Source organism: Alkalihalobacillus pseudalcaliphilus, from assembly GCF_028610675.1.
Taxonomy (GTDB): domain Bacteria; phylum Bacillota; class Bacilli; order Bacillales; family Bacillaceae_D; genus Alkalihalobacillus; species Alkalihalobacillus pseudalcaliphilus.
Genome location: NZ_JAQQWS010000001.1, coordinates 478095 through 535765, shown reverse-complemented (window position 1 = coordinate 535765; position 57671 = coordinate 478095). Strand labels below are relative to the sequence as shown.

Sequence of the window (57671 nt, the reverse complement as noted above, 5' to 3'; positions counted from 1 at the left end):
TGATAATAAAGGAGATAGCGTGATGAAGGCTAGAAAAAATATATTAATTATTGATGATGAATGGACAATGCGCAATTTGTTAAAAATTTACCTTTCTGATAATGAATATAACATATTTGAAGCATCCAATGGAGAAGAAGCATTAGAGCAAATCAAATTACTATCCGATCGATGTGATCTTGTTATATTAGATTTAATGATGCCGATCATGGACGGTTTTGAGTTCTGTCAAAAAGTAAGAATGACTTCTTCTATCCCTATTCTCATGTTATCTGCAAGAAAAGATTTACACGATAGGGTGATGGGGTTAAACCTAGGAGCTGATGATTATATAGTTAAGCCATTTGAACCTGAAGAATTAGTAGCAAGAGTACAAGCACTCTTGAGGAGAGTATCTTATCAGAATAAGAATGAGGACAGAGGAGATTTGATATTAACAAACGGATTACAGGTTTTATTTAAAAAACGACAAGTTTATTATAAAAATAATCAGATCACCTTTACTGCAAAAGAATTTGATTTGTTATATAAGCTTGCTTCAGCTCCAGGCAGAGTCTATTCTAGGGAAGATTTACTTCAATTGATTTGGGATGACGAATATATAGGTGCTACACGAGCAGTAGATTCCCACATCAAAAATATTCGTTCTAAGCTAGAATCAGCAGGTATTTTAGAAGAGATCATTACCACAGTTTGGGGAATAGGTTATAAATTTAATTAAAGAAGTGATATCTATGAATCGAATTAACATAAAACTAAGTGCTACAATGATTATATTACTCGTCTCAATCTTATTTCCTCTAGGTTTTGTTATTAATCAAATTTTTTATCAATTTAATTTACAGCAAGCTCAAGATGAGTCTCTTTATCTAGCCACACAATATGCATCTTTAATTAGTGATAGCGGTGTTGAAAGCCGAATGGAAGTTGTCGAAGTTTCAGCAAAATTAGCCAACCAAAAGTTAATTGTTATGATGGAGGATAACGAGATTTTGGCTAATGCTAATATTGCGTTAGATAATGAAAGCATCCTTTATTTGTTCAATTTACTTGAAAATGAACACCACTCATACTTAACAAACTCTTTCCAAACACCAGATGGATTGACGTATTTAGCGACAGCATCACCCATTTTATATAATAATGTAAGAGGACATGTTATTATGTTTTCATCGCTAGAAAGTATTTTACATTCTATGGAAACTATACAGTGGTTATTAATGATTGCCATTATTGGCTCAATCCTTTTAGGTGTTGGGTTCGCTATCTTCTTTTCAACCAAACTTTCACAACCGCTAGTGAGCATGGAAAAAGCAGCCCGACAAATGGCTAAAGGTGACCTTGCTATAAGAGTTCGAGAAGAATCAAACGATGAAATAGGCTCATTAGCTGGTGCTATTAATGACCTAGCAGCTGAATTAGAAAGAGTTAATGACCAAAGAAAAGAATTTATAGCCAATATTACACATGATTTACAAACACCCATTACTTATTTAAAAGGATATACAAAAGCTCTAAAACAAAAACTTTGGAAATCTGAGATAGAACAACAACAATATTTTGAAATTATTGAAGAAGAAGCTAATCGTTTGTCTTCATTAGTGAATGATTTATTTGATTTAACTAAAATGGATGAAGGACGGCTTACACTTCATAAGGGGCAAGTAAATGTGGATGAATTCCTACATTTTGTCGTAAAGAAGCCATCTTTACATGCATTAGAACGCAATACTTCTATACAAATTAATAATCATATAAAGCAAAACATATATGTGTACGCTGATCCATTACGTTTAGAGCAGGTTTTTATTAATCTATTAGAAAACGCTGTAAGGTATTCAAAAGATGGCGTAATTACCTTATCCGTTCATGCTGATGAAGAATTAGTCCTTATTGAAATTACTGACACAGGTGTAGGTATGCATAAAGATGAGTTACCTTTTATTTTTGATCGATTTTATAGAGTAGAGAAATCTCGTAATCGGAAATATGGTGGGTCTGGTTTAGGGTTACCCATTGTTAAACAATTAATTGATTTACATGATGGTGAAATATTCGTTACAAGTGAGCTTGGTAAGGGAACAACGGTCTCTATTACATTACCACGGCAAAACAAAAAACTGGAGATTTTTAAAGATGAATAAAAAAGAATTGACCATTGTAATCGTATTTATAGTAGCAGGATTGGGGTGTTTAACTTTTCCTGCTGTTTGGCTCTTTCCGGACTTTCATAGGCAAGTCAGTTTTATGTTTTTTACTATTTGTGTATATGCACTCGTACCACTTATTATTGGTTTTAGTTTCTATTTCTATTTTCGTTTACGCCGTAAAAGAAGTAGTGATTCATTAAAATAAAATGATGAAAATGTACCTGAGAAATTACTTCTCAGGTACATTTTTTGTTTTAGGATCTCTCTCTTAAAATAATTATGCTCGTAAAAATATAGAAATTTTTTGGTATATGAATTTTTTATCCTCCATATTTTTTACACATTCTTTGCTTACCATAAAAATGAATAGGTCATAAGAAGTTGGAGGTATGAATGAAAAGGAAAAAAAGATTAGTTATTCGGACTATTGTCCTTTTAATTATTGCCGTAGCGGTTGGTTATATGCTTTACACGAGTATGAACTCAAACAAAGCTTCAACCGCTAGAGTCGGTGACCAAGCACCTAATTTTATTCTGTCAGACTTGGATGGAAATGAAGTTGAATTAGCCGACTATCGAGGTATGGGAGTATTTCTCAATTTTTGGGGAACATATTGTCCACCATGTGAGCGTGAAATGCCGTATATGCAAGAGCAGTATGAGGTTTACAAAAGTCAGGGTGTTGAAATATTAGCTGTGAACGTTCGGGAAGGAAAATTACCAGTGAAAAGGTTTGTAGAGCGGTATGGTTTAACTTTTCCAATCCCTATGGACCCGAATGCTGATGTAGTCAGAAAATACGGCGTTATTCCATTACCAACAACCTTTCTCATTAATGCTGAGGGAACGGTGACCCAAGTCATTACGGGACTAATGTCAGAGAGTGATATTCAAGAATATATGGAAAGCATCAAACCTTAGGAGTGAATGATTATGCAGCGTTTATCCTGTTCATGTGGCCATACAAATCCAAAAGGAACCGAACTTTGTGGAGGGTGTGGTAAGCCTATTTCGGAACAGGCAAATAATGAGAAGACTTTGAATATGCGATACGAAGGGGCAGCGAGACGTTCTCAGACTTACCATCAATCGGTGGTGGACCGTATATGGAACTTCTTTTCATCCGTAAAAGTAGGGGTTTGGATCATTGTGATTTTATTGATTTCCTCTTCAGTAGGAACCATTTTTCCTCAACAAATGTATATTCCTACAAACATTAATATTGGTCAGTATTACGAAAATGAATTTGGGTTTTTGGGGAAGCTTTATTATGATTTAGGGTTTCATGATCTTTACAAGTCATGGTGGTATTTATTGCTGCTAGCAGCCTTAACTGTTTCATTAATTATTGCGAGTGTAGATCGTTTTTTTCCACTATATCGCTCCTTGAAGAATCAACGTGTGAAGAAACATGTTAGCTTTATGAAGAAACAAAGGCTTGTGAGTGAAACAAACAACATAGAGTTTAATTTTGTCAAAAACACTATGATTAAACAATTAGAGGAAAAGAAGTATAAGGTGACTACGGACGGAGATGCATTACTTGCAGAAAAAGGGCGTTTTTCAAGATGGGGACCGTACGTGAATCATATTGGCTTAATTACTTTCTTATTAGGAGGAATGCTTCGATTTTCACCAGAGTTGTTTGTAGACGAGTTTATGTGGATTAGAGATGGGGAAACGAGTTCAATCCCAGGAACAAATGATGAGTACTATTTAGAAAGCGATCAATTTTTACTGGAGCTATATGATGAGGATGATGAAACATTTCAAAATGCAATCCAAAGAGCGGGAGGAACTGTTGTTAAAACATACCAAACTTCTGTAACTTTGTACCGGAATCAAAATCATGATCAATTTGGGGGAAGTGCCAATCTAGAAGAGTTAAAGTCCTACGAGATACGTGTGAATGAACCTTTGAAGTTTGATGATTTTGCGTTATATCAGCTTAACTATCGACTAAATGAATTTGCTGCAATGGATTTCATATTAATGAACGAAGAAACGGAAGAAGAAATAGGGCAGATTCGTGTTGATCTATTTAATCCCGAAATGAATTACGAAATCAATGATTACACGATTACATTGAGAGACTACTTTCCCGACTTCTATTTAAATAGCGAGGGAGTTCCAAGTACGCAAACAAGTTTACCTAATAATCCAGCTTTCATTTTTGAGGTGAATAGTCCCGAAAAAGAAGAGTCTGAAGTGAGTTTTTTATCAATAGGTTCCAATTTTGACCCTAATGAGTCGAATACCTATATACTCAGATTGGCTGGGGTTGATATGAATCATGTTTCAGGTTTAACCGTAAGAAAAGACTTTACCTTGCCATTTTTAATGGTAGGAGGAGCCATTTTTATGATTGGACTCGTGCAAGGAAGCTATTGGACTCATCGACGAATTTGGATAAGACAAGAAGCGGATGGTGTCATTTTAGCGGCACATACGAATAAAAATTGGTTTGGATTGGCTCGAGAGATTAATGCAATGGCAGAAAAAGTGAATCTCAGTCAAATTATTGATCAAACAAATATAAGTGAAGAGAAAGAGAGGAAGAAAAATGGCGGAAGTGAGTAGTAATTTTCTAATGGTTGCCTTTTTTATCTATATCGTTGCATTAGTAATTTTTTCATTAACACTTTCCTTTGAAAAAAAGAAAGATGTGACAAAGAGTAAAAAATGGGGACGGGTTGGCTTTACTGTGGCAAGTGTAGGGTTCTTGTCTCAACTGGGCTATTTTATTACTCGCTGGATGGCAGGAGGACATGCCCCAGTTAGTAATATGTTTGAATACATCACGTTTTTAGGCATGACAATTATTTTAGCGTTTCTTATTCTATATTTAATATACAAAAAATCTGTACTTGGTATATTTACGTTACCGGTAGGCATTATTATTATTGCCTATGCATCGGTATTTCCGAGTGATATCTCACCGTTAATCCCTGCTTTACAGTCTAATTGGCTACATATACATGTCATCACGACAGCAATAGGACAAGGGATTCTAGGAATAGGGTTTATTGCCGGTTTAATTTATTTAATTCGAGTTGTTGATCAATCTAAAAAGTCGAAACAAACGTTTTGGCTTGAGACCATCATCTATACAATGATCTGTGCTGTCGGAATTGCTCTTACTGTAGGGGTGTTCTCAGCCATGAGTTACGCAGTAACATTTGATTGGGTGAATGAATTAGAAGTAGAAACCCAAATAAGCTACGAATTACCGGCCATTGTAGGACCTCATGAAGGAGAATTAGTTCACCTCGATCAAGATAAGTTTGGTCCAGTATTGGAAACACCAAGTTGGATGAAAGGTGTCGATGCACCTAGGAAATTGAACACATTTTTATGGTCCATTTTATCGGGGAGCTTATTGTACGTCGTATTAAGGTTGACACTACGAAAGCGGCTATCTGCGGCACTGCAGCCATTAGTGAAAAATGTGAATCCGCACCTCTTTGATGAAGTAAGTTACCGGTCTATTTTAATTGGTTTCCCTATATTTACACTCGGTGGTCTCATTTTTGCGATGATTTGGGCTCAAATCGCCTGGACCAGATTTTGGGGTTGGGACCCTAAGGAAGTATGGGCTTTAATAACGTTTCTCTTTTATGCAGCCTATCTCCATTTACGCTTATCAAAGGGTTGGCATGGAGAAAAATCAGCATGGTTATTAGTGATTGGCTTTGCTTTGATTATGTTTAACTTACTTGTTGTTAATCTAGTAGTGGCCGGGCTTCACTCTTATGCTTAGGAAGGAATTCATATGAATGAAATAAATATCTTTTTGGCTTTTGGTGCAGGAGTTTTATCTTTTATCTCACCGTGTAATTTACCTTTATACCCTGTATTTATCTCTTATATTACAGGTGTATCGATTGAAGATTTAAAGGAAAAGGGAAGAAAGATTTCACCAATCGCGATGTTACACACTTTTATTTTTATACTTGGTTTTTCGACGATATTTGTTGCTTTAGGTATGTCAACCTCATTAATAGGAGAATTATTTATTACGTACAACCAATTAATAAGGCAAATTGGAGCTATTGTAATCGTCATTTTTGGACTGATTACACTTGGCCTATTCAAACCGGCATTTTTGATGAAAAATCATCAGATGCAATTATCGAAAAAACCAACTGGCTTTATCGGTACCTATTTTATAGGGATTGCATTTGCGGCTGGATGGACACCATGTATCGGTCCAATATTAACCGCGGTTATTACTTTAAGCCTTACAAATCCAGGCTCCGGCATGACCTATATGAGTGCCTATAGTATTGGATTCGCTCTTCCATTTTTCTTTATGACCTTCTTTATTGGAAAATTGAATTGGATAAAGAAGTATATGAATCTCATGATGAAAAATGGTGGAATACTTATGATTTTATTTGGGATTATGCTTTATTTTGATTGGATGACAAAAGTAACTTCTTTTTTAATAAATAACTTATTTGGTGGATTTATGGGGTTCTAGACAAGAAGGTAAGAAATGAGTAGTGAAATGATGTCGCAAATAATAATTATGCTTATTATTGCTTTACTTCTAGTTTCATTTCTATTTTTGGTGTTGGAGTTACTTTTTCAGCAAGAACAAAAGTCGAAATCTCCTTATAACATTTTAGAGGAACGTTTCATTAATGGAAAGATTACTGAAGAGGAATTTATAAAAAGAAAAAAAGTCCTAAAGTAATTAGTGAAATATTTAATATGCTCATAGATAAAATGAAAGAAATAGAAGTTAAAGGTGCTTTATTCAGCACCTTTTTTCAATTGAATACCTTAATATAGATATTGTAAAAGGATATGTGCAAATGTATGTATTTCAAAACTATACAAAATTAAGATTAGTTTGATTAAACAAGATAAACTTATCAAACATTCAAATAAGATTTTGAATATTTGATTGACGTTTTGAGATACCTATCATAGAATAATTATATAATCAAACAAATATTTGAATGAAGGTGATTAAATGTCTGAGAAATTAAAATCGCAACATGACACATGTGATATTTATTGCTATGACGAAGAAAAGGTTAGTCGTGTTAGTTCAATCTTAAACAAAGAGAGCTTTTATCCTGTTGCCAGTATATTTAAAGCATTAGCGGATGAAACGCGTTTGAAAATAGCATTTTCTCTTCTACAAGAAAATGAATTATGTGTATGTGACGTGGCTAATATCATTAATGCCACAACAGCAACTACATCACATCACTTACGGCTTTTACGTAATTTAGGAATCGCTAAAAGTAGGAAAGAAGGTAAGTTGGTATTTTATTCTTTGGATGATGAACATGTAAAAATGCTTATTAAAACCGCAATGATTCACGGAAAGGAAGTTGAAGACCGTGGATGAACATCAAGAAAATAACAATAAACACGTATATCGTGTAGACGGATTCAGTTGCGCAAACTGTGCTGGAAAGTATGAACGAAATGTAAAGAAGCTTCCCGGTGTTGAGGACGCAAAGGTTAATTTTGGAGCTTCTAAAATTGCTGTTTATGGAGATACAACTATTGAAGAGCTAGAAAAAGCAGGGGCCTTTGAAAACTTAAAAGTCTCACTGGAAAAGCCAAAGCGTACTCAACAACATGTATACCGTGTTGAAGGGTTTAGTTGTGCTAATTGTGCTGGGAAATTTGAAAGGAATGTGAAAGGAATTCCTGGTGTCGAGGACGCGAAAGTTAATTTTGGGGCCTCTAAGATTTCCGTTTATGGTCAGGCATCGTTAAAAGACATAGAGAAGGCAGGTGCTTTTGAAAACCTAAAAATTATCCCTGAGAAAGCCAATCAACAAAACTCCAAACATTCTCAAGACGATGAAACCGTTGAAAAAGTGCCTTTTTTCACAAAATATAGTAAATTGTTATATGCTGCTCTATTTCTTATAATGGGATTTCTTTCTCAATTTGTGAATGGAGAAGAAAACCCTGTTACAATGCTATTATTTTTAGCCTCTATGTTAGTAGGTGGATTATCACTCTTTAAAATTGGTTTGCAAAACTTAACACGTTTAGAATTTGATATGAAAACGTTAATGACTGTAGCGGTTATTGGGGGAGCCATTATAGGAGAATGGGGAGAAGTTGCTATTGTTGTTATTCTCTTTGCCATTAGTGAAGAGTTAGAAAGATTTTCGATGGACAGGGCAAGAAACTCAATACGAGCTTTAATGAAAATTGCTCCAAAAGAAGCCCTCATTCGACGTAACAGTCAAGAGCTAGCTGTTCATGTAGATGACATTATGGTGGGCGATATTATGATTGTTAAACCTGGACAAAAGATAGCAATGGACGGGATCGTTGTCAATGGTCATTCTTCTGTGAATCAAGCTGCTATAACTGGAGAATCAGTACCAGTTGAAAAATTAGTTAATGACGAAGTATTTGCTGGTACTCTAAATGAAGAGGGTTTATTAGAAGTTGAAATAACTAAGCTTGTTGAAGATACTACGATATCTAAAATTATACATCTAGTTGAAGAAGCTCAGGGAGAGCGGGCACCTGCACAAGCGTTTATTGATAAGTTTGCTAAATATTATACGCCAATTATTATGGTTGTAGCAGCTCTCGTAGCTACTGTGCCACCCCTCTTTTTTGACGCAAGTTGGGAAACTTGGGTCTACCAAGGTTTAGCTGTACTCGTAGTAGGATGCCCTTGTGCATTGGTTATTTCCACACCGATATCAATTGTTTCAGCGATCGGCAACGCAGCTAAAAAAGGAGTACTAATTAAAGGGGGGGTTTATCTAGAGGAAATTGGCTCTTTAAAAGCGATTGCCTTTGATAAAACAGGTACATTAACGAAAGGGGTACCAGTTGTTACAGACTATAAAGTTGTCGATAACCAAATCGGTGCTGATGAATTATTATCAGTTATTACAGCTTTAGAATACCGTTCACAGCATCCACTTGCATCAGCGATTATGAGGAAAGCGGAAGCAGAAAATATTCGTTATGAAGAAGTACAGGTCAATGATTTTACATCTATTACTGGTAAAGGGATTAAAGGAACAATAGATAGTATCACGTATTATATTGGTAGCCCTAAATTATTTAATGAATTAAATATACAAACTTTTGATAAAACTTTTGAACAAGATATTATAGCTTTGCAAAATGAAGGAAAAACGGCAATGATTGTCGGTACAGATTCCAAAATACTAGCCTTTATTACTGTTGCAGATGAAGTAAGAGAATCAAGTAAAGAAGTAATAAGAAAACTGCATAAAGCTGGGATAAAAGAAACAATTATGTTGACAGGTGATAATAAAGGCACCGCTCATGCAATAGGAAGTCATGTTGGGGTTTCTAACGTACAAGCAGAATTGATGCCTGAAGACAAATTAAACTTTATTAAATCACTAAGAAATAAGTATGGAAAAGTTGCCATGGTAGGAGATGGTGTCAACGATGCCCCAGCTTTAGCTGCTTCTACTGTAGGAATAGCTATGGGTGGTGCAGGTACAGACACAGCTTTGGAAACGGCTGACGTTGCTTTAATGGGGGATGACCTAAAGAAACTACCATTTACTGTGAAATTAAGTAGGAAAGCACTAAATATTATCAAAGCAAATATTGCGTTTGCTATATCGATTAAGTTTCTTGCCTTGTTATTGGTCGTGCCAGGTTGGCTAACTCTATGGATTGCGATTTTATCTGATATGGGTGCTACGATATTAGTAGCTTTAAATAGTATGAGACTTATGAGAGTAAAAGAAGATGAATAATGTTTAGAACTAAGAGCGTTAAAATATCTTAACGCCCTTTTTGCTAAATCGCGTAATTAAGAACAGTTTTTCAAAAAGAAAAGTAGAAGGGTGATTACATGTTATATGATGTCGTTGTCATTGGTGGTGGTCAAGCCGGATTAGCAGTTGGGTATTATTTGAAACAAACCGACCACCATTTTCTTATTATCGATGAAAACCAACAAACTGGAGATTCCTGGAGAAACCGCTATGATTCATTAACTTTATTTACACCAAGATTTTATAGTGCACTACCTTCCTTACCATTGAAAGGTGCTCCCAATGGTTATCCTTCTAAAGATGAGATTGCCAATTATTTATGTCAATATGCGAAAAGTTTTGAATTACCAATCTTACATGGGATTAAAGTATTACTATTAACTAAAAAGAAAGACATTTTTAATATCGAAACAAATGATAAGGTCTACTACGCAAAAAAAGTTATCATAGCTACAGGTGCCTTTCACTCTCCTTTTATTCCATCGATAGGTAGTTCTATAGAGGGAGATCAATCGATTTTTAGTATCCATGCAGCTCATTATAAAAATTCATTTCAAATTCCTAAAGGGACGGTTTTAATTGTTGGAGCAGGAAATACGGGGGTACAAATTGCTGCTGAACTAAGTCATTCTCATCAAGTTATCTTATCAAAAGGTCATAAAATGAAAATTTTACCAGGAAAGATACTCACTAAAAGTATCTTTCAATGGTTCGATTGGAGTGGGTTATCAAAAGTTAATGCAAACTCTTTTATAGGTAGATGGTTACAAAAGAACGATCCCATCATTGGTGGAGATATAAAAAGAGTAAAGAAACAAGTTATATTAGCTGAAAGGTTGAAAAGTCTTCAGCAAAATGTCGCCACTTTTATTGATGGAAGAACAATAAAATTTCATTCAATTATTTGGGCTACGGGCTATAAGAATACGTATGAATGGATTCAAGTGAACCAGGCTTTGGATAAAAATGGTCAGCCATTACATAATGAAGGTATTTCACCAGTAAACGGTTTATATTTTATTGGATTAAGTTGGCAAAGAAAACGAGGATCTGCATTAATCCACGGAGTAGAGGAAGATGCTGAATTCATAGTTAAACATATCGTATTAAATTAATTTGTCGAGCTGTATTCCTAGTAAAAAGTTAGTCTTAATGACACTACCACTATGTTTGTCAAACAGTAATAAAGTGATTTATTTTGCTAAAATATAAAAAAGCCTTACTACGTTAAAGTTGTAATAAGGCTTTTAAGATTACTTGAAACTGAATTCAATCTATAGTCTTTTTATTTGAAAGATACCATGAGCCCCGCATAGGCTGAAAATATACAAAGCAGACTAGTAATCAGAGAGAATATAGGTGGTACTTTTCTTTGAAGCGAAATAATTAACATAATAAAGAACACGATAGCCAAATATACAAAAATCAGGCTTAAAACATTTAGTGATATTTGGAAGTCGCTCAAAGATAAAGCATCCCCTCCGTAAAAAGATTCAAAGAGCGGAGAAACACCACTAGTCCGTATGGTTGATTCAATATCATGCGGTGGTGAATTTTGTCCTAATACGGCTGTTGCTGTAAATATAAAAAGTAATAGTAAGCTTTCTATTTTTGCCCAAGGTTTTGGGTTGAACGACGGATTGCTCTTCAATCTACGTTTCATCAAGTAGCCATTAAAAGAAGCAAAGACAAGTAACGGAATGATAAGTAAATGTTTGATGACTAATGCTTGACCGTAGTTTAATAACCATGAAGTTGTATAATCTTGTAAATCTACTACTAAACTCATCATGAATAAACCACTAAAGAAAGTCATGGAAAAGCAAATGATTGCCACTGGCGTGAACCAAGTGAGAAAACTAGCCCAATTTTTTATATCTCGAGAAAACCAACTAATTACCCAAAGGACTCCAACCCAAATGCTTATAGATAAAAAGTGAATCATATGATAGACAAGTCCAGTCCACTCGGTCAATGAAGCAGCGTGGCTAGCCAAACTAACGGCTAAAATCATTGCGAGCAAAAGGAGCAACGATATGATCGAGTAAATTCGATTTTGTTGGACGGGTAAAATGGAGATAATCAAATAAAAAAAGATTGAAAGGCCTAAAATTAATCCCCAAGCTTTACCTACTTCAAAATTGTGAAGCACATTAAAAATGGTTAATGACAACCCTATTCCATCATAAAGATAAACAACTACTTGGACGATCGGCATCGCTGAAGTAATAACAATACTGAGTAAAGCCAATTGTAACCAACGCTTCCGAACAAAAATTGTCGGTTTCTTTTCGCTTGGCACAAGAGCTAAAATTAATGTTCCAGTTAACAGTGCAAAAGAGAGATATAAAATGAGTTCACTCACAAAGTATACAATCATTGATTCTTTCCTTTTCTAAATAAATAAAATGACATGATAATCGCTAAAATGGCTAAGAGTACAGCAATAATATAGAAAATAAAGTGTGGACTATAGTCACTGTTCTGTAAATTAATCTCTTCTATGTTTGAGCCTTGATTTTCAACCTTATCTTGATTAGAGTTTATCCTTTCTTCACTTTGGGCTGGTTTTATCTCTTCTTCACTATCTGTTGTATTATTATCACTTATGATAAGAAATGAAAAACTACCTTCAATTGGATGTCCATCAGCACCAATGATTTCCCAATATACCGTATATTCACCCTTAACTAGTTCAATTGAGAGTAAACCAATCAGCGTATCACCATCAATAGAAGTTTCACTAAAAATGACTTCTCTATTATCCTGGTTAAACAACTTTATACTACTTGTTTGTTCAATTCGAGTGTTAAATTTTATTAGTATTTCTTGTGGTGCTTCTTCCAGCACACTTTGATTAGCAGGAAAAGAGTGCTCTACACCAGTATGTGCAAAACTTGTACTAGAGAAAAGAAATACAAACATAACAGTGATAGTGATAAGTCTTTTAAACAAAAATACACCTCCAAAAAAAGAATTAGCCAATGTAGTAATAAAAGTATTCATTACTTTAGCTAGTTTATCGATCAATTGTGGAGAAATTATGTAGAGGTAAAGATTTGTTTGACTTTCATATTAGCCGTTGCTAATATAACACTCGGATCTACATAATCAAGGAGAAATTATGGACGATAACCAAATGGAATTGAGAGTTGAGCTGATCAACGTTCTTTTAAGCAAAACAAGGTTAAGATGACTTCATGTAAAAATCATATTGTTTAAAGAGGAGAGAGAAATCATGATTGAAAAAAGCTTCAGATATGGAATAATGTTATTTTTTTTAGTAGCCTTAAGTGGTTGTGGTTGGATATATGAACTGGGAAATAAAGCTGATGAGTATGATGTCTCACAGGCAGAAATGGTCGTGTCTAATTTTGAATACGTCAATCAAAATGGAGAAGTTGTAAGCCTTGAGGACTTAAAGGGTCACTATTGGTTAGCTGATATGGTCTTTACAGCCTGTCCAACCGTTTGTCCAATTATGACACCCAACATGAGGGATATTCAAGACTATGCGATTGAAGAAGATATTGAACTGAAATTCATTTCATTTACCATTGATCCAGAGAATGATACGGTAGACCATTTAAAAGCTTATACGCAAGGAATGAAATTCAATGATGATTATTGGAGTTTTTTAACTGGGTACACCATAGAAGAAATTACACAATTTGCGAAAGAGAGCTTTCGTTCACCCGTTCAGAAGATGGAGGATGACTTTGTACATAGCACAAGGTTTTTTCTAGTAAACCCTGAAGGTCAAGTCATAAAATCTTATGATGGTATGGCTGTTGATTTAACTGATATTAAAAGAGATATTCAACGTACGGTTAAATAACATCCTCCATAGAGAAACAACAGCATAAAAAAAGTTAATGTGGGGAGTAAAAAGTTCTTAAAGAAATAAAACAATATTTTAATGAATTGGATGCTATTGAATATTATTTTTTATTAATAATAATATTAGGAGGGAAACGAAGTCCCTGCAGAGCCATTGGAGCTAAATCTGTTTTCTCTGATTGGTTATCGCCTTTCATTTGCAGGATTAATGATCGGAGGTATCTATGAGACTCAGGAGATGTTAAATTCCTGTGCCGAACATAATTTTATTCCTAAAATTGAAATTATTATTACTGCTGCTCAAATTGATGAATCTTACAAAGGTGTTATTAGATTCAGATGTGAAATATCGAAATGAATGGATGTATTTTACTATTTTCTATAATAATAGAGAAAATCGAAGGAATACTGATATTTTTATAAAAAATTATTCAAAGATTTGACTCTTCGGGTTCATTGTTCTCTTTGAGTGTATTTGAAGATAGTTTCTTTGGTTGGAGTGAGATTCTTTGTTTAAAAATGTAGCTTTTTTGAATTTTTCTTTATGTATTTAATAAAAAACTATTTACTAATAATAGGTCTATAGTAATAATAGTGATATGAAACATTTTCTAATAGAGGAGATAATAAGGTAGAATTAAGTAAGTTATAACATCTATCTTAATATTTATAGATTACTTTTATGAGGTGAATAAAGAGTGATAGAACAAATAAGGTTGAAAAATTTCAAAAAATTCAGAGAAGAGAGGATCAGTTTAAATAAAGGCAGAAATATTCTAGTTGGTGAGAATGGTGTGGGAAAATCTTCAATATTATTAGCTATATCTTGTGTTTTAAGTGGAAGCTATTCTCTAATTGAAAGGTTAGGCGTACATACACTTTTTAATATGGAAGCTATAAATGAATTTATGGTTAGTAATAAAGAATTCAAAGACTTACCAATCGTAGATGTTGAATTGTTTATCAGTGAGGACATAATTAATCACGATTTAAATGGAAAAAAAAATTCTACAAAAGAGAAGAAAAATGGTTTGAGAATGCGCATATCACCTGATGAAGAATTGTCAGAATATATAGCAGATGCACTTAAAGATACAAGTATTTTTCCTTTTGAGTACTATAAAGTTGAATTCAATACTTTCTCAGACAGAACATATAGTAGTTATAAGAGATATCCGAACTATATAAAATACTCATATTTGGATAGTTCTAAAGTGAATTCTAATAATGCAATGCAGGATTATATTAACCGAATATATGAAAGTAAAACCGATCGTACATTAAGAAATAGAATAAATAACAAATATAGGGATACTACTCAGAAGTTCTCTGATAGCTTGTACTCAGAATTTGCATTAGAAAGCCCAAATGATTTAAAGATTAAATTAAATAATCAGAGTGGGAATAGTTTTCAAAACAATATTACAGTAGAAAAATCAGGGATACAAATTCAAAATTTGGGACAAGGGGAAAGAATTTTTATAAATACTGAATTCTTGCTTACTAATTCATCAGATGATTCGAGAGTTGTTCTTATTGAAGAACCTGAAAATCATCTCAGTTTCCTTAATATGCATAAACTAATTGATAAAATTATGGAGGCAGGGGACCAAAAGCAGTCGTTTATAGCAACACACAGTAATATGATAGCATCTAGATTGGACCTTCAAAATGCTATCTTTTTTAGTGAACATGGTATTACTAGGTTGGAACAACTAAATAGTGATACTGCAAATTTTTTTGAAAAGGCACCAGATAATAATGTTCTTAATTTTATTCTTTCCAAAAGGGCTGTTCTAGTAGAAGGTGATGCTGAGTATATACTGATGAATGAATTCTATAAGTATGTTCAAAGTAATGAACCATATGCTGAAGATATATCTATTGTCGCCTGTGGAGGAAAGACATTTAAAAGATACTTAGAAATAGCAAAGATACTTGATAAGAAAGTTGCAGTAATTACAGATAATGACCATGATTACGAAAAAAATATAACTGAATATTACTCAAGTTTTGTTACAGAGAAGATTAGAATTTTTGCTGATAAGGAAGATTTAAGACATACATTTGAAGTTAGCCTATATGAGTATAACAAGACATTTATAGATGATAATTTAAAGAGTCACAATATGTCTAAAGGCGTTCAACATTATATGTTAAGTAATAAGGCTGAGGCTGCATTTAGATTATTATGTGTTTTTACCGATAATAACGAGAACACGAGCTTAGATTACTTTGAAATTCCTACATATATTAAGGATGCTATTGTATGGATAAGAAATTAGGAATTAAAGTAGCAATAAATGCTGTTGCAGGTTCAGGTAAGACAAGTTATATTGTTAAACAACTTAATAATGAAACTAAAAAAAGTTTAATAATAACGTATACACAAGCAAATCAGCAAAATATAAAAGAAAAGATAATTGCAAAATTCGGTTATTTACCTGCTAATATTTATGTATATGGTTATTTCGAATTTCTATTAAATTTTATAATTAAGCCACTGTGTCCATATGAAGTTGAAAATATAAGTTATGAAAACCCTAGTTATAAAATTACCAGTCCTTTTACTAAAGATAAAAAAAGGATATTTTCTAATAGGATGGCTAAATATATTATTGATAAATTACCTGAATATAAAAATAGGATAGATAAATATTTTGATGAGGTGTTTATTGATGAGATGCAAGATTTAGCTTCTGATGACTTTAGATGGATGCTATCATTATCAGAACTAATTATTCCAGTAACATTGGTTGGCGATTTCTATCAGTCAACATTTGCTTCAAGTAGACGAGGTAATCATCTTGGCAAATTATATGATGAATCTTGTGTGTATAATGAAAAACTTGAGGAGAGTGGCTTTCTAATTGATGCTACAACTCTTGTAGAAAGCTATAGGTGTACTCAAACTGTCTGTGATTTTATAAAAGAACACTTAGAAATTAAGATAGATCCAAAGTACAATATAATATCTGAAATAAGACTAATTGAAGATATAGAGACAATTGAACAGATTTTAGAGGATGATAGCATCGTAAAGCTCTTCTACCAAAATTCTATGAAATTTAATATAAACAGTGATAACTGGGGTAATTCGAAAGGAATGACATTTAATGAGGTATGTGTAGTACTAAACGATAGTACTTTTAATAAATATAAACAAAATAAATTAAATGAATTAGCTCCACTTACTAAAAAGAAGTTATATGTGGCTTGTACAAGATCGAATGGGAACTTATGGTTTATAAAACAAAATGATATAGTGGATAAGTATAAAAAATAAAATGATTAATATCAGATGAAAAGGGGATATAAATATTTCATTAATTCATCATCAGCCCGACTGATACGTTCTAATTTATAGACAATCACCGTGTCGCCTTTACGCAAAATTTTAAGAAGCTCATCTAACTGCGGTCGTTTTATTTTCTTACCTGATTCTTTTATTTATAGAATGAAAGGAAGATGCATATTTCAGTTACTGTTAGAATTAAAAAAACAGACCTAATAATTAGATCTGTTTAACAAGTATTATCTGAACAACAATTATTTTCAATTTGAATAGGGAATTTTGTGCTGTTAGGTGGGGTTACGGAACAAACACCAGTCTCAGGCAATTTTAACTCCACTCTTTTAGCTGCTTCTATATCTCCACATAGAAAAGCTGTCACAGATCTAGCTTGTTCGTACCCAGTAGCCATTAAAAATGTAGGAGCACGACCATAACTCTTTGCACCAATAATATAAAAATCTTTTTCTGGTTGTCTTAACTCTTTTTCTCCATGAGGACGTACCGTACCACAACTATGAATATTTGGATCGATTAAAGTAGCTAAGTCCTTAACACTTTCCAATGTTGAATCGAAGGTAAAACGAATATTTCGTAAGAAATCAAAGTTTGGATGTGCCCCTGTGTTGGCAATAATTTCGTCTATATTTTCTATTTTAATGTTTTGTCCTTTGCGAACCCCATTTAACAATGTCTTCTTTTGTGTATTTACTTCGTAAGAACTAATATAGGTTTCGGTATATACATTAATTAACTCTTTTTGAAGATAGGTTGATAGTCTTATCCCTAGTTCACCTCGTGCAGGAAGTTGATCAAGGGTACCTCCACCTAGAGCACTTGTGATGTTTTCTTTTCTAATTATCCATGTGATGTTCGTTTCTGGAGCAGACCTTTTAAGTTCTGCAAGGTCAAGAAGTGTATTAATTGCAGAGTGACCACTTCCGACAACAGCTACATGCTTGTTTTCATATTTATGTCGTTCTTCATGGAGTATATCGGGTAAACCATAAGATATAGGAGCTTCTTTTTGTTCATCAATGCCATTAACAATAGAGTTTGGGTTTTCCCAAGTGCCTGTTGCATCTATAACTGCTCTTGCTTCATAATTTTGAATTGATCCGTTTTCCTTTACTGTTATAACAAAAGGGGCATTATCTCGGCCATTAGTTCTTACCTTATCAAATCCTTTACGTGAAATATTGATAACTTGACTATTATAATGAATCGACTCTTTCATTTCAGGTAAAGTTGCAAGAGGTTGTAGATACTCAGTCACAATTTCTTTTCCAAGAGGAAGCAAATCTTTATCAGGTAATGGAATATGTTGTTGTTCTAATAAAATCTTAGCTGCTGAATTAATATTGTATTCCCAAGGAGAAAATAATCGAACATTTCCGTACTGTAAAAAACTTGTTCCGACTTGGTTTCCGCTTTCAAATAATATAAAATCTTCTTTTCTTTCAACAAGGTGAGCTGCTGCGGCGAGCCCAACAGGTCCTCCTCCAATAATTGCTACAGGAAATTTTTTCTCCATATAAACAACTCCTTATTTAATCAATTATTTTTGATTTATTGATAAAAAAAATAAAACAACAAGATCTTCTTTTGATTAATCAAATTAATTTGATTATTAAATCGTACAATATTTGATAAAAATTGGCAAGGTATAAATCAAAAAAATAAATATAATCGAATATTTATATTTACATTGACTTATATAACTGTTTTCTAATATAATGCGATTGAAAGGAGAGATGCATGTGATGGTAAAAGAAACACATTCTATAGAAGAGTTAACAAGTTGTTTAAAGATTATTAGTGATCCAACACGTTTATTAATTATTAAGCTTGTAGAGAAGCGTACTTTTTGTGTCTGTCAATTGGTAGATATGCTAAATATGAGTCAACCAGCGGTCAGTCAACACTTACGAAAACTTAAGCAAGCAGGTCTAATAAATGAAGAGCGTAGAGGACAATGGCGCTTTTTCTCTTTGAATCAAGGATCGTCATACTTTCCTCTTATCAAAGATGTCATCGAACGTATTAGTTCTGATAATGATGAATTGAAACGGGCACTTTCGAAGGAACGACCTGTAGACTGTTAAGGGGGGATAAAGTTGACTTCTGTTATTTTAGCATCAGCGATTTTTTTAGTGACTCTCATCTTGGTTATATGGCAGCCGAAAAATTTGAATATTGGCTGGTCGGCCTGTGGAGGAGCGATTCTTGCACTATTGTTAGGGGTTGTCAGTTTTTCTGATGTAATTGATGTAACAGGGATTGTTTGGAATGCGACACTAACATTTATTGCGGTTATTATCATTTCGTTAATTTTAGACGAAATTGGCTTTTTTGAATGGTCGGCTCTACATATGGCAAGGGTTGCAAAAGGGAATGCTATTCTCATGTTTGTCTATGTTTGTATGCTTGGTTCACTTGTAGCGGCTTTTTTCGCCAACGATGGTGCTGCATTAATCTTAACACCGATTGTTCTAGCAATGGTTCGTTCTTTGAACTTTAATGAAAAAATGGTATTTCCATTTATCATCGCAAGTGGATTTATTGCTGATACAACTTCTTTACCTCTAATTGTAAGTAACTTAGTAAACATTGTATCTGCTGATTACTTTGGAATTGGATTTGTTGAATATGCAACCAGAATGATTGTGCCAAACTTCTTTGCTCTTATTTCAAGTATTATTGTTCTTTTATTATATTTTAGAAAGAGTATTCCAAAGCGATACGATTATTCGCAATTAAAAGAGCCAGTTCATGCGATTAAAGACGAAAAGATGTTTCGCCTTTCTTGGATAGTCTTAGGGGTTCTACTTGTTGGTTATTTGGTTAGTGAATTTTTGCATATCCCTGTATCAATCGTTGCTGGAGTTATTGCCTTGGCTTTCTTGGCCATTGCAAGAAAGAGTCCAGCTGTTGAAACAAAAACTGTTCTTAAAGGAGCACCATGGAATATTGTCTTCTTCTCCATTGGGATGTACGTTGTCGTGTATGGTTTGCGTAATGTAGGATTAACCGACGTTTTATCAGATGTCATTCAGACCGTCGCTGATCATGGATTATTCGCTGCTACGATGGGAATGGGATTCATCGCGGCGATCCTATCATCGGTGATGAACAATATGCCCACTGTGTTAATTGATGCCATTGCAATTGCCGGTACAGATACAACGGGCTTAACGAGAGAAGCATTGATTTATGCCAATATTATTGGTGCTGATTTAGGACCTAAAATTACACCAATTGGTTCATTAGCTACGCTGTTGTGGCTCCACGTTCTATCTCAAAAAGGAGTTAAGATTTCATGGGGGACTTACTTTAAAACAGGAATTATCATTACAGTCCCAGTTTTATTTATGACCCTACTTGGGTTATATGCTTGGTTATTATTTATTTATTAAGTTAAAAAGGAGCAATTTATCATGTCTAAAAAAACAATTTATTTTCTATGTACAGGAAACTCTTGCCGTAGTCAAATGGCTGAAGGATGGGCTAAACATTATTTAGCTGATGAGTGGAATGTTTATAGTGCAGGAATCGAAGCTCATGGTTTAAATCCAAACGCAGTAAAGGCAATGAAAGAAGTTGATATTGATATTTCAACTCAGACTTCTGATATCATTGACCCTGAAATTTTAAACAATGCTGATTTTGTTGTGACATTATGTGGGGATGCGGCTGATAAATGTCCGATGACACCACCTCATGTAAGACGTGACCACTGGGGTTTTGATGATCCGGCAAAAGCGGAAGGAACAGATGAGGAGAAGTGGGCGTTTTTCCAACGTGTTCGTAATGAGATCGGAGATCGAATCCAACGTTTTGCTGAAACAGGGAAGTAAAAAAGAATGGCCGGGAGTGAGAGTCTTCTCGGCTATATTGTTCACATGTATATAAGTGTATCTTTATATAAGGAGCGATGGTTATGAAGAAGGTTGAAATATTTGATCCAGCGATGTGCTGTGATACAGGTGTGTGTGGTCCTGTTGTCGATCCAAAATTAACAGAATTAGCGACATCTATTCAAACTTTGATTCAAAAGGGATTTCCGATTACTCGCTATAACTTAGCGAATAATCCTGCTGCTTTTGTTGAGAATCAATTAGTGAATAAAGTTCTGCATGAAAAAGGCCCAGAGGCGTTACCAATTGTTATTGTTGACCAAAAAATAGAAAAAATTGGTGAATACCCAACAGCAGAAGATTTTTCAACTTGGTATGAGATTGATAAAAGTGAATTGAAAATAAAAGAACCCAAATCAAAACTAAACATTACACTTCAACCAAAGGAGAATTAAAATGTACCCTACATTTACACCAGAAGTAGCGAATCAAACCCCATTTCTTTTCTTTACTGGAAAAGGAGGAGTTGGGAAAACTTCAACAGCTTCTGCAACAGCTGTTTCGCTAGCTGATTCGGGTAAAAAAGTGTTGATTGTTAGTACAGATCCCGCATCGAATTTACAAGATGTGTTTGGAATGGAGTTAAGCAATGAACCACAACCTGTCAAAGAAGTGGAAGGACTATATATATGTAACCTTGATCCAGAGGAGGCCGCTAAACATTATAGAGATAAGGTAATTGGTCCTTACAAAGGAAAGTTACCTAAATCTATTGTAGCTCAAATGGAGGAACAATTATCCGGTGCATGTACAGTTGAAATTGCTGCTTTCGATGAGTTCACCAATTTATTAGCGGACAAATCGGTTTTAGAACAATTTGATCATATTCTCTTTGATACAGCACCTACTGGTCATACACTTCGATTATTAAAACTACCGACAGCTTGGAATGGGTTTCTTGAAGATTCTACTCATGGTGCTTCTTGTTTAGGACCTCTTGCAGGATTAACTGAGAAAAAAGAGTTATATGAAAAAACGGTTCACGCTTTAAGTGATCGAGAGAAAACGACTCTCATTCTCGTTTCTAGACCAGATGTAGCAAGTTTTAAAGAGGCAGAACGAGCATCTATTGAGCTTAATGATATTGGTGTGAGTAATCAATTTTTTGTAGTTAATGGTCTTTACCAAACTAAAAAAGAAGGTGATTCGATTTCAGAAGCTTTTTATGCTAAGCAACAGAAAGCGATTCAATCTATGTCACCTTATTTAAAAGCAATGAATATTTACCAACTACCTTTCGTCTCGTATTCTTTAACTGGAATTAACAACTTAAGTAGTTTATTTAATTATAAAGTAGACGTAATAACTGAAGATAATGTAACACTCGATCGGCATGAGTTGGAATCGATTCAAGGTTTAGTTGAGAATTATTCGACTCAGGGAACTCGTGTGATTATGACGATGGGGAAAGGCGGTGTCGGGAAAACAACGATTGCCTCTCTTTTAGCTGTAGGTCTTGTTGAGAAAGGACATCGTGTGCATTTAACGACAACAGACCCAGCTGCTCATATAGCTGATCGTTTTCAAGATACAGGTACAGAAAAATTAAGCATTTCACGAATTAACCCGGAAGCGGAGGTAGAAAAATACAAACAAGAAGTTTTAAATGAAGCTGTTAACTTAGGTGATGAAGCAAGGGCCTATTTAGAGGAAGACTTGCGTTCTCCTTGTACAGAAGAGATTGCGGTGTTCCATGCTTTTGCGAATGTCGTTGCAAGAGCTGATAATGAGATTGTCATTATTGATACAGCACCAACTGGTCATACGTTGTTATTACTTGATGCTTCTCAGTCTTATCATAAAGAGTTAGAGCGTTCAACTGGTGAGGTTCCAGAAAGCGTAAAAAATCTCCTTCCACGTTTACGTAATGCGAAGGAAACGGATGTGGTTCTTGTAACACTTCCAGAAGCTACACCTGTACTTGAAGCGGAACGCTTACAAAAGGACTTAAAACGTGCAGGTATACATCCGCAAACGTGGGTGATCAACCAAAGTCTTTATAAAACTGAAGTAAGTGAAACAGTATTACGGGCAAAAGCGAATAGCGAAAAGAAATGGATAAAAGAAGTAAGTCAGAACATGGCATCTCAAACGATTCTTTTACCTTGGTTAGAAGAGGATGCGATTGGATATGACGAAATGAGAAAGTTAACCACTTGAGGAGGCATTATCATGGAAAAGCAAAAAGTAGTTATCATAGGAACTGGACCGGCAGGATTAACAGCTGCTATTTATTTAGCTAGAGCGAACATGAACCCTCTTGTTATAGAAGGCCAGCAACCAGGTGGGCAATTGACTTTAACTACGGAAGTAGAGAATTTTCCCGGATTTATAGAAGGGATTACAGGTACTGAACTTATGGATAATATGAGGAAGCAAGCTGAACGTTTCGGTGCTACTTTTATGAATGGATGGGTTACAGATATAAGAACGACACAGAGACCATTTGTTTTATCCATTAGTGGTTCAGATGATATAGTCGCAGATTCAATTATCATTTCAACTGGTGCATCCGCAAAATGGTTAGGTATACCAGGGGAAAAAGAGAATTTTGGTCGAGGTGTAAGTACTTGTGCTACATGTGATGGATTTTTCTATCGTGGAAAAAAAGTAATTGTAGTAGGGGGCGGAGATTCAGCGATGGAAGAAGCGAATTTCCTTACAAAATTTGCAAGTGAAGTAACGGTTATCCATCGTCGAAATGAGCTTAGAGCCTCTAAAATCATGCAAGACCGAGCGAGAGGAAACCAAAAAATAAAATGGGCATTAAATAAAGCCACTACTGAAGTAGTAGATGAAAATGGAAAAGTTACAGGAGTTAAGGTCACGGATAATGACACCAAGGAAGAGGAGTTTATTAAAACAGACGGACTTTTCCTAGCAATCGGTCATACCCCAAATACAGCATTTTTAAATGGAAAAGTTAAGACAGATGAGAATGGTTATATTATAGTCAAACCAGGATCAACCTTAACATCTGTACCAGGAATTTTTGCTTGTGGAGATGTTCAAGATGTGACATATAAACAAGCCATTACGGCAGCAGGTACAGGATGTATGGCAGCTTTAGATGTAGAAAAATACTTAGAAGGAGAAATGGCTCTTGATTGGAGTCAAACTCTTTCATAACCAAATATTGGAGGATAACAATGAATAAAAACTATCACGAATTAATTCCAAATCGTATATATATTGGAGGGGCTGATGCAGCAGTTGATGCTGTAAAAGCACAAGGTATTGATGTTGTTTACGACCTACGAGCAGAAGCGAAAGAGGAAGAGGCTACTAGTAAAAGAATTCATGCACCAATTGTTGATGACACAGAGAATCAAGATCAATCTGTTCAAGCAGCTATTGGCAAAGTAAAAGAAGCTTTTGATGAAGGAAAGAAGATATACTTTCATTGTGCAGGTGGGAGAAATCGCACGGGTACAGTAGCAATTGGTTTACTTCTAGAATTAGGTGTCGCAAAGTCTATAGAGGAAGCTGAACAAATGGCGCAAGAGATTCGCTCAGAGATCAGTGTGAAGCCAGAAATGAAAGAGACACTTAAACGTCTTTATAAATAAGAGGAGGAATTAGTTATGAATATTTCGGATGCTGCAAGAGAGGTACTGTTACAGTCAATGGAGAAAGAGAATGCAAAGGGGATTCGGTTTTATTTCGCAGGACAAGGGTGCTGTGGACCACAATTAGGAGTTTCTCTAGACGAACCTGAACTAAATGACGAGATTAATGAAGTGAATGGCATTCAGGTAGCGATTGATGAACGTGTGAAAGATATGGCTTTAAAAGCTGCGTTGGATTTTCAAAATGGTGGATTAGTGTTAACTGGTTTACCAGAAAATAACTGTTAGAAATTGATAAATCGCCTCTTTTTGAGGCGTTTTTTTATGAACCTGAAGATGGTGATTGAAATCAAAGTAAGTTGATTAATTGATTCGGTTTTACTTGTGATATGTTATAATTAAATTAATCAAAAAAGGTTGATGGAGGCCCCATAATGTTAAAAATTGAAGATACATGTGCAACAACAGAGGTATTTAAGAACTATGAAGTAATTTTTAAGGCATTAGCTGATCAAAAACGTCTTCACTTATTAAATATATTAAGTGTGAATGGTTCTAGCTGCGTTTGTGATTTGATTAATGAATTAGATATGCCGCAATCTAAGCTTTCATATCACTTGAAAATCTTGCTTAATGCCAATTTAATTACAAAAGAAACAAAAGGTACATGGAGTTATTACGAAGTAAAAGAAGAACAAATGAATGCTGTATTATCTAATGACCTTTGCTGTGTTTTTAAACCGAGTTATAATTAGTTTTTAGCTTTATTCAATTAATCAACTTTTATTGATTTATGGGTGTGAATCATAATTATTAAACTTGGGAGTGCTACAAAAAAGATGAAGCGTATGAAATAATAAAAAGTAAAGATAGATGGGGTGCAACTTGATTAATAATCACAAATTATATATCGATCTAATGAAAAAATCGGATTGGCCAGAAGTAAAAATGATATATAAAGAAGGGTTAGATACCAAAAATGCTACATTTCAAACGGAAGTACCTACATGGGAAGAGTGGGACTCTAGTCATCATATATGTTGTAGAATAGTAGCAAGAATAAATGAGGAAATTGTAGGTTGGATAGCACTCAGTCCTATATCAAGTCGTATAGTTTATAGAGGAGTTGCTGAAGTTAGCATCTATATTTCTAATCGTTTCTCAAGTCAAGGTATTGGTAACCTTCTTATGCAAAGTTTAATAGTTTCTAGTATAGAAAATAATTTTTGGACCTTACAGTCTAATATTTTTCCTGAAAATATTCCAAGTATTAAATTACATAAAAAGAACGGTTTTAGAGAAGTAGGTAGAAGGAAAAAAATAGCTCAATTAGATGGAGTATGGAGAGATACAATTTTATTTGAAAGAAGAAGCTAGCTTATACAAAAATCAATTTTGCTATGTAAGAGTGATTAATACTTTTTTTAATATTTATATTCTTTGGCGTTAAGAGGGCTATATTTTAACGAAAAAATTCAAAAAGTTAAATCCTTATCGTCAGGAAATAGACTTGTTTTTTTATGACATTTTGCTTAGCGTATGTTTTTCGCGTTTTGTTGGTAGGACCCCTTGATGAAATGAATCGATTAAATTTCACACTTGGTGATCACATTCTTGAGGAATACATATATGATTATGTTGTAACAAATAGGGAGGAAGATTTCATTACAAAAATTATGTTCAAGTTAACAAGTAAGCATTTTTATACGAATCTGTAAGATTGTTCAACTAACCTCCGTTAGTTGAACATCCCTTCTTATCTGTATGTCCAGTAAATCACCACTTTCTGGACACGTGGACGAAATGAACTTGGTTCACAATTTTTTTATCAAAATGTGTTCAGAAACCCATAACATAATCTATGTTCATTAACATGAGTTATTTTAAGTTATGTTACAATATGTATGAGGTGAAAATATGAAAGTTGGTTATGCAAGAGTCTCTACAGGTTTACAAAACTTAAATTTACAACAAGACAGCTTAAAGACCTTTGGTTGTGAGAAAATTTTTGTAGATAAAGTGAGTGGAGTTAAAAAGAAAAGGGACGGATTAACTGAGGCATTAGATTTTGTTCGAAGTGGAGACACAATTGTCGTTTGGCGATTAGATCGACTTGGAAGAAACATGCAGGAACTTATAAGCGTTGTTAATGATCTGAATGAAAAAGGGATTAGTTTTTATAGTCTGCAGGAAAATATTACGATGGATAAAAAGAACTCCACTGGCCAGTTAATGTTTCATTTGTTTGCTGCATTTGCAGAGTTTGAACGAAATCTAATATTAGAACGTTCAGCAGCAGGAAGAGAAGCAGCTCGTTCTCGTGGACGTCTAGGAGGGCGACCAGAAAAGTTTACTGAAAAAGATATTGCGATGTTAAAGACATTAGTTGCTAACGGAACACCGATTAAAGATATTGCAAAGATGTGGAATATTTCTCGAACAACGGTTTATCGTTATTTAAACAAAAGCTCAGAAGAAACAGGTCTTAAATAGAAATCTTTGTTCACGGAACGTTATGCTATAACACACTAGTTTTCTAAAAGGAGAGGTTAGCTGTGGAATCAAAACGTTTGTTATCATCTTATTCTGAAACTAATCGACAAATAGCGATGGAGAAGTACTATATCATTCAACCTTACTTAATTGATGGTGTCTCAATAAAGGAAATATCATCAATTAAGAGTGTTTCAAAACGTACTTTACACTATTGGGTTAAACAATATCAAGCCCATGGTTTAATCGGATTAATAACGAAACCGAGGTCAGATCTAGGTACAATAAGAGTTGATGATTTAATTAGACATGAAGTCGAGCAAATTCACCTCTCTGTAGAGGCTGCACGAGATAGTTTGGTTATAGGAATTAAATAAGGAAATTAATTGGTCAGCGATCTAAACGGTCGTAGACCTAATTTTATCTAGATAAGGGTCCTGCCGACAAAACGCGGAACGTATGCTAAGCAACTTCAATTTTAAAAAAGGCGTAATCCTGTACGTTATGTAACCGCCTTATTAAATTTGGCTCGTTAAACTTTAACCTCCTTTCTTTAAAATAGTTATTATCCCTCTCTAATTAATAATATTGTTCTTCGATGTATGAATGGGAATCAATCATTAAATGATTGATTCCCTGATTACTCTATTGGGACGTTATCGAAATTACGTTCAATAAAGCTTTCTAGTGTCTCGTATGACTTGTCTCAAAAGTCTTATAGTTGTTAAATCCATCATTTTTAACGATGCAAACAGCTTAACGTTGTAAATCTGTATTTACGGGACGTCACCCCATAAAGAAAAAAACTCTGTTCTGCATAGAATCTAAGTCTTTGTTAATTTCAATTGTAGAAATAATTGTATTTATCGCTTGATTTCTATACTCCAAAAAAATTTATTCTTGAATACATATAGGGGTAACGGTATATTAGATTGGCAGAAAGGTGGGGGAATAATGAATGAGTGGGATAAGCGCTTTAAAATCTCTGATTATGCATATGGAAAAGAAGCAAATTACTTCATTAGAAAGATACATGATCAACTCCATTATAAAGGACAGATATTAGCCATTGCTGAAGGTGAAGGTGAAGGTAGAAACGCTATCTTTTTAGCGGAAAAAGGATTTGATGTAACGACTTGGGATTATTCTGAAGAAGGAATAAAAAAACAAAAGCCTTAGCCTTAGAAAAAGGTGTAAACATTAAGTCTGAATTAATCGACTTGAACAAAGCACCATGGAAAGAGAACACATGGGATGCGATTGTCAATATATATGGACACTTTGGTTCTTCACTCAGGGAGCAAACATTAAATTCAGTGAAAGATGCGATTAAACCAGGGGGATATTATATATCAGAAGTATACTCCACATATCAAATACCCTATGACAGTGGTGGTCCCAAAAATGTAGATATGCTTTATCATCCAGAAGAAGTCTTCCAATACTTTAGGGATTGGAATATTATTCACTTTTTTATGGGAGAAGTAATACGCCATGAAGGAAGCTTCCATAATGGTTTAGCGCATGTTATTCAGATTTATGCACAAAAACCTAAATAAACGCTCTTGACAATAATACCTACAGGGGTATATTATGTAGACATAAGTTAGTAAGTGAGGTGAGACAACTTGGAATATACAGATCAGATGAAAAATAGATTAAAACGCATCGAAGGACAAATTCGAGGAGTTTTAAAAATGATGGAGGAAGAGGAAGATTGTCGAGACGTTGTATCTCAACTATCTGCTTCTCGAACAGCCATCGATCGTACAATAGGAGTCATTGTGAGTGAAAACCTTGTAGAATGTGTTCAAAGAGCGATTGAAGATGGAGAAGATACAAAAGAATTTGTTGATCATGCAGTAAACTTACTTGTTAAAAGTCGCTAAGATAGGCATTATAAAAGTCTATCTTAGTAAAAATTTTTAATCTTTCAATATACCTATACGGGTAATAGTATTTAAGCGGAGAGGGGAACGATTATGAGTGAAGGAAAAACAACCAATATTATTTTGTTTAGTGGGGATTATGATAAGGCGATGGCTGCTTACATCATTGCGAATGGAGCAGCTGCCTATGACCATAAAGTCACGATTTTCCATACCTTTTGGGGACTAAATGCACTAAGGAAAGATGAACCAATTAAAGCGAATAAAACGATGATGGAAAAAATGTTTGGAAAAATGATGCCTCGTGGTGCTGAAAAGATGGGGCTATCAAAAATGCACTTTGCTGGTATGGGACCAAAATTAATAAAAAAGGTCATGAAAAAGCACAATGCAATGCCTTTAGCCGATTTAATTGATATGGCGGAGGAACAAGACATTAACTTAGTCGCATGTACCATGACGATGGATTTACTTGGGTTACAAAAAGCTGAATTAAGAGAAAGCATTCAGTATGCAGGTGTGGCAGCCTATTTGGCGGATGCTGAAGATGGAAATGTGAACCTTTTTATCTAAAAAGGAAAGGACTGGTTAAGTTTGGAGACACTACCAAACAAAGAAAAAGAAATCATTTTAATTTGTCAAAGTGGGATTAGAAGCAAACAGGCTGCGAGATGGTTAAAAAACAAGGATTCCATCATGTCACCAATGTTATAGGTGGAATGAATGCATGGGTACAATAGGAGGAACTAATAATGAATGAAATTTCAGCCCAAGAAGTGAACGCCCTTCAAGATAAACGAATTATAGATGTCCGAGAACCAAAAGAAGTAGCTGAAGGAAAAATTAAAGATAGTCTCAATATTCCTTTAGGTTTATTGGAATTTCGGATACATGAATTGGATAAAGCGAAAGAATATATTATTGTGTGCCGCTCTGGTGGGAGAAGTGGCAGGGCTGCACAATATCTTGAAAACCAAGGATTTAAAGTGAAAAACATGACTGGCGGCATGTTGGAGTGGCAAGGAAATACAATTACTGAATAAATTTGGAGGGTTTAACAGAATGATAAAATCTGATATCACTATTGATGCTAAGGGGTTAGCGTGTCCGATGCCGATTGTAAAAACAAAGAAAATAATGAAAGAAGTTAATCCTGGTTCCGTCATAGAAGTACAGGCAACAGATAAGGGGTCTACTGCTGATTTAAAGGCTTGGTCAGAAAGTACAGGTCACGATTACCTTGGTACAGTTGAAGAGGGAGATATTTTAAAACATTATCTTCGTAAAATGAGTGAACAGGAAACTGAAGAAAAGAAACATCCATACACGATTCAAAATGAAGAACTTAAAAGCCTGTTAGAAAAAGACCACAATACTCTTGTAATTGATGTCCGAGAAAAAGCTGAATATGCATTTACTCACGTTCCAGGAGCACTATCTATACCATTAGGTGAATTAGAAGATCGGATGCATGAAGTGGAGAAAGATAAAGATATCTATGTGATTTGTCGTACGGGAAACCGAAGCGATATTGCCTGTCAGAAGTTAACTCACGCTGGTTTTGAACAAGTAATAAATGTAATTCCTGGCATGAATCAATGGAAATAAACAATATAATCGGAGGGGTTTAAACATGACTGTTCACAAAATGTATCCAAAAGAGGTTGCACGTAAACTAATTGAGAAAAAAGAGTTGTTCATTTTAGACGTGCGGACAGGTTCGGCGTTTGAAGATTGGAAGGTAGAAGGAGCAAATTTTGAGTATTTAAACGTTCCCTATTTTGACTTAATTGATGGTGTTGAAGACATCCTCAGTAAGTTACCAAACGATAAGGACATCCTTGTTGTTTGTGCGAAGGAGGGTTCCTCTATTATGGTTGCAGATATGTTATCAGAGGAGGGGCTAACGGTCTCCTATTTAGTCGGAGGAATGAAAGCTTGGAGTGAGTATCTTGAACCAATCAAAATTGCTACGTTACAAGACGGTGGCGAATTATATCAATTCGTTCGCCTAGGGAAAGGGTGTCTCTCTTACATGATTCTTTCCAATGGTGAGGCAGCTGTTATTGACGCCGCACGTATGACAAATGTCTATATTCGTTTTGCTCAAGAAAAAGGAAACAAAATTACGCACGTCTTTGATACGCACCTTCATGCAGACCATATTTCAGGCGGGAGAAAAATAGCTGAGAAAACAGGTGCAACTTATTGGTTACCACCAAAAGATGCAGATGAAGTTACATTTTCTTATGAACCCTTAGTAGATGGAAATAATGTGAAGATTGGTCAATCGACTATCTCCATACAAGCCCTGTATACACCTGGTCATACCATTGGATCAACATCATTTATTATTGATGATGCTTACCTTCTAACAGGAGATATTTTATTTATAGACTCTATTGGGCGTCCTGATCTTGCTGGAAAAGCAGATGATTGGGTTGGCGATTTAAGAAAATCTTTATATCGACGTTATAAAGAATTGTCAAACGAGCTAATTGTATTACCTGCACATTTTATGATTATTGATGAGTTAAATGAAAATGGCAGTGTCGCTGCATCATTAGGGAAATTATTTAAAGAAAATCATGGACTAAACATTGAGGATGAAGGGGAATTTAGGTCGCTTGTATCAGAAAATCTACCGCCTCAACCAAACGCTTATCAAGAGATTCGTGAAACAAATATGGGAATGAAATTACCAGATGAAGAAGAACAACGTGAGATGGAAATTGGTCCTAACCGTTGTGCAGTTCGCTAAATCATTTAATTAAAAAGGAGACTATAACATGAATGTAAACAAAGTATTAGATGCTAAAGGAATGGCTTGTCCGATGCCAATTGTTAAAACAAAGAAAGAAATGAAATCCTTAAATGTAGGGGATATTTTAGAAGTCCAAGCGACAGATCAAGGGGCTTTAAAAGACTTTGAAGCATGGGCAAAGTCTACGGGTCATGAGTTATTACAAACAAAAGAAGAGGATGGCGTTCTAACATTCCACATTAAAAAAGGGGAATAACGAAAGATGAAGAGAGGGGCACGCCGTTGCCTCTTTTTTCATCAGTAAGGAGAAATTCATGGATATTCTTTTTATCATCACAATATTCTTAATCGGCTTTTTGGGGTCATTCATCTCTGGTATGGTCGGAGTAGGTGGCTCTATCATTAAATACCCTATGCTTCTCTTTATCCCTCCACTGTTAGGTTTTGCGGCTTTTACGGCACATGAAGTTTCAGGAATAAGTGCTGTCCAAGTCTTTTTCGCAACGATTGCAGGTGTTTGGGCTTACAGAGGAACAGGGTACTTGCATCGAAAATTAATTCTCTATATGGGGAGTAGCATTTTAATTGGAAGTTTTATCGGTGCTTTTGCCTCGAATTTTTTTCCTGAAAGCTCAGTCAATATTGTTTATGCAATTCTCGCAACGATTGCTGTAGTTATGATGTTTCTACCTAAAAAACCAGTTTCTGAAAAGCCAGCAGAACAAATTTCTTTTCATCGAGGGCTTGCCTCTGCTTTGTCATTTATCGTGGGTATCGCTTCGGGTATTGTCGGGGCAGCAGGATCATTTTTACTAGTCCCAATTATGTTAACCGTATTAAAATTACCAACTCGAGTAACAATTGCCACTTCTTTAGCCGTTACCTTTATTTCTTCCATTGGCTCAACAATTGGCAAAGTAGCAACGGATCAAGTGCTGTATGGACCTGCAATTGTTATGATTATCGCTAGTGTGATTGCATCTCCTATAGGAGCAAAGCTTGGTCAAAAGATGAACACAAGAATTTTGCAATGGATTCTTGCTTTAATCATTTTAGGAACGTCCATTCAAATATGGTTTGCTCTATTACGATCTTAGTTTTTTTAAAACGGGCGGGTACACATCATTAGAATGAAATCTTCCTATTATCTTAATTAGATGCTTCAAACATTCGAAAATAGATGAAATGAAAAATCGATTCCTCAAAAATTGTACTGGAATCGATTTTTATTAACATGGTTTAACGTTGTAAATACGCGTTTATCTATACTGATGACTAGAAAACCTTGATTTAATAAGGCTTTTACATTAAAGACATGTAAACAACGTATTATTCTTAAAACAAGTCTCACAACACCGAATTAAACAACAGAGCGTTGCCATGAAGGCAATAAAAACGCCTTAAGGCGTTCTAAAGAAGTAGAAGGAATGGTTTTCAAGCAACATTATAGATGCCTTCTCATTATAAAGATAATATTACGTTGTATACTTTGAATACGTTGTTTGCTGACTTAAGATATCAAGTATTTAAAGTAACCTTTTACTCAATTTTTCTTCTCAGAATACTTTAAATACTACTGATTTTCATAGTATAGATAACCCGCATTTTCCCGATGTTACCCCTAATTTATATAAATAAATATATTATGTGTGGTTATTCTTCTGGATGTAGGTGTATGTCTTAGTCACAGTTAAGGGTATTGTCGTTATTGTTGTGGAGCTGGTATGTGCCAATTTATTTATCTTGATAATGTTCAATGTATAGTAGTATATTGATCAAATTTTGTTTTTTTAACAATAAATAGGGAAAAGTTACAAAGAATAAAAACATCACTAATGAAAATGGAGATGAATGATATGTCAGATGCAAATCAAATGCCTCGGGAAGAGGGCATAGATCATAGCTTAAGCCTTATGAGAGAAGGATACATGTACATTTTGAACAGACGTAAAAGTTTTAATTCTAATGTTTTTGAGACCCGATTACTTGGAAAGAAAGCGATCTGCATGGTAGGAAAGGAAGCTGCTGAAGTTTTTTATGACACAGAGAAATTCAAAAGGAAAGATGCAGCACCGAACCGGGCGGTTCAAACATTGTTCGGGAAGAACGGTGTTCAGGCATTAGATGGACAAGATCACAAACACCGGAAGGAAATGTTTATGTCCATCATGTCTCCCGAGGGACTTCAAAGCCTAACAGTCATTACAAAAAAACAGTGGAAGACAGCACTAAATAAATGGGAACAGATGGATGAAGTTACTCTTTATGAAGAAGGAAAAGAAATCTTGTGCAGAATAGCCTGCCAGTGGGCAGGTGTCCCGTTGGAAGATGATGATGTTAAGGAAATGACAAAAGACTTAGCGGCGATGTTCGAGTCACCAGCTGCAATTGGCCCAAACCATTGGCTAGGGAGAAATGCACGGAATAAAGTAGAAAATTGGATTGGTGAGTTGGTTGATAAGGTGCGTAATGGGGAAATAAATCCTCCAGAAGATACAGCTTTACATAGATTTGCCTGGCATCGCGATTTAGAAGGGAATCTTCTGGATACTGAGACTGCTGCTGTGGAAGTAATCAATATCTTAAGACCTATTGTGGCGATCGCTATATTCATCAATTTCATTGCGTTGGCAGTGCATCATTATCCGGAAGAAAGGGAGAAACTTGAATCCCGCGATGAAAAATATGCTCTGATGTTTGTACAGGAAGTCCGTCGTTTTTATCCGTTTTTCCCGTTTGTCGTAGCATTAGTAAAAAAAGATTTCACCTGGAACGGTTATAAATTTGAAGAAGGCACTTTAACTTTACTTGATCTTTATGGCACAAATCATGACCTTGAAATTTGGGAAAAACCTGATGTGTTCAGTCCTGATCGGTTTGCTAAATGGGAAGGCAGCCCTTTTAGCTTTATTCCGCAGGGGGGTGGTGATTACTTTATGGGGCATCGCTGTGCTGGAGAGTGGGTCACCATTGAAGTCATGAAAGTAAGTCTTGATTATCTGGCTAACAGAATGGAATATGAAGTTCCTAACCAGGATTTAAGTTACAGCATGGTGAGCATGCCAAGTATTCCCCATAGCAAAGTAGTGATAAAGAATGTTAAACGAAAGCACTAAATTATGAAGAATTGAAAAAAGAAAGCCCGATTTTCTTTAATAAAGAAATCGGGCTTAGCGATTAGAAGTAGCCTATATATAACGGAAGCAAGAAGGGTTTAAGTCGTTTTCCAATCCAAGTTAACGACAGAACTTTATCTGTTTCGGATGCCGATGGTTTTGTACAAGTTGTGGCGGATAAAGAATAGTCGGATGTCAGGTGTTGTGTGTCCAAATGGTAGGTCGACCCTTCTAATTAAAATAAGAGACTAAACACTTCGTTTTCTAACATTATATAAAACCCTAAGCCAATGAATACGATTGGAACAATCCATCTTTCATATTTCTCGATTTTTTCAGAAATAAGGGGAACACTAGCTATGCGATAACTGATATAACATAATATTCCTACCATAATCAAGAAAACTAGTCCAACGATAGGGATTTCAGCCCCGCTTAATGTTGTGAAGTATGGAATATAAATCGAAAGGTCATCTGCACTTGACGCTAATACGATAAAGGTGACTGTTAAATATAACTTATTAAACCTATTAGATGACAAAACAGATAAGATGTTACTCTCCTCTGCCTCTTCTCCGCCTTTAATCCACACTTTAATCCCTAAATAAAGGGGCAACAATCCAAGTAAACCGACCATCCATTGTTGAGGGATAAAGGATACACCAAAAGATGCCAATAAACTTATAAGTAAGATGATGACTGTTCCTAAATATTGACCAATAACAATATGTTTTAGCTGACCTTTTTTAAGTGATTGCGAAAAAAGGATGATTAAGATAATTAGATAATCAATTCCAGTCGCAATATAAACAGCTATAGCAGTTAAAATCGTGGCAATCATTTTATCAACTCCATTTATCTAGACCATAAGCAGGTATTTAAGAGAAAAGCGTTAGGAAAGCCTAACGCTCTTGACGTTCTATTCTTTTACTCGCATGAGTCGCATACTATTTAATGCTACTAAAAGAGTGGCTCCCATATCTGAAAGGATTGCAATCCACAGTGTTAACCAACCTGGGATAACCAATAATAATGCAATAAATTTAATTGAGATAGCAAAGGCAATATTAGCTTTAATGATGTTTAATGCTTTACGGCTTAGTTTCACCGTAAATGGAAGTTTTCTTAAATCATCCCCCATTAAAGCAACGTCTGCTGTTTCTAGTGCTGTATCTGTACCAGCTCCGCCCATAGCAATTCCGACCGTTGAGGCAGCTAATGCAGGAGCATCATTTACACCGTCACCAACCATAGCTACTTTGCCATACTTGGCACGCAATTGTTTAATGAAGTTTAATTTATCCTCTGGCATTAGTTCTGCCTGTACATTAGATACACCAACATGATTACCGATAGCGTTAGCTGTACCTTGATTATCACCTGTAAGCATAATCGTTTCTTTGATTCCTGCTTTGTGTAACTTTTGAATTACTTCTTTACTTGAATCTCGAACTTCATCTGCAACCGCAATAACAGCTAGGATTTCAACTTCAGTACCAACAATCATTGCAGTCTTACCTTCATTTTGCAGTACCGTAACTTCTTCTTCAAATTTTTTATCAAAAGTTATTGATGATAATTCTTTAAAGAGCTTTGGGCTACCAATATAATAAGTAACCCCATTTACAATTCCTTTAATTCCTTTCCCTGTAATAGAAGAGAAATTCTCTACTTGTACGTCAGCATAATTGATACGCTCCATTTCAGCTTTTTTCATAATCGCTGATGCAAGTGGGTGTTGTGAGCGATATTCCAAAGCTGTAATGATGGACAATAATTCTTTTCCATCTGTTTGTGCGTTCAACATATGATAATCAGTTACAGCAGGAACACCTTTCGTTAATGTTCCTGTTTTATCAAAAGCAATTGCTTTTAATGAACCAATCTCTTCAAGGTAAACGCCACCTTTAACTAATACACCTTTTTTAGCTGCATTACCAATAGCAGAGACAATCGAAATAGGGGTGGAGATAACTAAAGCACATGGACAACCAACTACTAGAACAGCCAGCCCTTGATAAACCCACGTTCCCCAACTTCCATCAAGTAATAATGGAGGAATGACTGCAACTAAAGCAGCAATGACCATAATAATAGGTGTGTAGTATTTTGCGAACTTATCTACAAATGCTTGTGATGGAGCACGTTCTCCCTGTGCCTCTTCAACTAGATGTATTATTTTAGAAATAGTTGTATCCTCAACTAATTTTGTTATTTCAACTTCTAATAACCCTTCTTCATTCAATGTACCTGCAAAGACTTCGTCATCAATTGCTCTTTCTACTGGAACAGATTCTCCTGTGATTGCTGCTTGATTGACTGATGAATGCCCACTGACAACGACACCATCCATTGCTATCTTTTGGCCAGGCTTGACAATCATGATATCTCCTACCGCAATATCATCAACATGGATCATTAATTCTTGCCCATTACGTCTAACAAGAGCTTCTTTTGGTGCGATGTTCATGAGAGAACGAATTGAATTTCTTGCTCTATCCATGGAGAATCGTTCAAGCTCTTCACTGATAGCAAAAAGAATGACAACAAGGGCAACTTCTCCCCATTCGCCAATAATGGCTCCACCTATAACAGCTACAGTCATTAGAGTTTTCATGTCAAATTCTAAACGTAATAAGTTTTGAAAACCGATTTTAAAGAGTGATAATCCTCCTACCAACATGGATGCTAAAAATAATAGGGTTGTTAGAAGATTATCTTCTCCATTTACAAAATAAGACAGATAACCAAAAACAAGAAAAGCAGCTGAATATAGCAATGTACTATACTTTTTATAAAAAGGAACTTTTTCTTCTTTATCCTCTTTGACTGCATTTTGAGAACTTTGATTCGATTGATCTGGTGTTACCTTTAAGTTTTCAAATGATCCAGCCTTTTCTAATTCCTCAACTGAAGCGTTACCGAATACAGAAATTTTAGAAGCACCAAAATTCACTTTCGCATCTTCAACTCCTGAAATTTCCTTTACGTTTCTTTCGAATTTTCCAGCACAATTTGCACACGTAAAGCCTTGAACACGGTAAACACTTTTATCTTTTTTTACTTCATTCACGGTTATCTACTTCCTTCCCATGAACAATTGCTGTTGTCACAAGCATTTTGACATGTTCATCATCTAAAGAATAAAAGACTAACTTTCCTTCTTTTCTAGTTTTAGCAATTCCTAAATTACGTAGATGGCGTAAGTGGTGAGAAACTGTAGCCATCGTTGCATCGATAATATTCGCTACGTCACATACACATAATTCATCTTCTTGAACCAATGCATATGCTATCTTTAGTCTTGTTTCATCTGATAACGCCTTGAAGATATTTGCCACTGGTGCAAAATTTTCTTGTTCCATAATTGATCTAACACGACTTACCTTTGCTTCGTCATAACAGAAAATTTCACAAGTATCATGTGTTTGTTTAACTTCTTGAGCCATAATTCCACCCCTCATTCAAATGTTTATTTGATTATAAATACATTCTAATACTCATTAGATTAAATTGTCAATAAAATAATCAAAAGAATATTTGAATAATCCTCTAATCAAGAATTTTCTCTACGAACCGATGTTATTTTATCGTTTATATCTTCTTTGTTGTATTAGTTCCATATCTATTAAAAGATTTTGACATAACATATTAGTAAATGCTAATATGTTTCGAGGGACATATTAGTTTTAACGAATATGAAAGTCGAGGTTACTATGGAGACGAACAAATTGGATACCAAAGTCAAATTAATACATGGCTTCTCGAACAAAACGAGATTACTGATTCTGGAAAGCATTAAAGAGGATGAAAAGACTGTATCTCAAATTGTAGAAGAGATTAATGGCAATCAATCGAACATCTCACAACATTTAGCATGTCTCAAAGATTGCGGGATTATTGTAGGTAGGAATGAAGGGAAATATTGTTATTATAGTTTGCGTAATGAAAAGGTACGAAGCTTCCTGAACATGTTCGATTCCGTTTTAGAAGATGTTGAAGACGAGGTTTCTTGTTGTAAAAATTATATAGTATAGGGACAACTTGACGAGAAAAATTATATTGAATAAATTACTTATTTGACTAAAATTTAACATATTTCAAGAAAGATCTAACTCAAAACGTTTATTGCTACAAAATTACAGTCGGGAGAGATAGAGTTGATATATGATGTTATTATTATTGGAGCAGGTCAAGCTGGAATTTCTATGAGTCAAAAGTTAAAGAATCAGGGAATTAATCATTTAATGATTGATTCCCATTCATACATCGGAGAACAATGGCGTTCTCGGTATGATTCTCTCATTTTATTTACACCTAGAAGTTATTCATCGTTACCTGGTTTAATGATGGAGGGCGCCCCAGAGGGATACCCTACAAAAGATGAAATGGCTACATACCTGCAACAATACGTACAATATTTCGAATTGCCTGTCTTCTTAAAAGTTAAAGTTGAAAAATTAAAAAAGAAAGAAGATATTTTCGTTATGCAAACTTCCAAGGGTGAATTAGCAGCAAAAAAGGTCGTAGTAGCTACAGGTGCCTTTCAAAACCCATTTATACCTCCAATAATACACGAAAATAGTAAGGATATTGAGCATATTCATTCTTCACAATATATAAATACGACAGCTATATCTAATGATACTGTATTAATTGTCGGTGGTGGAAATTCTGGCGCTCAAATAGCGGTAGAATTAGCTGATAGCAAGAACGTTTATCTTGCTACACCTCATAAAATGAATTTTTTACCCTTAAGGCTTTTAGGGAAAAGCATTTTTAATTGGTTGGATAAGCTGAATTTATTATATGCAGGGATAGACACGAAAAGGGGAGAACTTTTCCAGAAAAGAAAGGATCCTATTTTTGGATATGAACTGAAAAGACTCATTAATAAAAACAAAATAACCATAAAACCACGAGTAGAAAAAGTTATTGGTGAACAAGTCTTTTTTTCAGACGGAAGCACAATAGAAACCCAAATAATTATATGGTCTACAGGTTTTAAACCTTCTTTTGAATGGATAAATATAGATGGCGTTATACGCCGAGATGGAAAACCTAATCATAATCGTGGGATTAGTCCCATAGAAAACCTTTATTTCATAGGATTACCTTGGCAATATCATCGTGGTTCAGCATTAGTTTGTGGAGTAGGTAAGGATGCGGAATACCTATTACATAATATTATTAATTAGAGAGGGATAATAACTATTTTAAAGAAAGGAGGTTAAAGTTTAACGAGCCAAATTTAATAAGGCGGTTACATAACGTACAGGATTACGCCTTTTTTAAAATTGAAGTTGCTTAGCGTATGTTTTCCGCGTTTTGTTGGTAGGACCCCTAGTTGACCATATCGTGTTGGAAAAACAAAAAGAAATCAATGCTGAAAATATATATAAGCCCAAAAAGTCAAAATTAAAGAGGTACTTTAATGAATAAGCCTTTTATAGAGACTAAAGAATATAAACGATTTGCTGAGTTTTGTGATGCGTGTAGAAAATACAAATATATCGGTATATGTTATGGCTTGCCAGGCGTAGGAAAAACATTATCGTCTCAACATTATGCGAAGTGGTCTTATGTTAATAAGCAAATTTCTTATAAAGGTGCGGATCAAATTGGTATTAATGCAGATGAAAGAATACTTAACTGTAAAACGATATTCTATACGGCTCCTTCCATAAAAGCATCCCAAATGATAGGTGACATCAGGCTTTTGGGTGGGCGATTAGGAATGGTGAAAAGTGTGTATAAATATTTAGAAGAGGGCGAGGAGGAAAAGTACTCAACAGATTGGACTGAGGATGTTGATTTAGTCATTATTGATGAAATTGATAGATTGAAATTACAAAGCTTAGAGCAATTAAGGGATTTATACGACCAAAACAACTTTGCTCTTATTTTAATCGGTATGCCGGGTATAGAAAAACGATTAGCCAGATATCCTCAGTTATATTCAAGAATTGGTTTTGCACACGAGTTCGAAAAATTAAGTAAAGATGAAACTCATCATATTTTACAATATAAATGGGATGAATTAGGGGTTTCTATAAAACTGGAGGACTTTTCAGACTATGAAGCCATTTCTACTATTATACGAATTACTAATGGGAACTTCCGATTAATCCATAGGTTGTTTTCTCAAATTGAAAGGATTTTAGAGATTAATCAATTAAATTCCATAACAACTGATGTTGTTGAAGCGGCTCGAGATAGTTTAGTTATAGGTATAAAATAATGAAGGGGATGTTATCTTTAATCTGATAACATCTTTTTTTATGCTCAATAATTATTGGGGGATTATCTACAATTAATTTGAGGATTGTACAATGGATTAAAAGTAATTGCTATAGCTTTAGAATAAAGTTTGATTAAAAATACTTTAAACCCTTGATATTACTGTATATAAAAAGCTATCGTTTTGAATAAAGATTGATCAAAACGATAGTTTTCTTTTATTTTTAAGAACTGTTGTTTATAAAAAAGATTGATTATTTTAAAACTCTTTGTTTCACTAACGCCCCCTTTAGTTCAATAAGCAAACTCAAATGAGTTTGCTTATAAAGTTAGTGTTATTCTATTTCAAAATCCTTTATATTGGCTATTGGTTGAAGTGTTGCTTCTGGATTAAAGGTAGAAAGTTCTTCATCTTTTTGTACCTTTTTGACCCAATCGTGATCAGCTAAAGCCCCTTTACCAAGAGCCACTAGATCAGCACCGCCATCGTTTAAAATTTTGATCGCTCGATCTACATTTTCGAGTTGCCCGTTTGCGATAATGGGTAATTTGCTGTACTTTTTCGCAAGAGATACAAGAGAAGTCTCGCTACCTTCAAAGGCAGGTTGCCACGCTTCAAATTCTGTTACGTGAATATAGTTCAAACCCGATTTACCTAATGCACTAAAAATGATCTTTGCATCAGCTTCTTTGCCTGACCACTTGTAAAAGTAGTCATTGACTTGTGATTGTGAAATTCTCATACCAACAATAAACTGGTCATCTGCAACGGCTTCTGTTACGGCATTAGCAACTTCAACAAGGAACCGCACTCTATTTTCCGTGCTTCCCCCATATTCGTCTGTCCGTACATTCGTGTACTCTGTTAAAAAAGCATCCAATAAATAACCATTTGCGCCATGTAATTCTACGCCGTCAAAACCAGCAAATTTTGCTCTTTTTGCAGATTCCACAAAGCTGTTTTTTACATCTTCCATCTCCTCTTTTGTAATGGCTCTAGGAAGTTTAAAAGCTCCTTCTCCCAGATAAAATGTTAGTTGCTCCCCTTTTGGTTGAACGGCAGAAGGGGCAATAGTTTCGTCTGTAAATCGGTTTCCTTGTGAAAGTGGTCCGGTATGTTGCAATTGCATAAAGATTTTTCCACCTTCTGAATGAACAGCGTCAGCAACCTTCTTCCATTCTTTCGCTTGTTCATCCAATGCAATACCCGGTTGAAACTGATACGTCTGACTGTTCTTGTCATCTATATAAGTGCCTTCCGTAATAATCAAACCAAAACCACCCTTTGCAAAAGAACGGTAGTATTTAACCATTCTCTCTGAAACGAACCCTTCTTGGTCTGCACTAATTCTCGTCATTGGTGCAACCCCTACTCTATTTTTAAGCTCCGTGTTATTAATGTTTAGTGTTTGGAACAAGATGTTTTTATCCATTATTAAAATTCCTCCTGTTGAATTGATGATTGACAACTTCTTAATTGTTAGCTTAAATGAAGTATGAAATTTAGTAAAATGAATATATTAAAATTATACGTTCAATAATATTGAACCAACATAAGGAGCTACTTTCATGGAGCTACGCCAATTAATTACGTTTAAAACGATTGTAGAAAAAGGAAGTTTTAATAGAACCGCTGAACACTTAGGCTATTCACAATCCTCAATTACAACTCATATCAAAGAGCTTGAAAAAGAATTAGCTAATCCCTTGTTCGACCGATTAGGGAAAAAAGTTGTTTTAACCCATTTTGGAGAACAATTCTATCCCTATGCGAACCAAATTATTGAGCTTTACAATCAATCTTTAAATATTGATAAAGAGCCACAAGGACAACTAACAATCGGTATTTCAGAGTCGTTGACGATCTGCCGTGTTCCGCTTATTTTGCTTGAATTTAAACAAAAATATCCAAAGGTTAATCTGCATGTGAAATCATTAGAGAACTATGATGTTACCAAGAGTTTACAAAGCGGGGAAATTGATTTAGCACTTATTCTAGAGAAAGAAGATTGGGTAAAAGAAGATTTGTTTATTGAAGAATTGGTTCGGGAAAAAATGGTGCTCATTAGTCCTAACGAGATTGATGCTTCAAGAACGGCTTTGTATTCAGATTTAAGGTGTAGTTACAAGTCCGTTTTTGATGAATATATTAAGTTAAACCAGTTGGACATTGAAGCGAGTTTAGAGTTTCAGAGCATTGAAGCAATCAAGCATTGTGTTAAACATGGGTTAGGCATATCGTTAGTGCCTTTATTTTCAGTGAAAGAGGAATTAAAAGACGGTGTTTTTAAGGGGCAAGAAGTAACAAATAAGCAAACGTCAATCTCAACATATATGATCCACCATAAAGATAAATGGATTTCTCCATCCATAAAGAGCATGATGGACATTGTTCAAGAACATGCAAGTCGTTGGGAATAAAAAAGAGCTTCTTAGCTCTTTTTTTATATCACTAACCTGCTTGCTTGTTTAAGTGTAATTAATCACAATCTTTATCTGATTTAGTTAAATAAAACAAGCTTTAGAGAAATGAACTAAGGCGAATAGCATCGCAACATTTTTATAAACATCACAACTTTATTCAAAACATCGCGACTTTATTTCAAATCAACAATTGCAAAGAAATCTACCTCAGCAACACTGTTACATCTGAAAATACGCAATATAAAACCCAAATATACGCAATATAAATATCAAATTGACAAGTGTCTCATAAGACTTATCTCAAAAATGAGGTGATATTTTGCGGAAAATAGGTTATATTCGTGTCAGTTCGACTAGCCAAAATCCTTCAAGGCAATTTCAGCAGCTGAACGAGATCGGAATGGATATTATATATGAAGAGAAAGTTTCAGGAGCAACAAAGGAACGAGAGCAACTTCAAAAAATGTTAGAGGATTTACAAAAAGATGACATTATTTATGTGACTGACCTAACTCGGATCACTCGTAGTACACAGGATTTATTTGTATTAATTGATGATATAAGAGGTAAAAAGGCAAGTTTAAAATCATTAAAAGATTCATGGCTAGATTTAACAGAAGATAATCCATACAGCCAATTCTTAATTACGGTAATGGCTGGTGTTAACCAATTAGAGAGAGATCTTATTCGTATGCGACAACGTGAAGGGATTGAGTTAGCTAAAAAGGAAGGAAAGTTTAAAGGACGGTTAAAGAAGTATCATAAAAATCATGCTGGAATGAATTACGCGGTGAAGCTATATAAAGAAGGAAGTATGACTGTAAATCAAATTTGTGAAATTACAAATGTCTCTAGGGCTTCATTATATAGAAAGCTATCGGAAGGGAAACAATAATCGTTAATTATTCCATTATACGAAGGGCCAGATTGTTGAATATGCGTTACCCTAGAACAAACAGTCAGTGCTCATTTTTTAACACCAGAATTAGTACAGAATTTATAAAAAGGAATGTCTTGATATATATATATGAATGGTTTTGTGAGTTGATCAAAATGTTCCCGAACCGAAAAAAAGGTACAAGGTTATTTTCCATAAGTATCAGTTAAACTAGCCATTAAGAATAGAACAAATAAATATAGAAATATGCTAAAATAATGGTATTACCAAAAAAGATATTTATTGGAAAGAGGTTGAAGGTGTTTGTGACTAACATTCCAGAGCAATCAAATAAATCAACTCAGCGCTCTACTAAGGAAAAAGATCAATTAATGGGAAGGTTAAAGAGAATTGAGGGGCAAGTTAGAGGAATTCAAAATATGGTCGATAATGATCGATACTGTATAGATATTCTAACTCAAATATCAGCAATAAATGCTGCAATGAACAAAGTAGGTCTTCAACTATTAGAAAAACATACAAGACATTGTGTTACTGATGCGCTAAAAGATGGAGATGGAGAAGAAGCTATACAAGAATTAATGGATGTTTTTAAACGATTTACAAAAGCATAATACCCAATACCAGTAGTAAAATCGACTGGTATTATTTTTGACTCTTGACATACCCTACGGGGGTATGGTAAATTAGTTATTGAGAGGAGGAAATGTTATGACAGAGTTGTTAAAACTTCCAATAGAAACGTGTTGTAGCAACGCCTTTATAGCAAATAAAAGCAATATTTCTGAATTTCCAACTGTGCTCATTAGAGGAATGAACAGGTTTGAAAATCAATTAGGGGCATAAAAAGTTTAAAGGTGAGTAAAACTTATTGTGTCGATATAATAATACAACAAATTTCAACTGTTCAAGCTACAATAGTTGGAATTTCAAAATCGATAAAGTGGAATATTTCTGTTTGAGAAATATATGTTTGTTTTTCATATACCCAACTAGGGTATAGTAAATATAAAGGAGGAAGATTTAACGATGCAAAACGTAACTCTTAACGTACAAGGAATGTCTTGTGGACATTGTGTAAATTCTATAGAAGGTAATGTTGGAAAATTAAATGGAGTCGATTCTGTAAAAGTACATCTTTCCGAAGGAAAAGTAGATGTAACTTTTGATTCAACAATCTTAAGTTTAAACGAAATTACGGAAATTATTGAAGAACAAGGATATGAAGTAGAAAATGGACCAGCTCAAGGGGAAAGTTGTCATTAACAAAATCTAGATCGTGCATAATAATAGCACGATCTGTTTTTTTAAACAAAACATACCCCCATAGGGTATAAAAAGTTATGAGAAGGAGTGAAACATAATGTCACAAAAAGAAGCTACACTTCAAATATCGGGGATGACTTGTGCGGCTTGTGCAACAAAAATTGAAAAAACCTTATCTAAAATAGAAGGGGTAGAAAAAGCAAATGTTAATTTTGCTATTGAAAAAACAAAAGTTGTCTATGATGATGCAAAAACGAATGTAAAAGCATTTGAAGAAAAAATAAATAAACTTGGTTATGAAGTAGTACATGAAAAGCAAACGTTTGATATTTCTGGAATGACTTGTGCAGCTTGTGCAAATAAGATAGAAAAACGTTTAAGTAAATTGGATGGAGTCTCTAATACACATGTTAATTTTGCATTAGAAAATGTAACGGTAACTTTTAATCAAGATCAAGTAACTTCTAGTGAAATGATAGAAGCAGTAAAGAAATTAGGATATACCTTAAAGCCCGAAACTTCAAAAGCAGAAACGGCAAGTAATAAGGAAAAAGAGGTGCAGCACCAAACAGGAAAGTTTCTGTTTGCTGCAATTCTGACTTTACCTTTGTTATGGACGATGGTAACACATTTTGAGTTCACCTCTTTCCTATACGTACCAGATATGCTGATGAATCCTTGGGTACAGTTAACACTAGCAACACCAGTACAATTTATTGCAGGAGCACAGTTTTATTCTGGGGCATATAAAGCCCTTCGAAGTAAAAGTGCCAACATGGATGTATTAATCGCTCTCGGAACCACAGTGGCTTTTCTCTACAGTATTTTTCTTGGTTACGAATGGCATGTTGCTGGGCAATTAGGAATGGCAGATCTCTATTTTGAAGCAGCAGCTGTAATTATCACATTAGTTATTCTCGGTAAATTGTTTGAAGTACGTGCAAAAGGTAGAACTGGGCAAGCAATTCAAAAATTGTTAGGTATGCAAGCAAAAACGGCTAGAATCATTCGCGATGGAGAAGAAAAAGAAGTTGCCATAGAAGAAGTGGTTGTAGGTGATCAAGTAGTAGTTCGCCCTGGAGAGAAAGTTCCTGTGGACGGAAAAATTATTAAAGGACAGTCTGCAGTTGACGAGTCCATGATTACTGGAGAAAGTATTCCAGTTGATAAAAAAGTAAATGATGGAGTAATTGGTTCCACTATTAATAAGAATGGCATGTTGTTAGTGGAAGCTACAAAGGTAGGAAAAGATACAGCCTTAGCACAAATTGTGAAGGTTGTAGAAGAAGCACAAGGAAGTAAAGCAGACATTCAACGTGTTGCAGACAAAGTCTCTGGAGTATTTGTGCCAGTTGTTGTAGTTATCGCTATTGCTACTTTTCTAGTTTGGTATTTCATAGTTGCACCAGGTGATTTAAGAGCAGCTCTAGTACCGATGATCACAATCTTGGTGATAGCATGTCCATGTGCTCTAGGTTTAGCAACTCCAACTTCTATAATGGCTGGCTCTGGGAGAGCAGCAGAACTAGGAGTCCTTTTTAAAGGAGGAGAACACCTAGAAAACACTCGATCCATTAATACAGTAGTTTTAGACAAAACAGGAACAGTTACAAAAGGAGAGCCAGAGTTAACTGATTTTATATTACAAGATGATTTTTCAGAAGATGAGGTTCTTAAATTAGTTGGATCTGCCGAAAAAAATTCGGAACATCCATTGGCAGAAGCTATTGTGAGAGGCGTATTAGAAAAAGGAATTACAGTTGAAGAAGCAGAAGAGTTTGAAGCTATCCCTGGTTTTGGTATAAGCGCTGTAGTTAACGGAAGAAAGGTTTTTGTAGGCACAAGAAAATTAATGCAACAACAACAAATTAATACCTCCGAACTCGAACAGTCGATGAGTAAGTTAGAGACTGAAGGAAAAACAGCTATGTTAGTAGCTATTGAACAAAGATTTGCTGGAATTATTGCTGTTGCAGATACAGTTAAAGACACCTCTAAAGAAGCAATTAAAAGAATGCATGACTTAGGACTAGAAGTAATTATGCTAACAGGTGATAACGAAAGAACGGCAGCAGCGATAGGAAAACAAGTAGGGATTGATAGAGTAATCGCGGAAGTAGTGCCGGAACAAAAAGCAGATGAAATTAAGAAACTTCAACAAGAAGGAAAGAAAGTAGCAATGGTTGGTGATGGAATCAACGATGCACCAGCATTAGCAGTTGCTGATATTGGTATGGCAATAGGCACGGGTACAGATGTTGCAATTGAAGCCGCAGATATAACTCTCATGCGGGGGGATCTACACAGTGTAGCAGATAGTATCATAATCAGTAGCAAGACCATGCGTAACATTAAACAAAACTTATTCTTTGCATTCTTCTACAACTCAGCATCTATCCCTATAGCAGCAATTGGTTTACTTGCCCCATGGGTTGCAGGTGCTGCCATGGCATTTAGTTCGGTATCAGTTGTCCTGAACGCCTTAAGGTTACAACGGTTAAAATTGGCTAAAGGGGGAGTAGCTAATGTCGATTAAAAAGTGGGTAATCATAGCAAGTGTTTATCTGATTGCGGTATTTGGAGGATATGGACTCCTTACGGGAGAAAACCCTTTTAAAAGTGGTGCAATGAATCATCAAGAACATGCAGAGGGGCATGAACCAAAAAATGAAAGTGATGGGCATGGCAACCATGCCCATCAAGAAGATGGCCCTTCTGAAATAGAAGTGAGTGTTTCATATGTAGATAACGAGCTTACTATTGAATTAATGGATGATGAAGGTAATGCACCAACTTTGTCTATCACACATGAAAAGGAAATGCATGCCATTTTAGTTTCTAGTGATTTAAAAGAATATATTCATCTACATCCGGAAAACAAGGATGATGGCATTTTTGTTGTTGAGGAAAGTTTAAGTAGTGGACAGTATGAAGTTTTCATTGATATTAAACCGTCTACCAAAAACTATGAGGTGGAAGCAATCCCATTAAACATTGGCGAAACATCTACCCCAAATGCAAGCCTAACACCAGATGAAGAGTGGACAAAGGATATAGAGGGCAAGAAGGTTACTTTAGAACCTATATCAGCAAAAACGGGTGAAGAGGTTCTGTTGAAATTTGATCTTCATGGGGAAAAACCCGAAAAGTATCTTGGTGCGTTAGGTCACGTTGTTATTATTGACGAACAAGTTGAGGATTTCATTCATGTTCATCCTACTTCAGAGCAAGAGACCAATTTTATCACTCATTTCTCCAAACCTGGACTATATAAAGTTTGGGCAGAATTTAAGTTTGAAGGAAAGGTAAACGCTTATCCATTCGTCATTGAAGTTCAGTAAAGATTCTAGTAAAAGATTTAGAATTTCATGGAGGCCAGGTAGTGATTCTACTTGGCTTTCCTCAATAAAAATAGAAATTTCCACATCTAAATAAGACGATAAAAAACATTACTTTTGGAGGGAGAGGAGCTAATGACAGTTAAAAAAATCAAATTAGCAGTAAATGGTGGGATTGCATTTGGAGCAAAGCTAAATGCCAGACAACTTATACTTATTGCTAGTTACATGAACAACGAAGAAGAAGTGGAATTAACCACTTTTCAACAAATCTATATTGAAGTAGAGGAAGAAAGAGTAGAAGAAATTAAAGAAAAGTTTAATGAGGTGGGACTTTTTTGTTATCCTGTAGGGAATTTTGTGAAGAGCTTAAGAACTTGTAATTTTTGCAAGGGAGAAGAAGAAGAAGGTATGCCTGTAGCAAAGGAAATAAACAAACGCATTGCTGGAAAGCCAGTTCCTTTCACATTAAAACCTGCCTATACTGGTTGTCCCGTAGGTTGTGGGGAACCTCTTGTCAATGACATTGGAATAATGAAAAGAAGTGATGCTTATGACTTATATATCGGTGGTCATTCAAAAGGGAAAAATGCTAGAGTTGGCAATTTGGTTTTAGAACAATTAACACCTGAACAACTTTATGAAGCAGTTGATAAGATAATCACTATTTATTCGGAAAATGGAAAGAAGAGAGAAGCACTTTTCAAATTTGTTGACCGTTTTGGCTTAGAAAACATAAAAAGTCATTTAGTTAATTAATGTGTAATATTCTTCAACTTGAAAAAACTATAATAAATTTTGTGTTAAAAATTCTATTCTAGAACAAAAATAGAAGGAGAATCTGTTTATGAAAAACCATAACGGGCATCTTAATCATGCACATCATCATACAAGTGATACAGGAAATCTACAGAATGAAATTAGTATAAAGGTAAGTTATAACAGAAACCTTTTAATTATTGAACTAAAAGATAATCATAATCAGGCGCCACAGTTAGAGATTAACCATGAAAAGGAACTTCATTTAATCATTATCAGTTCAGACATGAAAAAATACTTGCATTTACATCCTAAAAATATTGGAACTGGTAAATTCGAACAAGAAATAGCCCTAGAAGAAGGTTCTTATAAAATCTTTGTAGATATAAGCCCAAGAGATTTAATTTACAGGGTAAAGCCCATTGATTTGAATGTTGGCCATTTAATAAATAATCATAGTCACCATAATTTAGAACCGGATACGAAATTACAAAAGACGATTAACAATAAATCTCTAGAACTTCAAATTGATTCGCTTTCAGTAGATCAGCCAACGACCTTAACATACAATTTTCTCGACACACTTCCAGAACCATATTTAGGAGCACTAGGGCATGTAATAATTATCAATGAAGAAGCTACACAATTTATCCATGTGCACCCTGTTTCCGATGACAAGACAATATTCACCACACAATTCATTAATCCCGGACTTTATAAAGTTTGGGGAGAATTTAAATTTAATGACCAAGTAATCACCTATCCATTTGTTATAGAAGTGAAGTAAATATATAAAAATAGGATGTAGCATTAATGAGGAGGTTTTATCATGAAGTTTGAACTTTATACTCGTCCAACTTGTTCTGATTGCCAAGCAGCGAAGAAGTTTCTTTCTCAAAACAATATAGACTTTCTTGAATTTGATTTAACGAAAGTACCAGAAAAAGAAGAAGAATTGAAAAAGGTTTCTGGTGCAAGAATTGTTCCAACGTTTGTTTTTAAAGAAACTATTCTTGGCCTCCCTAAGAAATCCAAAGTGTTTATAGGATTTGAGAATAATTTTGATGAAATTAAAGGGAAGTTAGGATTAAGCTGAGTCTCCAAAAACAAAAACAGTGGATATGCACCCTGATACCGTGAAGGGGGAAATCAAATGTCACTTAGAACACCTCCATTGGAGAATCAGAGTTCTGTAAAAGATAAATTGAAAATAATTATCTTACTAGCCATTCCTGCTGTAATCGAGAATTTCTTTCAGACATTACTGGGATTTGTTGATACGTTGTTTGTCGCTAAGATTGGTTTAGCTGAAGTATCTGCTGTGGGAGTTACCAATGCAGTACTTGCTATCTATTTTGCAGTATTTATGGCTGTGGGAGTAGCAACCAATGTTTTGATTTCAAATTTCTTGGGTGCAGGTAAGGTAGAAAAAGCAAGGCATATTGCCCAACAGGCTATTGTTATGGCAATAGCACTTGGCATTGCTTTTGGTATTATTACGTTGTTTTTTGCAGATAATATGCTTTTATTAATGGGATTAGACGAAGAGGTATTAAAATTAGGTAGTCTATATTTTAAAATAGTAGGGGTACCTTCCATTTTTATGTCTTTAATGTTTGTATTAAGTAGTATTCTTCGTGGTGCAGGTGATACAAAATCTCCTATGAAGACAAGCATAATGGTAAATATCATCAACGTAATACTAGATTTCATCTTAATATTTGGATTCTGGTTCATTCCTGCATATGGAATTGTCGGGGCTGCGTTAGCAAGTGTATTTGCACGATTATATGGAACCATACTCTTATTCCGATATATTAACAAGACAAAAGATATAGCGTTTAGAAAGGATTATTGGAAAATAGATAAAGGACATCAAATTGAATTATTAAGTCTTGGAAGCCCAGCAGCAATAGAAAGATTGGCTATGAGAGTTGGTCAGATTGTTTATTTTGGATTTATAGTAGCACTTGGGACTAATACTTTTGCTGCCCATCAAATTGCGGGAAATATTGAAGTATTTTCTTATATGATTGCATATGGATTTGCTGCTGCAGCTACAATTCTTGTTGGAAGAAATATTGGAGCAAACAATTATTGTGATGCTAAAGAATATGCAAAATTAACGACTTTTTTAGCGATAGGTTTCATGTCTATTTTCGGTATCTTATTATTCCTTTATGGAGAATGGGCAGGAAGTTTATTTACGGAAGATCCAAAAGTAATAGCTGAAATTGGTATTGCTCTTAAAATTGCAGCTGTATTTCAACCGTTTTTAGCAGTTGTGTTAGTGTTAACTGGTGCATATCAAGGCGCAAACAATACAAAATATCCTATGTATTTGACCATTATTGGGATGTGGCTTATAAGGACTGGGACAGTCTATCTTCTTGCGATAGTGCTGGAAATGGGCTTGGCAGGTGTTTGGATAGCGATTGGAATTGATATAGTCTTTAGAGCAATCATCCTATGGACTCGTTTCACCAAGGATCATTGGGTTTCTAAAACGAAAGATAAGATTGCAGATTGCCATCCCAGAACTAGAAATGCTCAACTTTCCAAGTCAGTTAATAATTATTAATAGTTGAGAAATTAATTTATCTATTCTATAGGATGTTGCGTTTTAGGGTATCTTTATAAGGTACTTTAAGCGTTTCATCCTTTTTAAATGTATAGTCCACAATATTAATAAAAGTTTTCGAAAAAATAAAGACATTACGCTCGAACTACTAACAATGGGTGAAATGATAAACAAAGAATATAGTATTACTTGTTTAAAATACAAAAATATATTGTTTATGAAGAATGTGTGAACATAAGTTCTGAAAGGTTAAAAAAATGAATACCTCCATAAATTCTGCAAAATTTAGAAGTATATTATTTGTATCATCATATAGGAGGTATAAAGATGAATGTTAAAAAGTTATTAATGGTAGGGGTGCTTACTCTAATTGCTATGCTGACATTATCTGCATGTGCTAGTAACGGCGAGAATCATGATATGCAGGACATGGAAGGAGACCATACGGATGGCGATCATTCCGGGATGGATCATTCAGGTATGAAAATGTCTGGCTCAGGAGAAGTCCCTGAGGATTTAAAAGAAGCAGAAAATCCAACCTTTCCTGTTGGGAGTAATGCCATCATTACAGAAGCACATATGCCTGGTATGGAAGGGGTAGAAGCAACAATAGTAGGAGCTTATGAAACAACCGTCTACACCATTTCGTATAATCCAACAAATGGTGGTGAAAGAGTGGAAGACCATAAATGGATTATCCATGAGGAAGTAGCTAATAGACAAGAAGAACCATACCAAGTAGGTGATGAAATAACGGTAGATGCAGATCATATGGAAGGTATGGATGGAGCAAATGCTACCATTGACTCTGCTGAAAAGACTACTGTTTATATGGTTGACTTTATCCTTTCCGATAGTGGAGAAGAAGTAACGAACCATAAATGGGTGACAGAAAGTGAACTTTCACAGGAATAAAGATCTGCAAATATTATCTTAAAAGCTATTATAGTGAGCTTTACCTTAGGAAATCAAAAGCCTCTTTCATTTTGAAAGAGGCTTTAACATTTTTCAATAATTTAAATTAAATCAGATTTAATAAATCAAAAAACCTCTTTAAGGTATTGCTTTTCAAGAGTATACAATAGATTGTTTTATCACAAGTTTATGTGGAATACATCTATTTAGAATTAGTTATTACTAACCTTTCCGTTCTCGAGGATATAAGCCCAGGTTTGGCCATTGTCTTTGGTCTGGAAGATACTGTTGTTAGCTGTAACAAGTGTTATTTCTTCTCTATTACTTGGATTTGTCGTCAAAAATAAAACTGGGTTTTCTCTTGAAACATCTTCTGGTAATGGTATCTCTTTTGAATCTTTATTTTGTAATTCAACATTAATTAATTTAATATCTTCTTTCTCAACCTGGAAATAAATTAGACTATTCTCTTGATATTCGACGGTTGTAACAGGAGTGTTTGGTGACAGTAATTCAAAATCATTCCCAAAGTTAGAGGATACAAATAAACCTTTATTAGTTGAAATGCTTATGTTTTCAGGATTATTAGGGTGGGTCGCAATATTTCCTATAGAGTTGGCAGAAACGCCATTCATTTCGCTTTGCTGCCAGCTCTCTCCACCGTCGATTGAATAATGTAAACCTACTGTTAGGGAATTAGGGTGTTCATTATACACGTAAAGAGTGTGATTATAATAACTTGCAGCTAAATAGTGGAAATCTATTTCGCCATAAAATTTAATTTTTTCTAAAGTATTTCCTTGATCAGTACTCTTCATAATACCCAATGGGTTCTTTAAATTAGATTTAAGCGAGGGATGACCACTTGAAAAGAATCCATTATCTGTAGTTTGAAATCCCATATAGTCATGGTTATTCTTATTAGTTTTGAACCATTTATCATCTGAGAACTTAAGTAGACCATGGTGGGTAGCTATAAAGAGAGTTTGATTACTTCCTAAATAGCCAATTCCATGGATGTGAGTCACTATTTCTTCGTTTGCGTCTATAAAAAAGGAGTCAATGCCATTATCTTTAGAGCTTATACAACCAGTAAGCATAGTACTTATTAAAGTGAGCAAAAACGTTTTTTGTATCCATTTCATAATTAATCCTCCGTAGAATACTTCAATTATTCATACCTTTTATTCCATCTATATCCAATTCCCCAAATAGTTTTTAAATGTTTATCAACTTCAAATCCAGTTTTTCTGAGTTTATCCCGCAAATTTCTAATGTGTGAATCTATTGTTCTGTTCTCAGTTTCTGCTTTGAATTCCCACAACGTGGCCAGTAAGTGATCACGCGTAAAAACTTTATCAGAATTTAATAAAAAAAGTTTTAACAAGTCAAATTCTTTAGGTGTAACGGAAATGGGAACACCATTAAAATCTAGTTTATAAATAATGGGATCAAGAGTTAATCCTCTAAAATAGAGGGGTTTGTTCCAATTCTCTTCTTTAACAGTACGTCTAAGTACAGCTTCTATTCTTGCTATCAGAACCTCTTCATTAAATGGTTTTGAGATGTAATCATCCGCCCCAATTTTTAACCCTTTTACCATATCACTAGTATCATTTCTTGCCGTTAGCATAATGATAGGAGTATTTGAAAACTCTCTTAATTTCTTTAATGTTTCCCAGCCGTTTAGTAATGGCATCATGACATCAAGGATTATTAAATCTACGTCGTTTTGTTCTATATATGAAATACCATCTGTACCACTATTCATTTTAATGCAGTCATATCCATAAGGCACCAAGTATAAAGATAGGAGATCTAACATTCTTTGTTCATCATCAATTAAAACTATCCGTCTCATATAGCATCAGGCCTCCTTTAATAACACTGAAACGGTCGTACCAGCCCCCAACTTACTTGCCACATGAAGCTCTGCGTCATGAGCCTCTACTATTTCCTTGACTATGGATAAGCCTAAACCAACACCACCAGTAAGGCGAGATCTGGATTTTTCAACCCTATACAAGCTATCAAAAATAAAAGGAAGCTCTTCTTCAGGTATACCTACCCCTTGGTCAGATATTGCAAGGATAACATGGTTTTTAGTCTTCTTTATTTCAATAGTGGTCACACCACCATTAGAATATTTGAGTGCATTATCTAAAAGATTCAAAATTACTTGTTCAAATCGGACTGGGTCAATATTTACAATGTTACCTGGTTGCTCCAAGAAGATAAGTCCAATTCCAGTACTAGAGAAAATAGGTTTAACTTTTTCATAGATAAGTTTAATAAAAGATGAAACATCTACTCTTTCTTTTTGAATAATAAAGGAGTTTTGGTCCATTTTAGCCAATTCAAATAACTCTTCTAAAAGGGTTGAAACCCTTGAGGATTCCTCGTGAATAATTTTAATATATTCCATTCTTTGATTGTCATTTAAATTGGATTTAAGTGCTATGTCTGCGTATCCCTTTATATAGGTCAATGGTGTCCGAAGCTCATGAGATATACTTGCAAGAAATTCTTTTCTTTCCTGTTGTAAAAAGTTTAAGTTATTTGCCAATGTATTTATTGATTTGGCTAAATCCCCAAGTTCATCTTTAGAATTGACAGGTAAGTGAAGAGAAAAGTCACCCTTACTAATTTTTTTTGTTGCGTTATTCATTGATATTAGTGGTTTCGTGAGAATTTTAATTAGGATAAAATTTGTTATGATTAGAAAAAACAAGATAATTACAACGGCAATTCCAAAATGATGATTAAGATCTTTGATTACCCCCTGAATTTGATTAGTACTTTTCAACATATAAACAATCCCGGTTTCTCCATTCGATGTTTGATATGGGGAAGCCGTAGCAATATATGGTTGTGATTTCCAATCCTTTTGTACAATTTGCTCCCGTTGATAATTGGGTTTAATAATACGATTAATAGCTTCATTAACTGGAAAGGATGTCTTTATCACATTACCTTCTTCATTGGTTATCACCACTTCAGTATCCGTTTTAGACTCCATTAAGGCTATATGTTGAAGTGTATTCTCATCAAAAGTGACCTTCAAAACATCTCTATGACTATTACCCCTTGCTAAAAGTGAATGTAATTCCTCTTCGACAAGCGACTCTACTACATTTTTATGAAGAAATAGCATAGATCCTGCTTCAATAATTAATATACAACAGAAAAACCACAGCCCTAATTTTGTTGAAAATTTCATTTAAAACACCTACTTTGAATATGTATAGTATAAACAATAATTATCGAGAAAGTATGCAGACAAGCTAAGATTATTGAGTATACTATTTTTCTCATTATATTAGATTGCAAACAAAAAGAAAAAACACGCCATCAAATGACGTGCTATCTTTAAATAGCTATATTATGCAATTATTTTGCGACAAACTTCTGCACAATGATAGCAGGCATCCGCACAGTTTTGACAATGTTCATGGTTATGTCTACCACATTCATCTCCACACGCTTGACAAATCTCTACACATAATTTTATAACTTCTTTTAATATAGGACTATTTGTCTGAATTGCTCTTGCAGTGAAGCTACAAATATCCGCACATTCACGATCCAATCGGATACAGGCAGCCATCATTTTCACATTGTCTTCATCTAAACATGCATCAAAACAAGTATTACATTTTTCCATACAAGTTAAACAAGCTTCCAAACATTCTTGATATTGGCTCTGAGTTAACATAGATAACACCTCTTTTAATTTTTTCCGTACATTAAGGTGATACCCATCATCACTTTTTCAAATTCAACATATTAAAAAGTCCTTAAATTCTGCACATAATTGTAAAAAACACAGTTTATGGAGATAAACGAATGGCAACTTCAATTATTTTTCAAAGACATTAAAAATGTTAAATAAGTAAACGCAAAAGTAATCATAATGGATATAATACAATTCAGTTAATATTTGGTAAAATATTTATAATTGGAGGCGATTAACATGGAGGGTTTTTCATATTACTTAGATTTAAGTAACCCATATATTGGGACTAGTCAAGAACAGGTAAGAAATAAAAAGAACAAAAAGAACTGGGATTCATTAGTTTTGTATTTTTTACAGAGCGCGGATCTATTAATAGTAAAATATTGGCCAGGTGATGTATACGTATCAGAAGAGTTTCAAGTAAGTACGAAAGGTCAAAAGTTACTGGAACCGTATAAAATTTACGATAAATCGATTGAATTAGGAATGCGCTCTAGCTATTACAGGATACATAATAGTCTAAAGAGTATCATTTTAGAGACTAATTCCCAAGGGGTACCCACAAATATTTTTGACTTTCAATTATTACGAAACAATAAAGTATTAATGCATTCTTTAGATAATGGTTCTAGTCTATTTTTTAATGGGAATAAAAAAGATCTGGATTGTTTGTTGAAAAGTATAAACAAAAATGCTATATGTTCTCTGTCATAATAGATAAAGT

Annotated in this window: 62 protein-coding genes and 3 pseudogenes; 53 read left to right on the top strand and 12 right to left on the bottom strand. The window is 34.6% G+C overall.

Annotation, left to right across the window (positions count from 1 at the left end; all coding sequences use genetic code 11):
- Positions 1-22 precede the first annotated feature (22 nt).
- The 11 genes from PQ479_RS02620 (at position 23) to PQ479_RS02570 (ending at position 11025) form a co-directional block, all read left to right on the top strand.
- Complete coding sequence (locus tag PQ479_RS02620; protein WP_047989150.1) at positions 23-721, top strand: response regulator transcription factor; 699 nt, start codon at positions 23-25, stop codon at positions 719-721.
- A gap of 13 nt (positions 722-734) precedes the next feature.
- Positions 735-2144 carry a sensor histidine kinase gene (locus PQ479_RS02615; RefSeq protein ID WP_047989151.1) on the top strand — a complete coding sequence of 470 codons (1410 nt, stop codon included), beginning with the start codon at positions 735-737 and terminating at the stop codon, positions 2142-2144.
- Positions 2137-2355 (top strand): hypothetical protein, encoded by a 219-nt coding sequence (locus PQ479_RS02610; RefSeq protein ID WP_047989152.1) that lies wholly within the window; start codon positions 2137-2139, stop codon positions 2353-2355. Before PQ479_RS02615 ends, PQ479_RS02610 begins: the two co-directional genes overlap by 8 nt.
- 188 nt (positions 2356-2543) lie before the next feature.
- The gene (gene resA / locus PQ479_RS02605; RefSeq protein WP_047989153.1) at positions 2544-3071 is read left to right on the top strand and encodes a thiol-disulfide oxidoreductase ResA; all 528 of its coding nucleotides are present in this window, start codon (positions 2544-2546) and stop codon (positions 3069-3071) included.
- A gap of 12 nt (positions 3072-3083) precedes the next feature.
- Complete coding sequence (resB, locus tag PQ479_RS02600) at positions 3084-4730, top strand: cytochrome c biogenesis protein ResB (protein ID WP_047989154.1); 1647 nt, start codon at positions 3084-3086, stop codon at positions 4728-4730.
- Entirely contained in the window at positions 4714-5910 is a 1197-nt protein-coding gene (gene ccsB / locus PQ479_RS02595) for a c-type cytochrome biogenesis protein CcsB (RefSeq protein WP_047989155.1), read from the top strand. The genes resB and ccsB overlap by 17 nt, the downstream gene beginning before the upstream one ends.
- Before the next feature lie 12 nt (positions 5911-5922).
- On the top strand, positions 5923-6633 hold the full coding sequence (locus PQ479_RS02590) for a cytochrome c biogenesis CcdA family protein (protein ID WP_047989156.1): 711 nt from the start codon (positions 5923-5925) through the stop codon (positions 6631-6633).
- Positions 6634-6648: 15 nt separating this feature from the next.
- The gene (locus tag PQ479_RS02585; protein WP_047989157.1) at positions 6649-6849 is read left to right on the top strand and encodes an SHOCT domain-containing protein; all 201 of its coding nucleotides are present in this window, start codon (positions 6649-6651) and stop codon (positions 6847-6849) included.
- A gap of 282 nt (positions 6850-7131) precedes the next feature.
- On the top strand, positions 7132-7515 hold the full coding sequence (locus tag PQ479_RS02580; protein WP_047989158.1) for an ArsR/SmtB family transcription factor: 384 nt from the start codon (positions 7132-7134) through the stop codon (positions 7513-7515).
- Positions 7508-9889 carry a heavy metal translocating P-type ATPase gene (locus tag PQ479_RS02575; protein WP_047989159.1) on the top strand — a complete coding sequence of 794 codons (2382 nt, stop codon included), beginning with the start codon at positions 7508-7510 and terminating at the stop codon, positions 9887-9889. The genes PQ479_RS02580 and PQ479_RS02575 overlap by 8 nt, the downstream gene beginning before the upstream one ends.
- 98 nt (positions 9890-9987) lie before the next feature.
- On the top strand, positions 9988-11025 hold the full coding sequence (locus PQ479_RS02570) for a flavin-containing monooxygenase (protein WP_047989160.1): 1038 nt from the start codon (positions 9988-9990) through the stop codon (positions 11023-11025).
- Between the two features lie 170 nt (positions 11026-11195).
- Here the strand turns inward: PQ479_RS02570 and PQ479_RS02565 are convergent, their stop codons facing one another.
- Both PQ479_RS02565 and PQ479_RS02560 read right to left on the bottom strand, forming a co-directional pair.
- Complete coding sequence (locus PQ479_RS02565; protein ID WP_047989161.1) at positions 11196-12290, bottom strand: copper resistance D family protein; 1095 nt, start codon at positions 12288-12290, stop codon at positions 11196-11198.
- Positions 12287-12865, bottom strand: a complete 579-nt coding sequence (locus tag PQ479_RS02560) for a copper resistance CopC family protein (RefSeq protein ID WP_047989162.1) — start codon at positions 12863-12865, stop codon at positions 12287-12289. Before PQ479_RS02560 ends, PQ479_RS02565 begins: the two co-directional genes overlap by 4 nt.
- A gap of 283 nt (positions 12866-13148) precedes the next feature.
- Between PQ479_RS02560 and PQ479_RS02555 the strand changes: the two genes are divergently transcribed.
- The 4 genes and pseudogenes from PQ479_RS02555 (at position 13149) to PQ479_RS02545 (ending at position 17036) form a co-directional block, all read left to right on the top strand.
- Complete coding sequence (locus PQ479_RS02555) at positions 13149-13748, top strand: SCO family protein (protein WP_047989163.1); 600 nt, start codon at positions 13149-13151, stop codon at positions 13746-13748.
- Between the two features lie 144 nt (positions 13749-13892).
- Positions 13893-14193, top strand: a pseudogene (locus PQ479_RS21855) (hypothetical protein); the annotation flags it as partial.
- Between the two features lie 255 nt (positions 14194-14448).
- Positions 14449-16035 carry an ATP-dependent nuclease gene (locus PQ479_RS02550; RefSeq protein ID WP_047989164.1) on the top strand — a complete coding sequence of 529 codons (1587 nt, stop codon included), beginning with the start codon at positions 14449-14451 and terminating at the stop codon, positions 16033-16035.
- Positions 16020-17036 (top strand): hypothetical protein, encoded by a 1017-nt coding sequence (locus tag PQ479_RS02545; RefSeq protein WP_047989165.1) that lies wholly within the window; start codon positions 16020-16022, stop codon positions 17034-17036. The genes PQ479_RS02550 and PQ479_RS02545 overlap by 16 nt, the downstream gene beginning before the upstream one ends.
- Positions 17037-17047: 11 nt before the next feature.
- Here PQ479_RS02545 and PQ479_RS02540 read toward each other — a convergent pair whose 3' ends face one another.
- On the bottom strand, positions 17048-17200 hold the full coding sequence (locus PQ479_RS02540; RefSeq protein ID WP_083991264.1) for a recombinase family protein: 153 nt from the start codon (positions 17198-17200) through the stop codon (positions 17048-17050).
- 74 nt (positions 17201-17274) lie between these two features.
- Entirely contained in the window at positions 17275-18576 is a 1302-nt protein-coding gene (locus tag PQ479_RS02535) for an NAD(P)-binding domain-containing protein (RefSeq protein WP_047989166.1), read from the bottom strand.
- Between the two features lie 229 nt (positions 18577-18805).
- Here PQ479_RS02535 and PQ479_RS02530 point away from each other — a divergent pair, with 229 nt between their 5' ends.
- From PQ479_RS02530 to PQ479_RS02425, 22 genes and pseudogenes are all read left to right on the top strand, one after another.
- Entirely contained in the window at positions 18806-19147 is a 342-nt protein-coding gene (locus PQ479_RS02530) for an ArsR/SmtB family transcription factor (RefSeq protein WP_047989167.1), read from the top strand.
- A gap of 12 nt (positions 19148-19159) precedes the next feature.
- Positions 19160-20458 carry an arsenic transporter gene (locus PQ479_RS02525; protein ID WP_047989168.1) on the top strand — a complete coding sequence of 433 codons (1299 nt, stop codon included), beginning with the start codon at positions 19160-19162 and terminating at the stop codon, positions 20456-20458.
- A 21-nt stretch (positions 20459-20479) separates the two neighbouring features.
- Positions 20480-20899, top strand: coding sequence for an arsenate reductase (thioredoxin) (arsC, locus tag PQ479_RS02520; RefSeq protein ID WP_047989169.1), 420 nt, complete (start codon positions 20480-20482; stop codon positions 20897-20899).
- Positions 20900-20982: 83 nt separating this feature from the next.
- Positions 20983-21354 carry an arsenite efflux transporter metallochaperone ArsD gene (arsD, locus tag PQ479_RS02515; protein WP_047989170.1) on the top strand — a complete coding sequence of 124 codons (372 nt, stop codon included), beginning with the start codon at positions 20983-20985 and terminating at the stop codon, positions 21352-21354.
- A gap of 1 nt (position 21355) precedes the next feature.
- Positions 21356-23119, top strand: coding sequence for an arsenical pump-driving ATPase (arsA, locus tag PQ479_RS02510; protein ID WP_047989171.1), 1764 nt, complete (start codon positions 21356-21358; stop codon positions 23117-23119).
- Positions 23120-23131: 12 nt separating this feature from the next.
- Positions 23132-24088, top strand: a complete 957-nt coding sequence (gene trxB, locus PQ479_RS02505) for a thioredoxin-disulfide reductase (protein WP_047989172.1) — start codon at positions 23132-23134, stop codon at positions 24086-24088.
- 20 nt (positions 24089-24108) lie between these two features.
- Positions 24109-24528, top strand: a complete 420-nt coding sequence (locus PQ479_RS02500) for a protein-tyrosine phosphatase family protein (protein WP_047989173.1) — start codon at positions 24109-24111, stop codon at positions 24526-24528.
- Positions 24529-24543: 15 nt separating this feature from the next.
- Positions 24544-24816: an adhesin gene (locus PQ479_RS02495; RefSeq protein WP_047989174.1), complete on the top strand. Its 273-nt coding sequence runs from the start codon at positions 24544-24546 to the stop codon at positions 24814-24816.
- Positions 24817-24962: 146 nt separating this feature from the next.
- A complete protein-coding gene (locus PQ479_RS02490; RefSeq protein ID WP_047989175.1) occupies positions 24963-25283 on the top strand; it encodes an ArsR/SmtB family transcription factor in 321 nt (106 codons plus the stop codon).
- A gap of 130 nt (positions 25284-25413) precedes the next feature.
- Positions 25414-25905: a GNAT family N-acetyltransferase gene (locus PQ479_RS02485; protein ID WP_273716742.1), complete on the top strand. Its 492-nt coding sequence runs from the start codon at positions 25414-25416 to the stop codon at positions 25903-25905.
- A gap of 540 nt (positions 25906-26445) precedes the next feature.
- Positions 26446-27021 (top strand): recombinase family protein, encoded by a 576-nt coding sequence (locus PQ479_RS02480; protein ID WP_047989177.1) that lies wholly within the window; start codon positions 26446-26448, stop codon positions 27019-27021.
- Between the two features lie 62 nt (positions 27022-27083).
- The gene (locus PQ479_RS02475) at positions 27084-27398 is read left to right on the top strand and encodes a helix-turn-helix domain-containing protein (protein ID WP_053070421.1); all 315 of its coding nucleotides are present in this window, start codon (positions 27084-27086) and stop codon (positions 27396-27398) included.
- Positions 27399-27975: 577 nt separating this feature from the next.
- Positions 27976-28580, top strand: a pseudogene (locus tag PQ479_RS21850) (class I SAM-dependent methyltransferase).
- Between the two features lie 69 nt (positions 28581-28649).
- Positions 28650-28910 carry a metal-sensitive transcriptional regulator gene (locus PQ479_RS02465; protein ID WP_047989178.1) on the top strand — a complete coding sequence of 87 codons (261 nt, stop codon included), beginning with the start codon at positions 28650-28652 and terminating at the stop codon, positions 28908-28910.
- A 93-nt stretch (positions 28911-29003) separates the two neighbouring features.
- Positions 29004-29483: a DsrE/DsrF/DrsH-like family protein gene (locus PQ479_RS02460; RefSeq protein ID WP_047989179.1), complete on the top strand. Its 480-nt coding sequence runs from the start codon at positions 29004-29006 to the stop codon at positions 29481-29483.
- Positions 29484-29519: 36 nt separating this feature from the next.
- Positions 29520-29650 (top strand): annotated as a pseudogene (locus PQ479_RS02455) (rhodanese-like domain-containing protein); the annotation flags it as partial.
- Between the two features lie 12 nt (positions 29651-29662).
- Positions 29663-29953 carry a rhodanese-like domain-containing protein gene (locus tag PQ479_RS02450; protein WP_047989180.1) on the top strand — a complete coding sequence of 97 codons (291 nt, stop codon included), beginning with the start codon at positions 29663-29665 and terminating at the stop codon, positions 29951-29953.
- 19 nt (positions 29954-29972) lie between these two features.
- The gene (locus PQ479_RS02445) at positions 29973-30518 is read left to right on the top strand and encodes a sulfurtransferase TusA family protein (protein WP_047989181.1); all 546 of its coding nucleotides are present in this window, start codon (positions 29973-29975) and stop codon (positions 30516-30518) included.
- Positions 30519-30543: 25 nt separating this feature from the next.
- Complete coding sequence (locus PQ479_RS02440) at positions 30544-31671, top strand: MBL fold metallo-hydrolase (protein WP_047989182.1); 1128 nt, start codon at positions 30544-30546, stop codon at positions 31669-31671.
- A 28-nt stretch (positions 31672-31699) separates the two neighbouring features.
- Positions 31700-31930 carry a sulfurtransferase TusA family protein gene (locus PQ479_RS02435; protein WP_047989183.1) on the top strand — a complete coding sequence of 77 codons (231 nt, stop codon included), beginning with the start codon at positions 31700-31702 and terminating at the stop codon, positions 31928-31930.
- Between the two features lie 58 nt (positions 31931-31988).
- Positions 31989-32771 (top strand): sulfite exporter TauE/SafE family protein, encoded by a 783-nt coding sequence (locus PQ479_RS02430; protein WP_047989184.1) that lies wholly within the window; start codon positions 31989-31991, stop codon positions 32769-32771.
- Positions 32772-33530: 759 nt separating this feature from the next.
- The gene (locus PQ479_RS02425; RefSeq protein WP_047989185.1) at positions 33531-34790 is read left to right on the top strand and encodes a CYP152 family fatty-acid peroxygenase CypC; all 1260 of its coding nucleotides are present in this window, start codon (positions 33531-33533) and stop codon (positions 34788-34790) included.
- Between the two features lie 235 nt (positions 34791-35025).
- On the opposite strand, the gene PQ479_RS02420 is transcribed toward PQ479_RS02425, so the two are convergent.
- The 3 genes from PQ479_RS02420 to PQ479_RS02410 all read right to left on the bottom strand — a co-directional run bounded on the left by PQ479_RS02420 (position 35026) and on the right by PQ479_RS02410 (position 38239).
- Complete coding sequence (locus tag PQ479_RS02420; protein ID WP_047989186.1) at positions 35026-35631, bottom strand: CadD family cadmium resistance transporter; 606 nt, start codon at positions 35629-35631, stop codon at positions 35026-35028.
- Between the two features lie 78 nt (positions 35632-35709).
- Positions 35710-37863 (bottom strand): heavy metal translocating P-type ATPase, encoded by a 2154-nt coding sequence (locus PQ479_RS02415; protein WP_047989187.1) that lies wholly within the window; start codon positions 37861-37863, stop codon positions 35710-35712.
- Positions 37856-38239, bottom strand: a complete 384-nt coding sequence (locus tag PQ479_RS02410) for an ArsR/SmtB family transcription factor (protein ID WP_047989188.1) — start codon at positions 38237-38239, stop codon at positions 37856-37858. The genes PQ479_RS02415 and PQ479_RS02410 overlap by 8 nt, the downstream gene beginning before the upstream one ends.
- 267 nt (positions 38240-38506) lie before the next feature.
- On the opposite strand from PQ479_RS02410, the gene PQ479_RS02405 reads away from it, so the two are divergent.
- The 3 genes from PQ479_RS02405 to PQ479_RS02395 all read left to right on the top strand — a co-directional run bounded on the left by PQ479_RS02405 (position 38507) and on the right by PQ479_RS02395 (position 41031).
- On the top strand, positions 38507-38827 hold the full coding sequence (locus PQ479_RS02405; RefSeq protein WP_047989189.1) for an ArsR/SmtB family transcription factor: 321 nt from the start codon (positions 38507-38509) through the stop codon (positions 38825-38827).
- Between the two features lie 117 nt (positions 38828-38944).
- Positions 38945-39988, top strand: coding sequence for a flavin-containing monooxygenase (locus PQ479_RS02400; RefSeq protein ID WP_047989190.1), 1044 nt, complete (start codon positions 38945-38947; stop codon positions 39986-39988).
- A 236-nt stretch (positions 39989-40224) separates the two neighbouring features.
- The gene (locus tag PQ479_RS02395; protein WP_047989191.1) at positions 40225-41031 is read left to right on the top strand and encodes an AAA family ATPase; all 807 of its coding nucleotides are present in this window, start codon (positions 40225-40227) and stop codon (positions 41029-41031) included.
- Between the two features lie 334 nt (positions 41032-41365).
- Here PQ479_RS02395 and PQ479_RS02390 read toward each other — a convergent pair whose 3' ends face one another.
- On the bottom strand, positions 41366-42463 hold the full coding sequence (locus PQ479_RS02390; protein ID WP_047989192.1) for an NADH:flavin oxidoreductase: 1098 nt from the start codon (positions 42461-42463) through the stop codon (positions 41366-41368).
- Positions 42464-42599: 136 nt separating this feature from the next.
- Between PQ479_RS02390 and PQ479_RS02385 the strand changes: the two genes are divergently transcribed.
- The 12 genes from PQ479_RS02385 to PQ479_RS02330 all read left to right on the top strand — a co-directional run bounded on the left by PQ479_RS02385 (position 42600) and on the right by PQ479_RS02330 (position 53211).
- Entirely contained in the window at positions 42600-43451 is an 852-nt protein-coding gene (locus PQ479_RS02385; protein ID WP_047989193.1) for a LysR family transcriptional regulator, read from the top strand.
- A 322-nt stretch (positions 43452-43773) separates the two neighbouring features.
- Entirely contained in the window at positions 43774-44349 is a 576-nt protein-coding gene (locus PQ479_RS02380; RefSeq protein ID WP_047989194.1) for a recombinase family protein, read from the top strand.
- Positions 44350-44666: 317 nt separating this feature from the next.
- Positions 44667-44966, top strand: a complete 300-nt coding sequence (locus PQ479_RS02375; RefSeq protein ID WP_273716846.1) for a metal-sensing transcriptional repressor — start codon at positions 44667-44669, stop codon at positions 44964-44966.
- 97 nt (positions 44967-45063) lie between these two features.
- A complete protein-coding gene (locus PQ479_RS02370; RefSeq protein ID WP_273716741.1) occupies positions 45064-45198 on the top strand; it encodes a hypothetical protein in 135 nt (44 codons plus the stop codon).
- Positions 45199-45381: 183 nt separating this feature from the next.
- Entirely contained in the window at positions 45382-45618 is a 237-nt protein-coding gene (gene copZ, locus PQ479_RS02365; RefSeq protein WP_047989195.1) for a copper chaperone CopZ, read from the top strand.
- A 94-nt stretch (positions 45619-45712) separates the two neighbouring features.
- Entirely contained in the window at positions 45713-48154 is a 2442-nt protein-coding gene (locus PQ479_RS02360; protein WP_273716844.1) for a heavy metal translocating P-type ATPase, read from the top strand.
- Positions 48144-48959, top strand: a complete 816-nt coding sequence (locus tag PQ479_RS02355) for a hypothetical protein (protein WP_273716740.1) — start codon at positions 48144-48146, stop codon at positions 48957-48959. The genes PQ479_RS02360 and PQ479_RS02355 overlap by 11 nt, the downstream gene beginning before the upstream one ends.
- A 132-nt stretch (positions 48960-49091) precedes the next feature.
- On the top strand, positions 49092-49715 hold the full coding sequence (locus tag PQ479_RS02350; protein ID WP_047989197.1) for an NAD(P)/FAD-dependent oxidoreductase: 624 nt from the start codon (positions 49092-49094) through the stop codon (positions 49713-49715).
- A gap of 88 nt (positions 49716-49803) precedes the next feature.
- Entirely contained in the window at positions 49804-50502 is a 699-nt protein-coding gene (locus PQ479_RS02345) for a hypothetical protein (protein WP_047989198.1), read from the top strand.
- A 42-nt stretch (positions 50503-50544) separates the two neighbouring features.
- Positions 50545-50811 carry a glutaredoxin family protein gene (locus PQ479_RS02340; RefSeq protein ID WP_047989199.1) on the top strand — a complete coding sequence of 89 codons (267 nt, stop codon included), beginning with the start codon at positions 50545-50547 and terminating at the stop codon, positions 50809-50811.
- Between the two features lie 57 nt (positions 50812-50868).
- The gene (locus PQ479_RS02335) at positions 50869-52296 is read left to right on the top strand and encodes an MATE family efflux transporter (protein ID WP_047989200.1); all 1428 of its coding nucleotides are present in this window, start codon (positions 50869-50871) and stop codon (positions 52294-52296) included.
- A gap of 327 nt (positions 52297-52623) precedes the next feature.
- Positions 52624-53211, top strand: coding sequence for a YdhK family protein (locus PQ479_RS02330; RefSeq protein WP_047989201.1), 588 nt, complete (start codon positions 52624-52626; stop codon positions 53209-53211).
- 212 nt (positions 53212-53423) lie between these two features.
- On the opposite strand, the gene PQ479_RS02325 is transcribed toward PQ479_RS02330, so the two are convergent.
- The 4 genes from PQ479_RS02325 to PQ479_RS02310 form a co-directional block, all read right to left on the bottom strand.
- Positions 53424-54356: a F510_1955 family glycosylhydrolase gene (locus PQ479_RS02325; RefSeq protein WP_047989202.1), complete on the bottom strand. Its 933-nt coding sequence runs from the start codon at positions 54354-54356 to the stop codon at positions 53424-53426.
- Between the two features lie 26 nt (positions 54357-54382).
- Positions 54383-55072, bottom strand: a complete 690-nt coding sequence (locus PQ479_RS02320) for a response regulator transcription factor (protein ID WP_047989203.1) — start codon at positions 55070-55072, stop codon at positions 54383-54385.
- A 6-nt stretch (positions 55073-55078) separates the two neighbouring features.
- Positions 55079-56431 (bottom strand): sensor histidine kinase, encoded by a 1353-nt coding sequence (locus tag PQ479_RS02315; protein ID WP_047989204.1) that lies wholly within the window; start codon positions 56429-56431, stop codon positions 55079-55081.
- Positions 56432-56593: 162 nt separating this feature from the next.
- Positions 56594-56926, bottom strand: coding sequence for a four-helix bundle copper-binding protein (locus PQ479_RS02310; protein ID WP_047989205.1), 333 nt, complete (start codon positions 56924-56926; stop codon positions 56594-56596).
- Between the two features lie 258 nt (positions 56927-57184).
- Here PQ479_RS02310 and PQ479_RS02305 point away from each other — a divergent pair, with 258 nt between their 5' ends.
- Entirely contained in the window at positions 57185-57661 is a 477-nt protein-coding gene (locus PQ479_RS02305) for a hypothetical protein (RefSeq protein ID WP_047989206.1), read from the top strand.
- Positions 57662-57671 lie beyond the last annotated feature (10 nt).

Excerpts from the sequence above, each read along its gene's own strand:
- PQ479_RS02620 (WP_047989150.1), top strand. The coding sequence starts at position 23 with ATGAAGGCTAGAAAAAATATATTAATTATTGATGATGAATGGACAATG.
- PQ479_RS02615 (WP_047989151.1), top strand. The coding sequence starts at position 735 with ATGAATCGAATTAACATAAAACTAAGTGCTACAATGATTATATTACTC.
- PQ479_RS02610 (WP_047989152.1), top strand. The coding sequence starts at position 2,137 with ATGAATAAAAAAGAATTGACCATTGTAATCGTATTTATAGTAGCAGGA.
- resA (WP_047989153.1), top strand. The coding sequence starts at position 2,544 with ATGAAAAGGAAAAAAAGATTAGTTATTCGGACTATTGTCCTTTTAATT.
- resB (WP_047989154.1), top strand. The coding sequence starts at position 3,084 with ATGCAGCGTTTATCCTGTTCATGTGGCCATACAAATCCAAAAGGAACC.
- ccsB (WP_047989155.1), top strand. The coding sequence starts at position 4,714 with ATGGCGGAAGTGAGTAGTAATTTTCTAATGGTTGCCTTTTTTATCTAT.
- PQ479_RS02590 (WP_047989156.1), top strand. The coding sequence starts at position 5,923 with ATGAATGAAATAAATATCTTTTTGGCTTTTGGTGCAGGAGTTTTATCT.
- PQ479_RS02585 (WP_047989157.1), top strand. The coding sequence starts at position 6,649 with ATGAGTAGTGAAATGATGTCGCAAATAATAATTATGCTTATTATTGCT.
- PQ479_RS02580 (WP_047989158.1), top strand. The coding sequence starts at position 7,132 with ATGTCTGAGAAATTAAAATCGCAACATGACACATGTGATATTTATTGC.
- PQ479_RS02570 (WP_047989160.1), top strand. The coding sequence starts at position 9,988 with ATGTTATATGATGTCGTTGTCATTGGTGGTGGTCAAGCCGGATTAGCA.
- PQ479_RS02565 (WP_047989161.1), bottom strand. The coding sequence starts at position 12,290 with ATGATTGTATACTTTGTGAGTGAACTCATTTTATATCTCTCTTTTGCA.
- PQ479_RS02555 (WP_047989163.1), top strand. The coding sequence starts at position 13,149 with ATGATTGAAAAAAGCTTCAGATATGGAATAATGTTATTTTTTTTAGTA.
- PQ479_RS02545 (WP_047989165.1), top strand. The coding sequence starts at position 16,020 with ATGGATAAGAAATTAGGAATTAAAGTAGCAATAAATGCTGTTGCAGGT.
- PQ479_RS02535 (WP_047989166.1), bottom strand. The coding sequence starts at position 18,576 with ATGGAGAAAAAATTTCCTGTAGCAATTATTGGAGGAGGACCTGTTGGG.
- PQ479_RS02530 (WP_047989167.1), top strand. The coding sequence starts at position 18,806 with ATGGTAAAAGAAACACATTCTATAGAAGAGTTAACAAGTTGTTTAAAG.
- arsC (WP_047989169.1), top strand. The coding sequence starts at position 20,480 with ATGTCTAAAAAAACAATTTATTTTCTATGTACAGGAAACTCTTGCCGT.
- arsD (WP_047989170.1), top strand. The coding sequence starts at position 20,983 with ATGAAGAAGGTTGAAATATTTGATCCAGCGATGTGCTGTGATACAGGT.
- arsA (WP_047989171.1), top strand. The coding sequence starts at position 21,356 with ATGTACCCTACATTTACACCAGAAGTAGCGAATCAAACCCCATTTCTT.
- trxB (WP_047989172.1), top strand. The coding sequence starts at position 23,132 with ATGGAAAAGCAAAAAGTAGTTATCATAGGAACTGGACCGGCAGGATTA.
- PQ479_RS02500 (WP_047989173.1), top strand. The coding sequence starts at position 24,109 with ATGAATAAAAACTATCACGAATTAATTCCAAATCGTATATATATTGGA.
- PQ479_RS02495 (WP_047989174.1), top strand. The coding sequence starts at position 24,544 with ATGAATATTTCGGATGCTGCAAGAGAGGTACTGTTACAGTCAATGGAG.
- PQ479_RS02490 (WP_047989175.1), top strand. The coding sequence starts at position 24,963 with ATGTTAAAAATTGAAGATACATGTGCAACAACAGAGGTATTTAAGAAC.
- PQ479_RS02480 (WP_047989177.1), top strand. The coding sequence starts at position 26,446 with ATGAAAGTTGGTTATGCAAGAGTCTCTACAGGTTTACAAAACTTAAAT.
- PQ479_RS02460 (WP_047989179.1), top strand. The coding sequence starts at position 29,004 with ATGAGTGAAGGAAAAACAACCAATATTATTTTGTTTAGTGGGGATTAT.
- PQ479_RS02450 (WP_047989180.1), top strand. The coding sequence starts at position 29,663 with ATGAATGAAATTTCAGCCCAAGAAGTGAACGCCCTTCAAGATAAACGA.
- PQ479_RS02445 (WP_047989181.1), top strand. The coding sequence starts at position 29,973 with ATGATAAAATCTGATATCACTATTGATGCTAAGGGGTTAGCGTGTCCG.
- PQ479_RS02440 (WP_047989182.1), top strand. The coding sequence starts at position 30,544 with ATGACTGTTCACAAAATGTATCCAAAAGAGGTTGCACGTAAACTAATT.
- PQ479_RS02435 (WP_047989183.1), top strand. The coding sequence starts at position 31,700 with ATGAATGTAAACAAAGTATTAGATGCTAAAGGAATGGCTTGTCCGATG.
- PQ479_RS02430 (WP_047989184.1), top strand. The coding sequence starts at position 31,989 with ATGGATATTCTTTTTATCATCACAATATTCTTAATCGGCTTTTTGGGG.
- PQ479_RS02425 (WP_047989185.1), top strand. The coding sequence starts at position 33,531 with ATGTCAGATGCAAATCAAATGCCTCGGGAAGAGGGCATAGATCATAGC.
- PQ479_RS02420 (WP_047989186.1), bottom strand. The coding sequence starts at position 35,631 with ATGATTGCCACGATTTTAACTGCTATAGCTGTTTATATTGCGACTGGA.
- PQ479_RS02410 (WP_047989188.1), bottom strand. The coding sequence starts at position 38,239 with ATGGCTCAAGAAGTTAAACAAACACATGATACTTGTGAAATTTTCTGT.
- PQ479_RS02405 (WP_047989189.1), top strand. The coding sequence starts at position 38,507 with ATGGAGACGAACAAATTGGATACCAAAGTCAAATTAATACATGGCTTC.
- PQ479_RS02395 (WP_047989191.1), top strand. The coding sequence starts at position 40,225 with ATGAATAAGCCTTTTATAGAGACTAAAGAATATAAACGATTTGCTGAG.
- PQ479_RS02390 (WP_047989192.1), bottom strand. The coding sequence starts at position 42,463 with ATGGATAAAAACATCTTGTTCCAAACACTAAACATTAATAACACGGAG.
- PQ479_RS02385 (WP_047989193.1), top strand. The coding sequence starts at position 42,600 with ATGGAGCTACGCCAATTAATTACGTTTAAAACGATTGTAGAAAAAGGA.
- PQ479_RS02370 (WP_273716741.1), top strand. The coding sequence starts at position 45,064 with ATGACAGAGTTGTTAAAACTTCCAATAGAAACGTGTTGTAGCAACGCC.
- copZ (WP_047989195.1), top strand. The coding sequence starts at position 45,382 with ATGCAAAACGTAACTCTTAACGTACAAGGAATGTCTTGTGGACATTGT.
- PQ479_RS02355 (WP_273716740.1), top strand. The coding sequence starts at position 48,144 with ATGTCGATTAAAAAGTGGGTAATCATAGCAAGTGTTTATCTGATTGCG.
- PQ479_RS02350 (WP_047989197.1), top strand. The coding sequence starts at position 49,092 with ATGACAGTTAAAAAAATCAAATTAGCAGTAAATGGTGGGATTGCATTT.
- PQ479_RS02345 (WP_047989198.1), top strand. The coding sequence starts at position 49,804 with ATGAAAAACCATAACGGGCATCTTAATCATGCACATCATCATACAAGT.
- PQ479_RS02340 (WP_047989199.1), top strand. The coding sequence starts at position 50,545 with ATGAAGTTTGAACTTTATACTCGTCCAACTTGTTCTGATTGCCAAGCA.
- PQ479_RS02335 (WP_047989200.1), top strand. The coding sequence starts at position 50,869 with ATGTCACTTAGAACACCTCCATTGGAGAATCAGAGTTCTGTAAAAGAT.
- PQ479_RS02330 (WP_047989201.1), top strand. The coding sequence starts at position 52,624 with ATGAATGTTAAAAAGTTATTAATGGTAGGGGTGCTTACTCTAATTGCT.
- PQ479_RS02325 (WP_047989202.1), bottom strand. The coding sequence starts at position 54,356 with ATGAAATGGATACAAAAAACGTTTTTGCTCACTTTAATAAGTACTATG.
- PQ479_RS02320 (WP_047989203.1), bottom strand. The coding sequence starts at position 55,072 with ATGAGACGGATAGTTTTAATTGATGATGAACAAAGAATGTTAGATCTC.
- PQ479_RS02315 (WP_047989204.1), bottom strand. The coding sequence starts at position 56,431 with ATGAAATTTTCAACAAAATTAGGGCTGTGGTTTTTCTGTTGTATATTA.
- PQ479_RS02310 (WP_047989205.1), bottom strand. The coding sequence starts at position 56,926 with ATGTTAACTCAGAGCCAATATCAAGAATGTTTGGAAGCTTGTTTAACT.
- PQ479_RS02305 (WP_047989206.1), top strand. The coding sequence starts at position 57,185 with ATGGAGGGTTTTTCATATTACTTAGATTTAAGTAACCCATATATTGGG.